The organism is Desulfurivibrio modestus (assembly GCF_044068625.1).
In the GTDB taxonomy this organism is placed as follows: Bacteria; Desulfobacterota; Desulfobulbia; order Desulfobulbales; family Desulfurivibrionaceae; genus Desulfurivibrio.
In genome coordinates, this window is sequence record NZ_JBIPKH010000005.1 from 115344 (window position 1) to 167386 (window position 52043).

54 protein-coding genes and 1 pseudogene (1 of these 55 only partly in view) are annotated in these 52043 nt (G+C 62.2%); 25 read left to right on the forward strand and 30 right to left on the reverse strand.

What is annotated here, in order from left to right:
- The 5 genes in view from ACHHRT_RS05005 to ACHHRT_RS05025 are tightly spaced (at most 9 nt apart) and all read left to right on the forward strand, a layout consistent with a single transcriptional unit that may run on beyond the window.
- Positions 1–230, forward strand: the 3' portion of a protein-coding gene (locus ACHHRT_RS05005) for a response regulator (protein ID WP_395498335.1). Its footprint begins 172 nt before the window's first position; only the last 230 of its 402 coding nucleotides appear in the window; its start codon lies beyond the left edge, outside the window; the stop codon is at positions 228–230.
- Positions 231–239: 9 nt separating this feature from the next.
- A complete protein-coding gene (locus tag ACHHRT_RS05010; protein ID WP_395498337.1) occupies positions 240–746 on the forward strand; it encodes a chemotaxis protein CheD in 507 nt (168 codons plus the stop codon).
- Positions 743–1603, forward strand: coding sequence for an HDOD domain-containing protein (locus ACHHRT_RS05015; RefSeq protein WP_395498339.1), 861 nt, complete (start codon positions 743–745; stop codon positions 1601–1603). Before ACHHRT_RS05010 ends, ACHHRT_RS05015 begins: the two co-directional genes overlap by 4 nt.
- An 8-nt stretch (positions 1604–1611) precedes the next feature.
- Positions 1612–2031, forward strand: coding sequence for a response regulator (locus ACHHRT_RS05020; RefSeq protein ID WP_395498341.1), 420 nt, complete (start codon positions 1612–1614; stop codon positions 2029–2031).
- On the forward strand, positions 2024–2491 hold the full coding sequence (locus ACHHRT_RS05025; RefSeq protein WP_395498343.1) for a hypothetical protein: 468 nt from the start codon (positions 2024–2026) through the stop codon (positions 2489–2491). Before ACHHRT_RS05020 ends, ACHHRT_RS05025 begins: the two co-directional genes overlap by 8 nt.
- 12 nt (positions 2492–2503) lie before the next feature.
- Here the strand turns inward: ACHHRT_RS05025 and ACHHRT_RS05030 are convergent, their stop codons facing one another.
- Complete coding sequence (locus tag ACHHRT_RS05030; protein WP_395498436.1) at positions 2504–2755, reverse strand: hypothetical protein; 252 nt, start codon at positions 2753–2755, stop codon at positions 2504–2506.
- On the opposite strand from ACHHRT_RS05030, the pseudogene ACHHRT_RS05035 reads away from it, so the two are divergent.
- A pseudogene (locus ACHHRT_RS05035) lies at positions 2646–3385 on the forward strand (PIN domain-containing protein). The gene ACHHRT_RS05030 and the pseudogene ACHHRT_RS05035 sit on opposite strands and share 110 nt — an antisense overlap.
- A gap of 35 nt (positions 3386–3420) precedes the next feature.
- Here the strand turns inward: ACHHRT_RS05035 and ACHHRT_RS05040 are convergent.
- Positions 3421–4380 (reverse strand): RluA family pseudouridine synthase, encoded by a 960-nt coding sequence (locus ACHHRT_RS05040; RefSeq protein ID WP_395498345.1) that lies wholly within the window; start codon positions 4378–4380, stop codon positions 3421–3423.
- 358 nt (positions 4381–4738) lie between these two features.
- Here ACHHRT_RS05040 and ACHHRT_RS05045 point away from each other — a divergent pair, with 358 nt between their 5' ends.
- The 3 genes from ACHHRT_RS05045 (at position 4739) to ACHHRT_RS05055 (ending at position 8475) form a co-directional block, all read left to right on the forward strand.
- Positions 4739–6337 (forward strand): Kelch repeat-containing protein, encoded by a 1599-nt coding sequence (locus ACHHRT_RS05045; protein ID WP_395498346.1) that lies wholly within the window; start codon positions 4739–4741, stop codon positions 6335–6337.
- Positions 6338–6577: 240 nt separating this feature from the next.
- Positions 6578–8029, forward strand: coding sequence for an OmpA family protein (locus ACHHRT_RS05050; protein ID WP_395498348.1), 1452 nt, complete (start codon positions 6578–6580; stop codon positions 8027–8029).
- Positions 8014–8475, forward strand: coding sequence for a hypothetical protein (locus tag ACHHRT_RS05055; protein WP_395498350.1), 462 nt, complete (start codon positions 8014–8016; stop codon positions 8473–8475). The genes ACHHRT_RS05050 and ACHHRT_RS05055 overlap by 16 nt, the downstream gene beginning before the upstream one ends.
- Before the next feature lie 18 nt (positions 8476–8493).
- Here ACHHRT_RS05055 and ACHHRT_RS05060 read toward each other — a convergent pair whose 3' ends face one another.
- On the reverse strand, positions 8494–9264 hold the full coding sequence (locus ACHHRT_RS05060; RefSeq protein ID WP_395498352.1) for a hypothetical protein: 771 nt from the start codon (positions 9262–9264) through the stop codon (positions 8494–8496).
- Positions 9265–9621: 357 nt separating this feature from the next.
- Between ACHHRT_RS05060 and ACHHRT_RS05065 the strand changes: the two genes are divergently transcribed.
- Positions 9622–10227 carry a flavodoxin family protein gene (locus ACHHRT_RS05065; RefSeq protein ID WP_395498354.1) on the forward strand — a complete coding sequence of 202 codons (606 nt, stop codon included), beginning with the start codon at positions 9622–9624 and terminating at the stop codon, positions 10225–10227.
- Between the two features lie 86 nt (positions 10228–10313).
- Here ACHHRT_RS05065 and ACHHRT_RS05070 read toward each other — a convergent pair whose 3' ends face one another.
- Positions 10314–10676 (reverse strand): YajD family HNH nuclease, encoded by a 363-nt coding sequence (locus tag ACHHRT_RS05070; RefSeq protein WP_395498356.1) that lies wholly within the window; start codon positions 10674–10676, stop codon positions 10314–10316.
- Between the two features lie 138 nt (positions 10677–10814).
- Between ACHHRT_RS05070 and ACHHRT_RS05075 the strand changes: the two genes are divergently transcribed.
- The 7 genes from ACHHRT_RS05075 to ACHHRT_RS05105 all read left to right on the forward strand — a co-directional run bounded on the left by ACHHRT_RS05075 (position 10815) and on the right by ACHHRT_RS05105 (position 16073).
- The gene (locus ACHHRT_RS05075) at positions 10815–11105 is read left to right on the forward strand and encodes an RNA-binding S4 domain-containing protein (RefSeq protein ID WP_395498430.1); all 291 of its coding nucleotides are present in this window, start codon (positions 10815–10817) and stop codon (positions 11103–11105) included.
- A gap of 47 nt (positions 11106–11152) precedes the next feature.
- A complete protein-coding gene (locus tag ACHHRT_RS05080; protein ID WP_395498358.1) occupies positions 11153–11935 on the forward strand; it encodes a YkgJ family cysteine cluster protein in 783 nt (260 codons plus the stop codon).
- Positions 11932–12345, forward strand: a complete 414-nt coding sequence (locus ACHHRT_RS05085; protein ID WP_395498360.1) for a hypothetical protein — start codon at positions 11932–11934, stop codon at positions 12343–12345. Before ACHHRT_RS05080 ends, ACHHRT_RS05085 begins: the two co-directional genes overlap by 4 nt.
- Positions 12346–12434: 89 nt before the next feature.
- Positions 12435–13658, forward strand: a complete 1224-nt coding sequence (locus ACHHRT_RS05090) for a hypothetical protein (protein WP_395498362.1) — start codon at positions 12435–12437, stop codon at positions 13656–13658.
- 270 nt (positions 13659–13928) lie between these two features.
- Positions 13929–14921, forward strand: a complete 993-nt coding sequence (locus ACHHRT_RS05095; RefSeq protein ID WP_395498364.1) for an amidoligase family protein — start codon at positions 13929–13931, stop codon at positions 14919–14921.
- Complete coding sequence (locus ACHHRT_RS05100; protein ID WP_395498366.1) at positions 14908–15753, forward strand: gamma-glutamyl-gamma-aminobutyrate hydrolase family protein; 846 nt, start codon at positions 14908–14910, stop codon at positions 15751–15753. Before ACHHRT_RS05095 ends, ACHHRT_RS05100 begins: the two co-directional genes overlap by 14 nt.
- A 14-nt stretch (positions 15754–15767) precedes the next feature.
- A complete protein-coding gene (locus ACHHRT_RS05105) occupies positions 15768–16073 on the forward strand; it encodes a hypothetical protein (RefSeq protein WP_395498368.1) in 306 nt (101 codons plus the stop codon).
- Between the two features lie 69 nt (positions 16074–16142).
- Here the strand turns inward: ACHHRT_RS05105 and ACHHRT_RS05110 are convergent, their stop codons facing one another.
- The 11 genes from ACHHRT_RS05110 to ACHHRT_RS05160 all read right to left on the reverse strand — a co-directional run bounded on the left by ACHHRT_RS05110 (position 16143) and on the right by ACHHRT_RS05160 (position 29828).
- On the reverse strand, positions 16143–17510 hold the full coding sequence (locus ACHHRT_RS05110; protein WP_395498370.1) for a hypothetical protein: 1368 nt from the start codon (positions 17508–17510) through the stop codon (positions 16143–16145).
- Between the two features lie 215 nt (positions 17511–17725).
- Entirely contained in the window at positions 17726–19081 is a 1356-nt protein-coding gene (gene der, locus ACHHRT_RS05115; protein WP_395498372.1) for a ribosome biogenesis GTPase Der, read from the reverse strand.
- Entirely contained in the window at positions 19068–20120 is a 1053-nt protein-coding gene (locus tag ACHHRT_RS05120) for an aminoglycoside phosphotransferase family protein (RefSeq protein WP_395498373.1), read from the reverse strand. Before ACHHRT_RS05120 ends, der begins: the two co-directional genes overlap by 14 nt.
- A gap of 45 nt (positions 20121–20165) precedes the next feature.
- Positions 20166–22391 carry an NADP-dependent isocitrate dehydrogenase gene (locus ACHHRT_RS05125; protein ID WP_395498375.1) on the reverse strand — a complete coding sequence of 742 codons (2226 nt, stop codon included), beginning with the start codon at positions 22389–22391 and terminating at the stop codon, positions 20166–20168.
- A gap of 124 nt (positions 22392–22515) precedes the next feature.
- The gene (gene recC, locus ACHHRT_RS05130) at positions 22516–25893 is read right to left on the reverse strand and encodes an exodeoxyribonuclease V subunit gamma (RefSeq protein WP_395498377.1); all 3378 of its coding nucleotides are present in this window, start codon (positions 25891–25893) and stop codon (positions 22516–22518) included.
- A 62-nt stretch (positions 25894–25955) separates the two neighbouring features.
- Positions 25956–26915, reverse strand: a complete 960-nt coding sequence (locus ACHHRT_RS05135) for a chemotaxis protein (protein WP_395498379.1) — start codon at positions 26913–26915, stop codon at positions 25956–25958.
- Positions 26916–27067: 152 nt separating this feature from the next.
- Positions 27068–27493 (reverse strand): hypothetical protein, encoded by a 426-nt coding sequence (locus tag ACHHRT_RS05140; RefSeq protein ID WP_395498381.1) that lies wholly within the window; start codon positions 27491–27493, stop codon positions 27068–27070.
- Positions 27490–27978, reverse strand: coding sequence for a 23S rRNA (pseudouridine(1915)-N(3))-methyltransferase RlmH (locus ACHHRT_RS05145; RefSeq protein ID WP_395498382.1), 489 nt, complete (start codon positions 27976–27978; stop codon positions 27490–27492). Before ACHHRT_RS05145 ends, ACHHRT_RS05140 begins: the two co-directional genes overlap by 4 nt.
- Positions 27979–27988: 10 nt before the next feature.
- Positions 27989–28360 carry a YkgJ family cysteine cluster protein gene (locus ACHHRT_RS05150; protein WP_395498384.1) on the reverse strand — a complete coding sequence of 124 codons (372 nt, stop codon included), beginning with the start codon at positions 28358–28360 and terminating at the stop codon, positions 27989–27991.
- 11 nt (positions 28361–28371) lie between these two features.
- Positions 28372–29250, reverse strand: coding sequence for an agmatinase (speB, locus tag ACHHRT_RS05155; protein WP_395498386.1), 879 nt, complete (start codon positions 29248–29250; stop codon positions 28372–28374).
- Positions 29251–29327: 77 nt separating this feature from the next.
- The gene (locus ACHHRT_RS05160) at positions 29328–29828 is read right to left on the reverse strand and encodes a TlpA family protein disulfide reductase (protein ID WP_395498387.1); all 501 of its coding nucleotides are present in this window, start codon (positions 29826–29828) and stop codon (positions 29328–29330) included.
- A gap of 189 nt (positions 29829–30017) precedes the next feature.
- On the opposite strand from ACHHRT_RS05160, the gene ACHHRT_RS05165 reads away from it, so the two are divergent.
- The 3 genes from ACHHRT_RS05165 to ACHHRT_RS05175 all read left to right on the forward strand — a co-directional run bounded on the left by ACHHRT_RS05165 (position 30018) and on the right by ACHHRT_RS05175 (position 33228).
- Complete coding sequence (locus tag ACHHRT_RS05165) at positions 30018–30560, forward strand: DUF502 domain-containing protein (protein ID WP_395498389.1); 543 nt, start codon at positions 30018–30020, stop codon at positions 30558–30560.
- 96 nt (positions 30561–30656) lie between these two features.
- Positions 30657–31568, forward strand: a complete 912-nt coding sequence (locus ACHHRT_RS05170) for a DUF362 domain-containing protein (protein ID WP_395498390.1) — start codon at positions 30657–30659, stop codon at positions 31566–31568.
- Between the two features lies 1 nt (position 31569).
- A complete protein-coding gene (locus ACHHRT_RS05175; protein WP_395498392.1) occupies positions 31570–33228 on the forward strand; it encodes a 4Fe-4S binding protein in 1659 nt (552 codons plus the stop codon).
- Positions 33229–33265: 37 nt separating this feature from the next.
- Here ACHHRT_RS05175 and ACHHRT_RS05180 read toward each other — a convergent pair whose 3' ends face one another.
- From ACHHRT_RS05180 to ACHHRT_RS05215, 8 genes are all read right to left on the reverse strand, one after another.
- On the reverse strand, positions 33266–34153 hold the full coding sequence (locus tag ACHHRT_RS05180) for a sugar phosphate nucleotidyltransferase (RefSeq protein WP_395498432.1): 888 nt from the start codon (positions 34151–34153) through the stop codon (positions 33266–33268).
- 18 nt (positions 34154–34171) lie between these two features.
- The gene (locus ACHHRT_RS05185) at positions 34172–35002 is read right to left on the reverse strand and encodes an LpxI family protein (RefSeq protein WP_395498394.1); all 831 of its coding nucleotides are present in this window, start codon (positions 35000–35002) and stop codon (positions 34172–34174) included.
- Positions 34995–35801 carry an acyl-ACP--UDP-N-acetylglucosamine O-acyltransferase gene (gene lpxA, locus ACHHRT_RS05190; RefSeq protein WP_395498396.1) on the reverse strand — a complete coding sequence of 269 codons (807 nt, stop codon included), beginning with the start codon at positions 35799–35801 and terminating at the stop codon, positions 34995–34997. The genes ACHHRT_RS05185 and lpxA overlap by 8 nt, the downstream gene beginning before the upstream one ends.
- A gap of 62 nt (positions 35802–35863) precedes the next feature.
- Positions 35864–36313 carry a 3-hydroxyacyl-ACP dehydratase FabZ gene (fabZ, locus tag ACHHRT_RS05195; protein WP_395498398.1) on the reverse strand — a complete coding sequence of 150 codons (450 nt, stop codon included), beginning with the start codon at positions 36311–36313 and terminating at the stop codon, positions 35864–35866.
- Entirely contained in the window at positions 36306–37376 is a 1071-nt protein-coding gene (gene lpxD, locus ACHHRT_RS05200; protein ID WP_395498400.1) for a UDP-3-O-(3-hydroxymyristoyl)glucosamine N-acyltransferase, read from the reverse strand. Before lpxD ends, fabZ begins: the two co-directional genes overlap by 8 nt.
- Positions 37377–37512: 136 nt before the next feature.
- Positions 37513–37797 (reverse strand): integration host factor subunit alpha, encoded by a 285-nt coding sequence (locus ACHHRT_RS05205; protein WP_395498402.1) that lies wholly within the window; start codon positions 37795–37797, stop codon positions 37513–37515.
- Positions 37798–37887: 90 nt separating this feature from the next.
- Positions 37888–39180, reverse strand: a complete 1293-nt coding sequence (eno, locus tag ACHHRT_RS05210; RefSeq protein ID WP_395498404.1) for a phosphopyruvate hydratase — start codon at positions 39178–39180, stop codon at positions 37888–37890.
- Between the two features lie 43 nt (positions 39181–39223).
- Positions 39224–40432, reverse strand: coding sequence for a type II secretion system F family protein (locus tag ACHHRT_RS05215; protein WP_395498406.1), 1209 nt, complete (start codon positions 40430–40432; stop codon positions 39224–39226).
- 252 nt (positions 40433–40684) lie between these two features.
- On the opposite strand from ACHHRT_RS05215, the gene ACHHRT_RS05220 reads away from it, so the two are divergent.
- Positions 40685–40951, forward strand: a complete 267-nt coding sequence (locus ACHHRT_RS05220) for a PxxKW family cysteine-rich protein (protein WP_395498408.1) — start codon at positions 40685–40687, stop codon at positions 40949–40951.
- 148 nt (positions 40952–41099) lie between these two features.
- Positions 41100–42446, forward strand: a complete 1347-nt coding sequence (locus ACHHRT_RS05225; protein WP_395498410.1) for a TIGR04283 family arsenosugar biosynthesis glycosyltransferase — start codon at positions 41100–41102, stop codon at positions 42444–42446.
- Positions 42447–42492: 46 nt separating this feature from the next.
- Here ACHHRT_RS05225 and ACHHRT_RS05230 read toward each other — a convergent pair whose 3' ends face one another.
- From ACHHRT_RS05230 to thiS, 7 genes are all read right to left on the reverse strand, one after another.
- Entirely contained in the window at positions 42493–43050 is a 558-nt protein-coding gene (locus ACHHRT_RS05230) for an Hsp20/alpha crystallin family protein (protein WP_395498412.1), read from the reverse strand.
- 164 nt (positions 43051–43214) lie between these two features.
- Entirely contained in the window at positions 43215–44255 is a 1041-nt protein-coding gene (locus tag ACHHRT_RS05235) for an SO_0444 family Cu/Zn efflux transporter (RefSeq protein WP_395498434.1), read from the reverse strand.
- A gap of 15 nt (positions 44256–44270) precedes the next feature.
- A complete protein-coding gene (locus tag ACHHRT_RS05240) occupies positions 44271–44513 on the reverse strand; it encodes a sulfurtransferase TusA family protein (RefSeq protein WP_395498414.1) in 243 nt (80 codons plus the stop codon).
- 51 nt (positions 44514–44564) lie between these two features.
- Positions 44565–44966 carry a M67 family metallopeptidase gene (locus tag ACHHRT_RS05245; protein WP_395498416.1) on the reverse strand — a complete coding sequence of 134 codons (402 nt, stop codon included), beginning with the start codon at positions 44964–44966 and terminating at the stop codon, positions 44565–44567.
- A gap of 17 nt (positions 44967–44983) precedes the next feature.
- Positions 44984–45787 (reverse strand): HesA/MoeB/ThiF family protein, encoded by an 804-nt coding sequence (locus ACHHRT_RS05250; protein ID WP_395498417.1) that lies wholly within the window; start codon positions 45785–45787, stop codon positions 44984–44986.
- A gap of 22 nt (positions 45788–45809) precedes the next feature.
- Positions 45810–47045, reverse strand: coding sequence for a PLP-dependent transferase (locus ACHHRT_RS05255; RefSeq protein ID WP_395498419.1), 1236 nt, complete (start codon positions 47043–47045; stop codon positions 45810–45812).
- A complete protein-coding gene (gene thiS / locus ACHHRT_RS05260) occupies positions 47042–47254 on the reverse strand; it encodes a sulfur carrier protein ThiS (RefSeq protein ID WP_395498421.1) in 213 nt (70 codons plus the stop codon). The genes ACHHRT_RS05255 and thiS overlap by 4 nt, the downstream gene beginning before the upstream one ends.
- A gap of 343 nt (positions 47255–47597) precedes the next feature.
- On the opposite strand from thiS, the gene ACHHRT_RS05265 reads away from it, so the two are divergent.
- The 3 genes from ACHHRT_RS05265 to ACHHRT_RS05275 are packed head-to-tail and all read left to right on the forward strand — an operon-like array spanning position 47598 to position 51910.
- Positions 47598–48812: an FIST signal transduction protein gene (locus tag ACHHRT_RS05265; RefSeq protein ID WP_395498423.1), complete on the forward strand. Its 1215-nt coding sequence runs from the start codon at positions 47598–47600 to the stop codon at positions 48810–48812.
- Positions 48799–50493, forward strand: coding sequence for a hybrid sensor histidine kinase/response regulator (locus tag ACHHRT_RS05270; protein ID WP_395498424.1), 1695 nt, complete (start codon positions 48799–48801; stop codon positions 50491–50493). The genes ACHHRT_RS05265 and ACHHRT_RS05270 overlap by 14 nt, the downstream gene beginning before the upstream one ends.
- A 13-nt stretch (positions 50494–50506) precedes the next feature.
- The gene (locus ACHHRT_RS05275) at positions 50507–51910 is read left to right on the forward strand and encodes a sigma-54-dependent transcriptional regulator (protein WP_395498426.1); all 1404 of its coding nucleotides are present in this window, start codon (positions 50507–50509) and stop codon (positions 51908–51910) included.
- The last annotated feature ends 133 nt before the right edge of the window (positions 51911–52043 follow it).

Consider the following 52043-nt stretch of genomic DNA (forward strand, 5'->3'; position numbering starts at 1 on the left):
TGCCAAACCTGGACGGCCAGGAGACCCTGCGCCAGATTCGCGAGCTGGAGAAAGAGCGGGGCATCGGGGGCAGCGACATGGTCAAGGTGATCATGACCACCGCTCTCGACGATCCCAAAAGCATCATGACCGCCCTGGTCAAGGGTTCCTGCGAAGGCTATCTGGTCAAGCCGATCAGGCGTGACACCCTGCTGGCCAAATTGCGCGAACTCGGAATGATCCAGGAGTAGGTTGGGGCCATGACCAGCAGCAACAAGGTGGTCGGGGTGGGCGAATTCGCCGTTTCCGCCAACCCGGGTGAGAAGATCAAGACCTTCGCCCTGGGTTCCTGCGTGGCGGTTATTTTTCTCCACCGGCCCAGCCGTTCGGTGGGGCTGATCCATGTCGCCCTGCCCGACTCCGCAATCAGCCCCGATATCGCGGCCAAACGCCCCGGCTACTTTGCCGACACCGGCATTTCGGCCATTCTCAAGGATATGGCCACTCTGACCGGCACCGGAACCGGCAACGGCCTGGCCCGGGGGATGGTGGTCAAGATGGCCGGCGGGGCCAACGTGATGGACAGCAACAATACCTTCAACATCGGCAAACGCAACATCCTGGCCCTGAAGAAGATTCTCTGGCCCCTGGGAATGGGACCGACGGCCGAGGATGTGGGCGGCGGCTTCAGCCGGACGGTGACGGTGGGGGTGGCCAGCGGCCGGGTCATGATCAGCTGCGCCGGCAAGGGAGAATGGGAATTATGAATCGGCAGGAAAAAGAACAGGCCGTGGCCCGACAGATCGCCGAACTGCCCCTGCTCTCCAGCTCGGCCACCCAGCTACTGGCCCTTGGCGGCACCGCCGATCACGGTCTGGCCGAGATCGTCAGGATCGTCAAGCACGACGCGATCCTGACCTCCCGGGTACTCAAGGTGGTCAACTCCGCCGCCTATGCCCGCGCGGTGGAGATTCACGCCATCGATCACGCCGTCTCCCTGCTCGGCGAGGATATGGTGGTAGCGACAGCCCTGCATGAGGCCGCCGGGCTGTTGCTGGCCAAGAGATTGACGGGCTATGCCGCCGAGGCGGGGGAACTCTGGCGCCACAACCTCAAAACCGCCCTGGCCGCCAAATTGCTGGCCCCCAGGGCCAGGTCCCCGGTCAATGGCGAACTGGCCTTCACCTGCGGCCTGCTCCATGATTTGGGCAAGGTGGTGATCTCCGACTACCTGGAGCAGACCGCCGGCAAGATCCGTCAGGCCATCGAGCAGGGCCGGTTTCCTGACTACCTGGCGGCAGAACGGGCCATTCTGGGGATCGACCACGCCGAGGCCGGCTACAAAATCTGCCGCCGCTGGCAACTGCCTACTCCCCTGGCCGAATCCTGCCGCCACCATCATCAGCCGGCGGCGGCCGCCGAAAACTGGCAAGGGCTGCTGTACGTGGTCCACCTGGCCGACATCGTCGCCATGCTTTCCGGGGTCGGCACCGGAGCCGACACCCTGCAATACCGGCTGGATGGCGACTACGAGCGCCATCTCGAACTGGATGAAGCCGGCCTGAACGGCATCATGCTGGCGGTGGAACGGGAATTCGCCCAGGTTTGGGAAATCTTCTGCTGAGGGGAAAAATGAGAATAGCCATTGTGGATGATTCGTCCACGGCCAGGATGTTTATTCGACGCTGCCTGGAGATCGCCGGTTTTGGTGAAGCGGAGATCATCGAGGCCGAAAACGGCCGCGAAGCCCTGGAAAAGATCCGCCAAACTCCGGTGGACTTGCTGCTCACCGACCTGACCATGCCGGTGATGGACGGCCTGACCCTGCTAAGATGGCTCAAGGGCAACCCCAAACTGGCCGAACTGCCGGTGCTGGTGATCACCAGTGCCGGCAACCCGGCCCGCAAAAAGGAGCTGGTGGACCTGGGGGTGATGGGAGTGATCGACAAACCGGTTTCCCCGGCCAAACTGAGCCAGATCCTGCAACCGCTGCTCTCTTCCGAACAGGTGGTGGACAATCGCCCCTTCACCGAGGAGCATGATGATGACTGAACAAAGATCGGGCGACCGTGACGACTGGCTGGCCAGGATGCCGCAAGTAGCGGCGGAGGTCATGGAAAACACCGCCTTCAGCGAGGTGCGCCAGGCCCCCGACGAACCACGTTATGACCAGCAAGCGGGAGCGGTTTCCCTGGAGGTTCTGGAACCAACCGGGGGCCAATTTTCCCTCTTGATCGACCGGGGGTTGCTGACCAGCCTGACCCGGCTGGTTTACGCCTTACCGGACGAGGAGATTACCCCCGCCATGGCGGATGATCTGCTGGCGGAGCTGCTCAACACCATCGCCGGCCGCTTTCTGGCCGAAGTCCTGCCGCCGGAACAGGGGTTCAGCCTGGGAATCCCCAGAATAGAACCCGGTCCGGGGCCCGCCCCCCCTTGCCCCGCCCTGCGCTGGGACTTAACCGTGGACAACCTGCCCTTCACCCTGCTGTTTTGCCACTCATCGCCTTAACAAAAAAGGTTGTCAGCGGTTGGTGCCGTTGCTAAGTTGTCCGCCGTTACCCAACGCCCCCGGCGGGCAATTTAACGCGGTCCAATCCGGAGAATTTCTGATGCCGAAATATTTTGTCCTCGACACCAATGTCCTGCTGCACAACGCCGATTCCATCAGCTCTTTTGCCGACAACACGGTGGTGCTGCCCATGTCGGTCATCGAGGAACTGGACCGCTTCAAATCCCACAGCGATGAACTGGGCCGCAACGCCCGGCGGGTCATCCGCCAGCTTGACCGGCTGCGGGAAAAAGGGGCGCCTGGCCCATGGGGTGCCGTTGGAAACCGGCGGGATGGTGAAGATCTATCCCGAAAAGGGACAGGTGACGGATCCGGGCCTGGATCTGGCCGTGGCGGACAACCGCATTCTGGCGGTGGCCTACACCCTGCTGCAACAGGGCCACAAGGTGATTTTCGTCTCCAAGGATATCAATGCCCGCCTGAAGGCCGATGCCCTGGGGATTGAAGTGATGGACTTCGAGAAGCAGAAGGTCGCAGCAGGAACCCGAGTCCTTGCGACTGAAGGTGGATCGGCTGCTGCGCGACCATACCGTGGAGTTGGAGGCGCTCACCTATATCCGGGGCCGCTCCATTTCCCGGCAGTTCGTGATTATCGATGAGGCCCAGAACCTGACGCCCCACGAGATCAAGACCATTGTCAGCCGGGCTGACGAGGGAACCAAGATGGTGCTGACCGGCGATCCCTACCAGATCGACAACCCCTATCTCGATTCAAGCAGCAACGGTTTGACCTACGCCGTGGAGCGGTTGAAGGCGCTGCCGCTGCATGGCCATATCACCCTCAAACGCAGCGAGCGCAGCGATCTGGCCGCCGCCGCCGCCGATTACCTGTAACCGCCCCACCCTGGCCATGGCCCCGGCCGGGGTGGCTACCCGAGCAGCGCCGCCATTTCCGGCGGGATGGGACAGGAAAACTCCAGGGGGCGCTGATCGGCGGGATGGCGCATTTGCAATCCGGCACTGTGCAGGGCCTGGCGGGGTAGCCGCAAGTGGCGATGGTCGGCGGGGGTCAGGCCATCGGTCAGGAAGCGGAGGAAAAACTCTTCATCCGGGCCGTAGATCTTGTCGCCCACCACCGGAAAGCCCAAACTGCAAAGGGTGGCGCGAATCTGGTGGCAACGGCCGGTCAGCGGCCGGACTTCAAGCAGGCTGATTTTCCGCTGCAAAGCCAGGCGCCGGAAATGGGTGGCACAGGGCACGGCCCCGGCGGGTGCCGGCTGCCCCTGGGGGAAAAAGCGGCTTTTCTTGCGAATCCGGCTGGCCGGGTCCGGGGCCAGAAAGCCCACGGCCACCTGTTCACCGGGGGGGAATTCGCCCTCCACCAGAACCAGGTAATTTTTCCCAACCTGCTGCTCCCGCCACTGCCGGGCGCACTCCCGGGCCGCCGCCCGGTTCTTGGCCACCAGCACCAGACCGGAGGTTTCCCGGTCCAGCCGGTTGACCAAAAGCGGCTGGACCAACCCTCCCCGCTCCCGCAGCAGCCACCAGAGGGTATGGCGAAAATAACGCCCACCGGGATGACAAGGCAACGGGGCCGGCTTGTTCACCACCAGCAGATCATCATCCTCATAAACCACGCTGAAGTCCGCCGCCACCGGCGGCTCCGCCAACTCCGCCCCCTGGTAGGAAACCTGGTCGGCGGCAACAAGGATCCGCTCCGGGGCCACCGGCTCGCCGTTCACCCGCAGGCGACCGGCGGCCAATTCCCGCCGCCACTGCTCCCGGGTCAGATAGGTAAACCGCCCGGCGACAAAATCCAGCACAGACCCCCCGGCCTGGCCGGCTTCGACCCGCACCGCGCAAACTCTTTCCGGCCCAGTCGGCTTCAATAAATCGGTTTTCGGCATAGTTCAAGCTTGGATAGTAAGAGGCGGTACTCTCCGCTTTTGCGGAGCCATCAGTTTTTGTGCGGCAATAACCTCCCGTGAAATCCGGATGACACTCGTCTTACGTTATCTTCACCGACCAAGCAATAGGAGAAAAGCCCCAGGGTAACCGCACAACAAGATCGACCAGTTCTTCTCCCTCGGCACCCTGCGCAAACGGGCCTGCGTCCGCAAGCCCCAAAATTCAGCAGGCGACCTGTCCTTTCGGACAGGTTACAACGGGCTGATTTGGTGATAGAAAAGCAGTAAAGAGCCAACCGTTGATCAGGCTGGGAGCCTAAAACAATTGGGAGCTGGGACCATGAACCGCAAAATTATGCTGCAAATGCTGATACTGGTTTCATTGTTTTTACTTGCGGGTTGCTCCGGGGGTGGGAGTTCGGGGCCGGTGGCGGTGGGCGACGCGCCCGGCGACAACCCAACTGACCCGCCGCCGACCGGCGGGACGGAGCCCCCGGTTTACGAGGGACTCGCCGGTTTCGACTTTACCCTGCAGGAGGGGGACTATTGGGAATATCTCTGGAGTTCCCAACGCTCTGCAAATGATGATGGGGTCTTTCGCCTCACCCTGGGCGCCCCCGTCATCCTGGACGGCAGGACGGCCTTCCCGGTGACGGTGACGGGAAAGCCGGTGGGGCGGGCCGGCGATCTGACCCATATCGCGGTCGAGAACAACCAGGTGCTGACCTCGATCGACGGGGCGACTTTTCAGGTGAATTTCGATGCCGGCGACGCCGGTGGGCAGATGGGTTTATTAGGTTACCTTGGGGAAGCTGATTGGTATGCCGCCTACGCCACGTCCACCGAGACGGTCGCCGACGGGACCTCGGTATACAGGCTCGGCGCGGCGGTTGACAACCCATTGTGCCAGACCATCGCCGGGGTAACGATCTGCGGCACGGAAGCTTCTTACATAGAAAAATATGAATATTACAAGCCGGGGATTGGGGCCGTCGCTTATCACTCCTACGAATCCTACACCTATACCGGCGGCGGCTACACCAGCACCCACAGATTTCGGACCACGATTAATATCGTCAACAGCTCGTTGAGCGCGCCCGACGGCTTCAAGCCGGTCAGCCCCTGGCGGTGGCAAGCGGCGAATCCGGTGGCATTCAGCGGTTACAACTCAGGCGCCACGCTGCTGGATGGCCGCATCTACATGATCGGCGACGACAGCAAGCTTTACCACTATGACCTTGCCAGCCGCCAGTGGGGCGAAGGTGCCCCGCCTCCAGAGGGCTGCTATACTGCCGTCGCCCAGCCTTACGCTTCGCGGATTTACTGGTTTGGCGGGTTTACCTGGGGGGCGGAAATCTATGGCGCGGTTTGCAGTTTTGACCCCGAAACCGGCTTTTGGGCCCAGGAGGATGCCTTTAGCTTTGTCGGCTTGGGAGGGCATCGCACGAAACAGCACGGGGCGGCCCTCCTGCCCAGCGGCGGGGTGGATCGCTACGCGGTTTTCCTGGCCAACTTCGATAAGAATGTCTATTTTTATGACTTCTGGGAGGGGGAGCATGCGCTGTGGTCGCCTTCGGCTTATCCGGGGGCGGAATCTTACCGGTCGCTGGCGGTTCACGATGAAAAACTGTACGTCTTTGGGGGAACCCCCGATAGCCTCAACATGGTGAATTACAAGATAGATCCCTACCAGGAAATGCCCACCTGGATCCGGTTGGCCGACACGCCCCTGGGGAGTGCCTCCGGCAAACCCGTGGTTCTCGATGGCAAGATTTACCTCATCCTTTCCCAAAACCAGATGTACGATCCCCTGACCGATTCCTGGACCATCCAGTCCGCCCCCTTTTTTGAGGCGCAGGCCGCTGTTGCCTACGACAATAAGATTTACGTTGTGACCAGCAACAGCGTCCTGGCATATGATCCGTCCGCCGAACCGTAAGGGTGGTGGTGATGGAAATTCCGGCTGGATGACCACTGACTTTTTCCCCCTTGCGTCGGCGGCAGTGAGCGGCCTGCACCGAAACGATGTGCTTTTGGTCCACCGGCATGCTATGGTTTAGCAGGCAGTCGCGCCAGGCGTTTGACCTCCCCCGTTAGTGGGAGGGGCGGTGCCCTGCAAGTGTTGGCCAATCTGGCCCGGCATCCGATTTGCCGGGTAACCACCAGGGTGGGGGACCCGATGTACAACCCATTACGAACTCAACCGGAAGAACGGACGGTTCGTCGACGACCGGCGCCGGCCGCTGCCGAGGTGGCCGGCGCCGCTGCCGGGCTGCCCCGTTATTTGCGCGAGGCGACTCCGGACGCCGGGGTGGCCGATGCCGGAGGGGGGCCGACCGATGCCGCCGTGCCGCTGCCGGCGGGGGTGCCGGCGGCCGAAGCGGTCCCGGCCACGCCGCCCACCGGCCCCGATGCCTGCGCTACTCCGGCGGAGGAGGAGCGCAAGGAGCGTTTCCGCAACCGTAAATTTTCGGTCATAAACTACCGCCCCTCGGCGGGCTACGGCAAGTTTGATGCCTTCTACTGGCCGCGCCTGTCACGAATGGCGGCGGTGGTACGGATGAAATTCAACTACGTGCAGGCCGTCGACACCCCCAGTCCGCTGACTCTGCTGGGGATGTGGCGGGCCGGGCAGAATATCCGCCGCTTCTTCTGGAGCGACGCCGAGAAGCGCCAGTTCGCCCGCGATTATGTGCAGCGGGTCGCCCACCGCTGGTCGTTCGCCCACGCTTTCCGCTCGAGTAAACCCTGCTGGCCCTTTGTCGCCTGGCCCTACGTGACCCCCCTGGCGGTGGGCCTGGAGTCGCTGGCCCATTTCAGCATCACGGTACAGAAGTCGTCGGGGCCGGGCATCGACTACGCTTCCGGGGTGGCGGCCCGCAATCCCGGCACCGCCGGCTGGCGGGGCAGCGGCACCTTTCGCTCCTCCGATGTCCGGGAGGCGGCCAGCTTCAATTCGGTGCATGTCGCCCGTTCGGAACGGCGGCGTCTGGAGCGGGCGGTCACGGCGGCGACCGCGTCACCGGTGCTGTTCGCCAAAAACAGTGATCTGCTGCAGCCCCCCTATCTGGCCCGAGTGCGCACCCTGGCGGCGGCCATGATGGCCAAAAACCCGTCCGATCCGGCGGTGCCGATGGTCTGCGCCGGTTTTGCCAGTGCCGAGGGGAGGGCGGAACACAACCAGCGGCTGTCGCAGCGGCGGGCCGAGGCGGTGGGCGACGAGCTGCGGCGGGCCGGGGTACCGCAGCCGGTGGTGGTCAGCGCCCGTGGGGCGGTCGGTGATCCCAACGACGCCGCCAATCGCAAGGTTGAAATCGCTCCCTCCACCACCTTTGAAACCAGCTATGCCGCCAACCGCTACTCGGTGGCCGAGCACGAGTTCGGCCACGCTTTGGGGCTGCCGGACGAATACGTCAACCGGACCAGTGGGGTGCTGGGCGACAAACAGACCGCCTTCGCCAACCTGGCCCAGGCCGCCGGGGTGGCGCCACCGGATCGCTGGGGGGAGAGAACCTCCAGCCTGATGTCGGCCGGGGTCGATGTGTTGCCCCGCCACTATCTGACCATCTGGGAGGCTCTGGGCCATATGACCACCCCGGATATCACCCGCGACCAATGGCGCATCGGCTGATGCCGCCGCTTTCCATCGAGTATCGCCGCCTTGGCCTGTTGCCCACCTGCCTGGGCAATGAGGCGCTCCGGGTGAGTGGCGATGGCGAGATCCGGCACCGCAAAAACCACCGGGAATGCGAGACGGATCAGTTGTGGAGCGAACCGTGGCGGCTGATTGGTCGATTGGAGCAGGAACATTTGGCCGATTTGTGGCAAGCGGTGGCGGCCACGGAATCGCTGGCCCCGCTGACCGCCCTCGCGGAGGACGAGGAGGACGAGGAGGATGGTGGTTACGAGGAACTGCTTATCGTCGAGAAGGAGAGCACTCGTCGCTATCTAATGCGCGACTTTGCCCGGCGACCCGTCCTGGCCGAGGTGGCGCGAAGGCTGTGGGACGCCCTGGCCCGGGCAAAAATGGTTGCCGGCAGCACCAGTGTCCAGGCGGCAGACGGGAATGGCGTCTGACCCCATTCCCCCTTCCCATCATTTTTGCAAACTCTTGGTCACATCGATGAGCAGACTCGCGGTGAGCCGCGAGCGCTCGATCATGCCGACGAAACGCTGCACTTCGTCCACCGCCGGCAGCCGTTCGACGCCAAGGGTTTCCATGCGCTGCAGGGCCTGGAATTTATCGGTGCCGGTGGGGATTGCGTCGTTAGCCGCAACAAACCCAGGCAACTGCGCCAGCTTCTTGGTATCAGTCTGGTTCAACCAACGCGCCAGGTCATCTGCGCGATAAGGGGCATTGGAATTCTGCAACAGTTCGGTAAGCGCGCGGGCGTCAACGATGCCGAAAAAACGCCCATCGGGATGTTCGATGATGAGATATTTGAAGAAGGGCTGGCGCGAGAGTGCCGCAAAATATTCCTCGATGGCCGGCCCCCAGTAGCCGCCATGTCCAAGGCGAAACAGCAGGCCTTCGGTGCGCCGTTCAATCAATTGTGGAATCTTGCTCACCGCCTCTTTGGGATCGAGGCGCACCGGCTCGGCAGGCACTCCGGTCAAAGGTTCCACCTGCTGGTCGATGCTGACTTCGCCGGCCTTGACAAAGGCGGATTCTATCTTGAGTCCGCCCTCACCGATTTCGAGGGTCTGCAACTTGCCGGTGACCAGCAAAAAGACCACCACCGGTACAACCGCCACCACAATGTCGGAGGGCTTAACCTCAAAGCGGCTGTTTTTTGCCCGCAGCAACACCAGTGCAGCAAGAATGGCCAGAAAACTACCGACTGACAGGATGATGGCGGCGTCCATGGCAGACTCCCCTCAGGCACCAGATAGGTGATAGTAATTTCCTTTCGGCCGCCCTGACAGAAAAACGAATCATCGATGACAACCCCATGCAACTTGCCCCTCAAAAACCGACACTTCATCGTCAATAAAGGCTGCCGATCGGCATGTCAAGAAAAATAGTAAGCCGCCCGGCGACAAAATCCAGCCCCAGCCCCTACCCCTTCCGAAACGCCACGCGGATGCAACCAGGGTGGCCGCACAAACTTGACCTCCGTTTTATAATCACCTAGATTGTACCGTGCCGCAACAAATGCGAGCATCGGTCAAGATCCGCAATTACCTGCAAATAAAAACGAGCAAGGAAAAGGACATATTATTATGAAGATAGTTGGAGTTTCGGCCAGCGCCAGAAAAAACAAATCCACCCGTTTTCTCCTGGAGCAATGTCTTGATGAGCTAAAGGAGAGTGCCGCGGCCCAGGGCAAGGGCAAGGGCCTGGAGGTAGAGGTCATTGACCTGGCGGCGCTGCGTTTTCATGGCTGCCTGGCCTGCGACACCTGCAAAAAGGGGGTTAAATGCAGCCAACAGGACGATTTTCAGGAGCTTATCCCCAAGCTCGCCGCCCCCGAGGTGGCAGGAATCATCGTGGCCACCCCGGTTTATATGGGCTGTATGTCGAGTCAGGCCAAAGCCTTTCTTGACCGCACAGTGCTCTTCAGGCGCAACGGTTTCATGTTTAAAAACAAGCTGGGCGGCGTCATCGCGGTGGGAGGTTCGCGCAATGGCGGCCAAGAGTTGACCATCCAGGCGGTACACGCGGCCATGATGATCCACGACATGATCATTGTCGGAGATGGCGATCATTTCGGCGGCACCGGCTGGGCCAACCATTCCGATGGCCACCAGGGCGATACCACTGGTATTGCCACCGCCAGAAATCTTGGCCGGCGCATGGCCGAGGTGGCAGCCCTGATGCGGGAGTAGGCCACCCCTGCCAAATATGACAGACTAACCCCGTGGACGGGGAATGGCATCGACCCATCCCCCGTCCATGCCCCCAACCGGTCCTCTCATTTTTTGGCCTTCAGCAGATCCCCAAGGGAGGCAAAGGGGGTTGAACTGGCCACCCCTTCCGGCTTTTCCCCCGGTCGGATGGCGCCATAGGAGTCGGCAACGCTCTGACGATCATGCTGGTTGTCATGGCAGTAGATGCACAACAGCTCCCAGTTGCTGCCGTCGGGCGGGTTATTGTCGTGGTTGTGATCCTTGTGGTGGACGGTGAGGTCGCGCAATTTCTTGCCGCTGAACTCGCGACCGCAGGCCCCGCAGACCCAGGGATAGAGCTTGAGCGCCTGCTCCCGATAACTCTGGGCTCGTTTCTCCCTTTCCCGCTGGGCCTCGGTCAGGGCCGCCGGCTTGTCTGCTCTTTTCACGAACGCCTCCCGGTGGGAATCAAGTTCCCCGTAGGTTATGGAACCGATCAATACTTAATTGCACATTATAACAACCGCTTTATGATAAGCGTATCGCTTTTAAAATATGTCGAGGACGACATGGAAAAATCTCTCTCTATGATTACCGAGCCCAAGAGCCAAGGCCAAAGCCCTGACTTGCAAACCATTGTCATTGAAACTGAAATGATCAGACTGGGTCAGTTTCTGAAAATGGCCGCCCTGGTCAGCACCGGCGGAGAGGCCAAACTACGCATTCAACAGGGCGAGGTAAAGGTCAACGGGGTGGTGGAAAATCAACGGGGAAAGCAGTTGCGGGATGGTTTCGTGGTGGAAATCGGCGGGAAGGCCTACCGGATCAGCTCAACCGCGGCAGCATGCTCTGAGAAAGCGGGGCAACAGAATCCTTGACGCAAGAGGATCGGCTTTGCTAGCCTGTTTGCATGGGGGAGTGGCCGATGTTTCTTTTTTTTACCATCCATCCCCAGCGACCTGACGCAGCCGAAACCCCGACGAGGTCGGACATTTTGACCAACACCTTGGTTTGTGAAAGCAACCCCGTCTTGGAGCGCACCAGCCCGTTCTCATATGCGTGCCGTGCGTGTGGCCGTTGCTGTCACAATAAACGTATTCAAACAAACCCCTACGAAATCCTGCGATTGGCGCGCAACCGGTCGATATCGACCGGCGAATTTATTCACACCTTTCTCGAAGTCAACGGTCCTTACCTGCGGATTCGGGATGACGCCGCATGCGTTTTTCTCGCGGATGGCGGTTGCGCGGTGCACCCAGACCGGCCCTTGGCGTGCCGCACCTATCCGCTGGGTCGCTGGGTCGACAGCCGCGGGCGGGAGACGTTCCGGGAACTGAAATCCTCCCCCCAATGCGAAGGAGTGTACGGAGAGTCCGGAACGGTGGACGCCTTCTTGGGCGAACAGGGCGCGCAGCCGTACATGGATGCGGCAAACAGATACCAGGCCCTCTTCTACCGGATCTTTGAAACCTTGCAGCGGATTATCAGGAATGACGCCGACCTGCCCGAGCAGACCCGCAACGCCATCGCCGCCGGAGGGGCAGGGCAACGCCCGGATATCATGAAGTGGCTCGACGTGGATGGGATGGTTGCCGCCGCCTGCCAGAAACGGGGAACCTCCGTTCCCTTGGAGATGGATCAACTCGTGACCCTGCACATCGCAACCATGGAAGAGTTGGCGATCCCGCCAAAAGGAGAAGAGGGATGAAGAAAAAAACAGCAGAGAAAAAGCACTCAACGACCCTTAATCTTGCCGTTGCGACTTTAACCCTCGGAATGACCTTGGGCATTGGCACCGACAGCGTGTTCGCGCTGGAAAACGAGAAGGTTATTACCGACTCCGGGAACCGTGGTGCCGTCGGCACATTCCCCAAGGTGGAGCGGCCTGGAACGACTTTCCCGAAGGTGGAGCGGCCTGGAACGGCTTTCCCGAAGGTGGAGCGACCCGGAACGGCTTTCCCGAAGGTGGAGGCGCCCGGAACGGCTTTCCCTAAGGTGGAGCGACCTGGAACGGCTTTCCCGAAGGTGGAGAAACCCGGAACGGCTTTCCCTAAGGTGGAGAGACCTGGCGCGGAATTTCCCAAAAGGGATCTCCCCACCTATGACACCCACAAGTAACCCGACTCGCCCACTTAACCGCGCCCAAGGAGGATGCGTCCTAGGCCTGGTGGCGGTTGGACGCGTCCTTGCCTTCCGGGAGATTGGTCATGAAAAAAATCATCGCTCTGCTTTGTGTCGCTGTGGTGACGCTTGTCCTGCCGGATACCGGCCCGGCTGAGCCACGGGAAAATTCAGATCTCACCCGGCCCGGTCTCGCGATCCGCTCCGTAATCACCAACCTGGCTCAGCCCGGGGGCGCTTTCCAGCTGAGCAACTTTATCAGCACTCCGGCCAAAGATGGCGCCATGGCCGCCTGGCGGGTGGATCTCAAGGTGACCAAGGCGATCGCCGCCGACACTTACGCGTTGCAATCACATTTTGTCGATAATCGCGGGGAAAGGCTGCTCGCCGGCGAGGATATTGTGCTGCCGGCCGGCACCGCGGGCAAGGTTTTCACCCTTACCCGCTCCTATGAAGCGCAGCCGGCAATCGCCGGGGTGGTTTTGACCCTGGTTGACCGGGCGCAGGGGATGACCATGGTTGAGCACTCTTATCCACTGACTGCCGCTGCCCCCTCGCCCGCGGGAGCTTCACGGGGGTTCGCCAAACCGGGTGTCCCGCAGCAGGTTGCCGGCAGCGCCCCGCCCCTTGACCTGGAACTGCGCTACAGCCTGCGAGCCTTCAGCGAAAAAAGCTCCAGTAAGGTTTGCCTCAAAAACGAGTCGGCCCTCGCCGTAAAGGTTGATCCCGCCTGGTTGATCTACGATTTTGCCGTCGGGGTTGACGGCAAATACCCGGCCTCTTTCTCCGGCCGAAACCTTGAGCCCGGCGGTGAGGTTTGTGCCGAACTCTCCGAGCGGATAATTGCCTGCCCGACCTTGCAGCATATTGACCTGACGATGCATCTAAACGGCAATCCTTTCCACGAGAGGATTTTCACCTATGAGCTTTTGCTGCAACCGATTGACGTTAGCCCGGAAGTGAGCTTTCAGACCCGCTGGGCGGCTGATATTGACGACAGGGATGCCAACGTCAATGTTTACGTCGTCTATGACGGTAATTTTGTTCGGCCGGAAGGCGTGGTCATCCTCAAGGGGGAAGCCGAGATCGACGGCAGCAGCCGTTTTCCGGTGAACATCACCATGTCCCAGGGAGAGCGATCCCTCGGGGGCTGGGGGCAGATCAACAGCACCAGAAAACGGAGGCCCCAGAGCTTCTGCATCAACCTGCTTGAAATAATTACCGACGACTCCCTGCTCTGCGGTGGAGTCGGGGTCAACCTTTTCAGGCACAAAGGCGGTGATTTTCTTTTTGAGAAAAACTGTATGTAACCCGACCAGAATATTGACTGCCAGCGTCCTGATTTTTCGCTGTTGAAAAAAGGCAGCGACTCCTGGAAACTTTTCATGACCTCAACAGCGCGCTGTTGTTTTTCGGGCAGGTCGGCACCCCGAATCCGGTCGGTTTTACCTTGACAGTCCTGGAATTCTGCCGCTAGAAGAAGAAAAACCGGCCGGAAGAAAAGCCCATAACCAGGCTCCCGCCCTAACCGCTGCCATCGGCCGGCGACCGAGATCAATGATAACCCAGCCTACCCAACAATGACCACCGAATTTAGAAAACTTCCCTGGGCTAACGGCCCCGCCGGCCAGCCCCGCCGGGTGGGGATTGAGATCGAAATGGCCGGGGTGGACCTGGGCACCATGGCCGAAGCGGTTCAGACCGAGTTCGGCGGCCGGGTGGAACGCCTCAACCCCTTTCTCAGCCGGGTCCGGGTGCCGGAATTCGATGATTTCGTCATCGAACTGGACGCCCGGGTCCTGCAGGACCGCCGCTACCGGGAGCATCTGCGCGCCTTAGGCATCGAACTGGACGACGAGGACCGCGAAACTTTAGAGCAATGGCTGGCCGACGCCGCCGGGATCCTGGTGCCCCACGAGATCGTGGCCCCCCCCCTGCCGCTGAGCGCCCTGCCCCGCCTGGACCGGGTGCGGGCCGACCTCCAGCAAAAAGGCGCCAAGGGCACCCAGTCTTCCCTGCTGTACGCCTTTGGTCTGCAGATCAATATCGAAGCCCACAGCCTTGGCGCGGAGTGGCTTACCGCCATCCTGCGGGCCTTTGTCCTGCTGAACGAGGCCCTGCTCAAGGCCGGCAACATCGACTTAACCCGCCAGCTTTCCCCCTATATCCGCCCCTTTCCCGGCAGCTACATACGCCTGATCCTGCAACCGGATTACCAGCCGACCATGGCGCGGTTGATCGACGACTACCTGGAATACAACCCCACCCGCAATCGGCCCCTGGACATGCTGCCGCTGTTTGCCGAAATCGACCGGGAGCGGGTCTGGGCGGCGCCGGTGGAGCATGAGCTGATCAAGCCCCGGCCGGCCCTGCATTACCGGCTGCCCAACTGCGAGATCGACGACCCCGCCTGGAGCCTGGCCCAACCCTTCAACGGTTGGGCCGAGGTGGAACACCTGGCGGCCAACCGGCAACAACTGCAAGCCGCCGCCGCCCAATACCTGCAACGCCCGGCCCAGGCCCTGGGGCAATTCACCGACCAGTGGACGGAACGGATCCGTGGCTGGTTCTGAGCCAGCCAAAAGCAGAACGCCGACGCCACGGTTTCGCCCCACGGTGGCCGTCACCGGGCCGGATCGCGGCGGCTGGCCGGCCTGGTTTTTCACCGCCTGGGCGGTGCGCCGGGCCGGGGGCCGCCCCTTCCGGGTACGTCCCGGCAAACCACAAAGAGGACGCCCTTTCGACGCCCTGCTCGTCGGCGGCGGCGCCGATGTGGACCCGGAACTCTACGACAACGGCGAGGAAGGGCCCGCGCCCCAAGAGATCAAAGGGGCGGAAAAACGCTTCAACCAACGCCTGTTCGGCTACTTTTTCTACCCCCTGCTGTGGGTTTTGCGGCTGATCTTTCAGTCCCACGGCGGCACCCTGGATAATGACCGGGATTTGCTGGAAAAAAACCTGATCAGCCAGGCCCTGGCGACAGGCAAGCCGATCCTGGGCATCTGTCGCGGCATGCAACTGCTCAACGTGGTGCGGGGCGGGACCCTGAACCGGGACCTCAGCGGTTTCTACGCCGAAACCCCGAAAGTACGAAGCCTGCTGCCGGTAAAAAAGGTCCATTTGCAAGAAGATTCACAACTGGCGCGGATTTTTGTCGCCACCACGGTGCAGGTCAACGCCCTGCACGACCAGGCGGTGGCCACCCTTGGCCACCAACTGCGGGTCGTCGGCCGGGAGAGCAACGGGGTCATTCAGGCCATCGAGGCCACCGACCGCTGGTGCATCGGCGTTCAGTGGCATCCGGAATATTTGCCCCAGAAAAATGTTCAGCAGCGCCTTTTCCGGGCCTTGATCAAAGCGAGCAGAAAATCTTGCCGTTCGGGCGGAGACACTGTTTTGCCCTAAGGAGAAAAAATCCGATGAAAGTTGCAGACTGGCTGGATCAGCAGGAAGCCGCAGGCGTTGATCTCTCGCAAATCGCCTTGCCCAAGGAGATGGCCTTCGACCAGGATGCCGATGAAACCATCTATTTCAAAGAGATCAAGCCCTGTGGGATGTTGTGCAAAAAGAACCACCCCTTTGCCACGGTCCAACGCTTCGGCCACTGGTACCACGCCAGAGGCCAGGACAGGAGGGCCGGCATCCATTCAACTGCAATGAGGTGGCACCTCTTTACCAGAGATAGGGCGCTTGCCCTCCGGATCGCCCAAGAGCGCCTGGAATAAAGGCTCCCCCGCCCGGAGTCTCCCGGCTGGGGCGAACTTGCAAGGAGGCTGGAGGAATCGGTTATGTTCTTAATCAAAGTGGCGGGCCTGGATATTACCGTTATTAAACCAAACCGCCATGGCCCGGCCGGCGCCATTCATGGCGATTTGCGGGCCAGCGGGGCCTGGGGAACTACTCCCGATATTGCGCGGTGCGTTGTCCCAGGAGGTGCCGTTAAAATAGCTGACCACAATAAGCTTTTCGCTGCCGGATGACAGGTGCCAGATCGCCATGGCGTTGCCGGAGCCATCCATGGCGATCTGGGGATAGCGCGCGTCGTAAATCTCCAAGGGATCTAATGAGATCCGCGTGGCCGTACCCCAGGAGGTGCCGTCAAAAAAGTTGGCCCCGATGAAATAACGGCCGTTGTCGGCAAGTTGTTCCCAAACAGCGATGGCCTGGCCCGCGGCATCCATAACCACCCGGGGATTAGAGGCGTTGCCCTCTAATGAAAAATCGATAGCCGTGGCCTCTGTCCCCCAGGCCGTGCCGTTAAAATAGCGAGCCCGGACGGTTTCGCGCGTGCCATTCGATAGCCGCCAGATCGCCATGGCCTGGCCGGAGCCATTCATGGCGATCTGCGGCGCGTGGGCGTCATAGAGATTAATGTTTTCAATCAGCGCGGCCGTGCCCCAGGCAGCACCGTCAAAAGAGTTGGCCCAGATGTTGGTAAAACCGCCGCCCACCCCCTGCTGCCAGACCGCCATGGCCTGGCCGCCGCCTGCCCTGGCGATCCGGGGATAATAGGCAAAATTGCCCGCGCTACAAGTGCCAATGGGCGCTCCGTCGGTCTCCCAATCAGCACCGTTGAATTGTTTGGCATAAATACAGGTACTGTCGCCGCCTCCTTGGGCGACATATTGGTGCCAGACCGCGATGGGATGGCTCGCGGCACCCATGGCAACGTCGGGTGAATGCGCCGAGGCTCCGTAGACCTGTTGGGCATCACTCCAGGCAGCGCCGTTAAAATAGTTGGCCCAGATGTAATATTTGTTGTCGGTATCGAGTTGGTGATAGATGGCCACGGCGTTACCGGAACCATCCATGGCAACTCGCGGCTGCTCCGCCCAATTGCCGGATTGATAGGTGCTCAGACGCTCGGGCTCTCCCCAGGAGCTGCCGTTGAAATAGTTGGCCCGAATATGTTTGTAATCGCCGTCGGTTCCGTGCCAGACCGCCACGACCTTGCCGGCGTCATCCATGGCGATTTGCGGCAAGGCAGCACTGTCTGTGGTGAAGCCAATATTCTGGACGGTACCCCAGTCGGGCGTGCGGGGGGGGGGGGGAGTCGGTGTGCTGTCGCCACCACCTCCGCCACAGGAGGCGATCACCACTGGCAATAGAACCGTACTCAAAAGCACGGCGAAGCGTCTTCTGTGCTGGAGGTCGGGCTTCATCTCTTTTGATCCTTTTATATGATAGGAAAACGCTCTTTCAAGCCCTGCCCCAAAACGGGCATACAGGAGATACCCGCAGACCCACCGGCAAAAACATTCATACTCATATGCAATAGCGGTTGCCGACCGGCCTGTCAACAAAGAAACAGTTTGCCGGCCCTTGGCGTCAAGGACCGGCAAGGTCAAACCTTGGGTGGCATAAACGTAAAAAAATCTCAACCCGGGTTATCGCCCCGCCGTTGGCGCTGGCGGAAGAAGATCCGCAGGGGTACCTGGTCCAGGCCCAGGGCATCGCGGAAGCGATTGACCAGGAAACGGGAGTAGGAGAAGTGGATCCCCTTGGGGTCGTTGGCAAAGATGATCAAAGTGGGCGGCCGGCTGCTGATCTGGGTGACATAGTAGAGTTTGAGGCGCCGCCCCTTATGCATGGCCGGAGGATGGGCCGCCACCGCTTCGCTGAGAATTTTGTTGAGGCGGGGGGTGGAGAACTCGCGGCTGTACTGCTCGTGGACTTTGTCCAACAGGGGAAAGAGCTTGCCGATGCCGATCCCGGTGAGGGCCGAAACCTTGTGCACCGGGGCATAACCGGCAAAATGGACCGCCCGCTCCACCTCGGCCAGCAGATGCTCCTGGCGCTTGCGGTCGCTCTTCAGCAGATCCCACTTATTAAGCAGGACCAGGCAGGCCCGGCCCCGCTCCAGCCCGTAACCGATGACCTTGGTATCCTGCTCGGTCACCCCCTCTTCGGCGTCGATCAGGATCAGGGCCAGATCGCAACGTTCCAGGGTGTGCAAGGCCCGAACCACGCTGAATTTTTCCACCCGCTCCCGAACCTTGCCCTTGCGCCGGATTCCGGCGGTATCGATCAGCAGATAGTTTTTATCCCCCTTGGTCAGCATGGTATCCACCGAATCCCGGGTGGTGCCGGGCAGATCGGAAACCACCATCCGCTCCTCCCCCAGCAGCCGGTTGACCAGCGATGATTTGCCCACATTGGGCCGGCCGATGAAGGCAATCTTGATGGTGTCCGGCGGCGGCGCCGATTCGGCGGCCTGATCCGGGGGCAGCTCCGCCACCACCTGGTCGAGAACGTCACTCAAGCCCAGGCCGTGGGCGGCGGAGAGGGGCCAGAGCTGATCCACCCCCAGTTCGTAAAAGGGGGGCAGCAGGCGGGCGGCCTGATCCGGAGCGTCGATCTTGTTGACCAGATAGAGAACCCTCTTGCCGGAGCGGCGGAGAATATCCACCACATCCCGATCTTCGGGCATCACCCCCTCCCGGCCATCCAGCAGGAAAAGGACCATGTCGGCCTCGGCCACCGCCAGCCTGGTCTGCTCCTGGATCAGGGGGTTGATCCTGGACTCTTGATCGCTTTCGATCCCGCCGGTGTCGATCAGCATGAAGGTGCGCTCGTTCCAGGTCACCTTTTCATAATGGCGGTCCCGGGTCACCCCGGGGGTGGGATCGACAATCGCCTTGCGGCTGCCGGCAATCCGATTGAAGAGGCTGGACTTACCCACGTTGGGCCGCCCAATCAGCGCCACCAGCGGCAGGGTATTATTCGTGGTCATGACCTTTCTGTTCCAGGTTGATTTTTTCGGGCAAGGTGGCCGCCAGCTGCCGCAGAAGCGGGAAACGGTGGCCCTCGGGCATCTCGTTGAGTAGCGAAACCAGTTGCCCGGCGGCGGGCCGCAGATAGTTCCGAAAGAATTGTTTGCCCCGCCGCCGGGTTAGAAAGGCAAAGGCCCCCAGAACCTGGAGATTACGCTGGAGGGCCAAAAAATACCAACCCCGCCGGAAATTTTCCCGGTCCAGATCCGGCAGCAGTTCCGCAACCCTTGCCAGGTAGAAATCGAAAAGGGCGGCCCGCAGATCAGGAGCCAGGGCGGCGTAGGGATCGTTGAGCAGGGCGGCCAGATCGTAGGCCAACGGCCCCAGGCGGGCCCCCTGATAATCAATGATCCGAATCCGGTCGCCCTGGAGCATCAGGTTGCGGCACTGGTAGTCCCGATGGAGGACAAAGTCGGCGGGTTGCCCGGCGGCCAGTTCGGCCAGCAGTTCAAATTCGGCGGCCAGTGGGGCGGACAGCTCTCCCCAGCCCAGCCAATCGCGACCCAGGGCCTGGTAAAAATAGCCGGACTCCCGCTCCCGCATCAGGCGCCGGTCGTAGCGGCGGGTATCCCAGCAGGCGTCCACGGGAAAACCGGGCCGGGCTTTAACCTGCAGGAGCAGCAGGGCCTCGATGGCCCGGCGGTAATAAGCGGCGATCTCCCGGGCCGCCGGCCGCGCCCGCAACCAGTGATGGAGCAGAAGATCCCCCAGATCTTCCAGCAGCAGAGCGCCGCTGGCCGGATCAAAGCCATGAATCCGCGGCACCGGCACCCCGGCTCGCCCCAGATGGCGACCGATCGCTTCGGCGGCGGCGGCTTCGGCCAGCCCCTGGGCATCGGCGTTCCCCGGCAGCACCAGCAGCAGGGTGGTGGTGTCGGCCCCGCGGCAACGATAGAAACGCCGATCGGAACCATCCCCGGCCAGGACCTCCACCGTCGCCGGCCCCTCCCCCGCCCCGGTCAACCGCCGCCAAAGCTCTCCGATCACCTCAGCGCTCAATCCTTCACCCCGCCATCCTTCCGGCCCCGGCGCCGTCCCACCCCTTTAAAGGGAATCCACAATGGCATTGAGGGTGGGGCTGGGGCGCATGGCCCGGCCGGTTTTTTCCCGGTCCGGCCGATAGTAGCCGCCGATATCCACCGGTCGGCCCTGGGCGGCGTTGAGTTCGGCCACGATCTTGGCCTCGTTGGCGGCCAACTCCCCGGCCAGAGCGGCGAAGCGCTCGCGCAGTTGGCCATCCTCACCCTGTTCGGCCAGGCTCTGGGCCCAGTAGAGGGCCAGATAGAAATGGCTGCCCCGGGTGTCCAACTCACCCACCTTGCGGGAAGGTGATTTCTCGTTCTCCAGGAATTTGCCGATGGCCTGGTCCAGAGTCCGCGCCAGGATCGCCGCCTTCTCGTTTTTAGAGGCGGCGTAAAGATGCTCCAGGGAGGGAACGATGGCACAGAACTCACCCAGAGAATCCCAGCGCAGATGACCTTCCCGCAAAAACTGTTCCACATGTTTGGGAGCCGAGCCGCCGGCGCCGGTCTCAAACAGGCCGCCGCCGTTCATCAGGGGCACGATGGAGAGCATCTTGGCGCTGGTCCCCAGTTCCAGAATCGGGAAGAGATCGGTCAAGTAATCGCGCAGGACGTTGCCGGTAACCGAAATGGTATCCTCACCCTTTCTGATCCGGGCCAGGGAGAAACGCATCGCCTCATCGGGCCGCATGATCCGGAGATCCAGGCCGGTGGTGTCGTGGTCGGGCAAATAGGCCTTGACCTTGGCGATCAGCTGGGCGTCGTGGCTCCGCTTTTCATCCAGCCAGAAGATGGCCGGGTTGCCGGTGGCCCGGGCCCGGGTCACCGCCAGCTTGACCCAGTCGCGGATGGGAGCGTCCTTGGTCTGGCAGCCCCGGAAGATATCTCCGGGGGCCACGGCCTGGGAGAGCAGGACCTTCCCCCCCCGGTCAACCAGCCGAATGGTGCCGTTGCCGGGGGCGACGAAGGTCTTGTCGTGGGAGCCGTACTCCTCGGCCTTCTGGGCCATCAGACCCACGTTGGCCACGCTGCCCATGGTGGCCGGATCAAAGGCGCCGTGCTGTTTGCAATCCTCCACCACCTGCTGGTAGATGGTGGCGTAGCTGCGGTCGGGCACCATGGCGATGGTGTCGTGGAGGGCGTCATCGGCCCCCCACATCCGGCCGCCATCCCGGATAAAGACCGGCATGGAGGCATCGATAATCACATTGTTGGGCACATGCAGGTTGGTGATCCCCTTACTGGAGTCAACCATGGCCAGTTGGCAGTTCCGCTGGTAACAGGCCATGATATCCGCTTCGATCTCCGCCCGCTGGGCCGTCGGCAGATTTTGGATCCGGCCGTAAAGATCGGCCAGGCCGTTGTTGACGTTGACCCCCAACTCCTTGATCACCGCCGCGTGCTTGCGGAAAACCTCCCGGTAGAAGACCGCCACGCAATGGCCGAACATGATCGGGTCGGAAACCTTCATCATGGTGGCCTTGAGATGCAGGGAGAGCAGCACGCCGTCCCGGCGGGCGGCGGCGATCTGCTCCTGGTAGAAGCTCCCCAGGGCGGCCACGCTCATCACCGCCGCATCGACCACCTCCCCGGCCAGTAGGGGTAAACTATCTTTGAGGGTCACGGTTTGGCCATCATCACCCACGAATTCGATCTTCGCCTCGCAATCTTCCCCAAGGGTCAGGGATTGTTCGCTGCCATAGAAATCCCCGCCGCTCATGTGGGCGACCCGTGACTTGGAGTTTTCCGGCCAGGGTTTCATCAGCCGATGGGGGTTCTTTTGGCCGAACCGCTTCACCGAGGCCGGGGCCCGGCGATCCGAGTTGCCTTCCCGCAGCACCGGATTGACGGCGCTGCCCAATACCCTGGCAAACCTGGCCTGCAACTCCTTCTCGGCGGGAGTTTGCGGCTCAGCGGGATAGTCCGGAATATTGTAGCCCTGTTCCTGCAGCTCCTTGATCGCCGCCTTGAGCTGGGGAATGGAGGCGCTGATATTGGGCAGTTTGATGATGTTGGCCTCGGGCCGCTTGCACAACTCCCCCAGCTCGGCGAGATAGTCGGGAATCCGCTGCTCTTCCGTGAGGTTTTCCGGAAAATTGGCGATGATTCGGCCGGCCAGCGAGATGTCATACTGCTCTATCATGATGCCGGTACCGGCGGCATAGGCCTTCAGAACCGGAAACAGGGAATAGGTTGCCAGGGCCGGGGCCTCATCGACTTCGGTGTAGATTATTTTCTGGGTGGTCATCTTGCTCCCTCGGTATTCATTGGGGGTTCCATGGGGGTGAGGTTTGCCATCAACCGTGGAGGTTTAGCACAAACCGGGCCGGATTGCACGTCATATCAGCGTTAAAGGCAACGGCCGCCCCGACTCAGAACTTCTCCAGCTGCCGCGTCATGGGCTGATAAACCCGCTGGGCGACCTCCTCGAAACCGGGCAGCAGCTCGCCGGTCCCATCAAATTCAGGGAGATGTGGCGGAGCAAAGGTCATCTCCACGTAGGGTTCAGTCGCCTCGGGGGGAACCCCGTGGTCGTAACCGGTGCCGTAAAAGGCGTTGTGGGCGGCCTGGCGGGCCTTGACCAGGGCCGCCGCGGCCGAAGTCTTGCCGCCGGCGGAGAGTTTGCTGACCAGCTCATAAGAGCTGCGGCGGAAGAAGGGCAACGGTTGCCGCTGGCCCAACTGGAACAGCTCCAGCAGATCTTGCAACAGTTCACGGGCCGTGACCGGGGCAAGGGGCCGCAAGATCCGGATATCGGCCAAGTTATGGTCGCCCCGGCCCACCATGATGGTTTGCAGGGTCTGGTCCGGCGGGGCCTGGGCGCAAAGGGCCAGGTGGTCGAGCCAGCCGACCAGAAAAAAGGCGGGTGAGGTTTTTCCCGGGGTGGAGCGGAGCAGTGCCGCTTGCCCCCGCTGCCCCAATTCCCCAACCAACCTGATACCGGTGGGCAGCGCCAGATCAAGGGTCAAGGGGGGCAAGGGCCGGCCGCCGGGATTGGCGGCCAGAAAGGCGGCCACCGGCTCCACCTCCCTGATAATCGCCGCCAGGGTTACCGCAGCCGCCCCCCCCGGGGGCAGGGCTCCGGCAGCCCGCATAATCGCGAGCAGGGATGGATCGGGGCCGGCGAGGATCAGTTCGGGGTCCTGCAACAGTTGCCGGCCGATGCGATGGCGTTCAAGCTTCTCAACGAAAAGCGGCTCCCGATCCTCCGCCGCCTCCCCCCGGTCCGGCAGGCTCAGGCCCAGAATCCGACGGGCGTACCAGGCGGCGGGATTGCGAAAAAAGGTGTGCAGTTCGGCCAGGGCAACGGCGGGCGTTTGCCCGGGGGGCTCGGCCCCGGGGCGATCGCCCGCCGCCGGAGAGGCCGGTTCCGGCAGATATTCAGCCGCGTAGGTAAAGAGGGGGCCGGATTGATCCTGAAAGTAGCGGGGGCTGAATGGCTGCAGGGGGTGCTGAACGACAAAGCGGGCCACCACCTTTTGCCGCTCCTCCTGGGGATCATCCTTTTCCCCGGAAGAAAACACCATCGCGGCCAGGCAATCCAGCAGTTCATCGACCAGCACCGAGGGGGGCAATTCCCGGTTGTCCCGGATACTGCGACCCACATAGCTGATATAGAGCCGGCGGCGGGCCGCCAGCAGGGATTCCAGAAAGAGATAGCGGTCCTCCTGGCGGCGGGAACGGTCGCCGGGCTTGGGTTCGGCGGCCATCAGATCAAAGCCGAGGGCACCCTCCCGGCGGGGAAAGGCGCCGTCACTCATCCCCAGCAGGCAGACCATGGGGAAGGGAATGGTCCGCATGGGCAGCATGGTGCAGAAGGTCAGGCCCCCATCGAGAAAGCCATGACTGCCGCCACTCTCATCCAGACGGGCCCGCAACAGGCGAAGAAAGGCCGGCAATTCCACGGGACGGGCAAGCCCCGCCGCCTCCCCCTCCTCGATCAGGGAGGCCAGGACCGTGCGGATCTCCTGCCACTGCCACTCATCGGCCGTCCCGCCATCCTGGGGATCGAAAAAATCCACCAGGGCCTGCCGGACCAGTTCAACCCATTGGACCAGGGGATGGGGGGCGGCCACCCGCCGGGCCAGCTTGAACAGCCGCTCGCAAAAGGCCAGCAAGAGGCCGGCGGTAACGCTGTCCTGACCTTCGATATCATCATAAGGCAGCAGGCCGCCAAAAAGATGCTGTTCCCGGCCGGGCATGGCGTAACCCAGCAGTAAGCGATCCAAGCCAAAACGCCAGGTATTGCCCCGATCGGCGGGCTGACCGTGTTGCCGGCGATGCTCCTCGTCAATCCCCCAGCGGACCAGGCACCGGCGCAGCCACTGCTCGATCCGCCGCAACTGGCCATCATTCAGACCCTGCCCCCGCCGAACCGGTTCGCAGGCCAGAAAATCAAGAACCTGGGAAACCCCCAGCCGCCCGCCGACCAACTCAAAAAGCCGCAGGAGCGCTTCGAGCAGTTCCGCTTCCCGGCTCATGGGGCGATCGGCGATCCGATAGGGGATACGCAGCTTGTCTCCCGGCGGCCGATTGAAAACCGCTTCGATCAGGGGAGCGTAGATTTCGATATCGGGGACCATCACCACGATCTCGTGGGGGCTGAATTCCCCGGCAGCCAGCACGCTGAGCAGTTGATCGTGCAAAACTTCCACCTCCCGCAGGGGGCTGTGGCAGGAGTGGATCACGATGGAACGATCATCGGCAGCCGGGGGAGCGGCCGCCGTCGGGGGCCGTAACCCCAAAATATCATCCTGCAGACGGCCCAACAGAGTCGGCGGTCGGCCATCAACTGCCAGCCCCTCGCTGAACCGGTCACCATGGGGACCCTGCTGGTATTCGGTTTGCTCCTCCAGGATATCCTGAAACTCCCGCCCCACCCTGCCCAGGGAGGCCAACAGGGGGTGGCCGCCGCTGAGATGGAGGTCGCCGGGTCCGTGGGCGGCGGCCGCCGGGTTATGGCGCAGCAGCCGCTGCTGCAGGGCCGCGGGGGCAAAGATATCGGCCCAATACTCCCGGGCCGGACTGAAGAGCAGGAGATTAACCGGGATGATTCCGGCGGCTTCGTTGAACAGGGCCAGATAGAGGGGAGGAAGGGTGGTGATTCCAAAAAGCATCACCCGCGGGGGCAACAGCTCGGGTCTAAGCAACCGGCCCTCCCGCAGCCGGATCAAGGCCTCCCGCACCGGCCGCACCGGCGAGCCGAACTGCCGGCTGAGCTGCCGCCAGAGCAAGGGTTGCCAGCGATTATCCCCCAAGGCTGACTCCGCCCGGGCAGCGGGGCCGGCACCCTCCTCCTCCCAGGCCAGCGCCAGTTCCGGCCGATAAACGGCGTACTGATCGAAGAGATAGGCGATCTTCTCCGCCAACTGCAAACATTTCCAGTCATCACCATCGGCCAGATAACGATGCAGGGGGGCGAACTCCCCGGTCGCCGGCAAGCGGGGCAGCAGTTCCAGCAGGGCCAGGGCCAGGGTTTCCCGGTTGAAGGCGGCGGAGGTATTGTCCAGGGTGGCCCGCAGCAGCCGTTCCATGAAATGGCGGGGATGGGGGAAATCGGGATTGGCCCAAACGCCGAAGCGCTCGGCCAGACGCAGCCCCAGCCAGGTTGCCATCCCCCGGCTCTGAACCACGATACACTCAGGGGTCAGGGGATTGGCCGGGGGAGAAGCCAGCTCCTCCACCAGGCAATCCAGCAGGGCTTCAATCCGGTTGCTGCGGTAAAGAATCAGGCGACGTTCGCTGGGCATGACGCAAGGTAATGGATCGGGACCGGCCCCGCAAGCCCGACCCCGTTGTCCAGCGGCAAAAACTAGGGATTAAGCCGGCGCAGACAGGCCTGGAGGCGCTGAACCAGGGCGCCCAGCTCCGGCTTGGTGATCTGGTCGTCGGCCCCCACCTTCTCCCCCTTGTGGCGGGCCTGATCGTTGATCAGGGAGGAGAAGAGCATCACCGGGACCTTATCGAAGGCGGGCTGCTGCTTGATGCGCAGACAGAGATGATGACCATCCATCCGCGGCATCTCGATATCGCTTACCACCCCCAGGATCTGCCCTTCGATCTCACCGGCGGCCATGGTCTGCTCCAGGAAATCCCAGGCCGACTGGCCGTCCTGGAATGCCTTGACCTTGTAACCCGCTCGCTCCAGAGTGCGGCTGATCTGGTCGCGGATCATGGCGGAATCGTCGGCAATCACCACGTACTTGTCGGTCTGCTCAGCGGTGGCCTGATCCTGGATGGCATGGCTGGCGTCATCCATGGCCATGCTGGGATCGATGTCGGCACAGATCTTCTCGAAATCGATCATCTGGATAATCTGGTTGTTGACCAGGCACATGCCGGTAAGACTGCTCTTGCTGGCGATCACATCGGGGGGGGGCATGATCTGATTCCAGGAGATGCGATAAACCTTGTCAACCCCATGGGAAATAAAGCTGAACAGCTTGCCGTTGATCTCGGAAACCACCACCACCCATTTAGCCTTGGCCTCGGGGGAGGTGTCGGGGGTATAGCCAAACCAGTGGCAGAGATCGATCAAGGGAATGGTACGGTTGCGGAGCAGAAAAACCCCCCGCACCGAAGGATGGCTTTCCGGCACCTCGGTCAGCTCGGCGGGCATCGCCACCAACTCCCGCACCTTGGCGGCGTTGATTCCGTAAGAGGTCTGAATGGGGGCGGCGGCCGCCGGATCAAGCCACTGCAGGTAAAGGGTGATCACTTCCAGTTCGTTGGTGCCGGACTCCAGCAAGATACCGGTCCGGGAACCCGCCATCTGACCCATACTCCTCCTCCCGCCACTGGTTATTGGAGAGCTTGCGCCCTGGCCGGCCGCGGGAAAAAGTTCGCGCAACCGTAAAGCATCAATCGGCACTATAGCGTGGCCGGACGATGTTTATCAAGCATTCATTACGCTCTTGGCCGGACTCAATGGTGATAGAGGGCAAGCACCAGATCCACCGCCACCACCACAAGGGAGATGGCTACGATGAAGAGGTAATTGATATTCTCTTTGGACTTGACCAGGGAGGAGAGAACATAGGCGACCAGCTCCCGGTCATCACTACTGAGCTGGCTCTGACCTTTGAGCTTTTCCAACAGCCGGTTGGCCACAATGGCCCGTCGTCGCCGCTCGGTGATGTAGTAGCGATAGGCGAAGAAGAAGATATAGCCCACCACCGCAAAATACCACAACGGCCGGACCAGGGCCGGATTTATGGTCTCGACAATGGTCAGGACCCGGAAAGAAACCGCCGCCAGCAAACCCAGAACCATGGCCCCGTAAATCACCAGCGGCGGCATGGTATGGGGCAGGCCGTGCCGTTGGGCCGCCGCTTGCATCCGTTCGTTCATTTGTGATAACCACTGCCGATTTTAATGGTCCAGGCCCGGTATAGCTGCTCCAGCAGCAGCAGTCGAGCCATCTCATGGGTAAAAGTCAAGGCCGACAGGGAGAGGACCAGATCGGCCCGGGCCTTCACCTCCGGCGCCAGCCCCAGGGGACCACCCAGGGCAAAGGCAATCCGGTTGCTCCCCTGCTCCTCCCAGCGGGTCAGGATCTCGGCCAGCTCCGGCGAGGTCGGCATCCTGCCGCCGGGGTCCAGGGCCACCAGGCGGGCGCCCTCCGGCAGATGGGAGAGCAGCAGACGACCCTCCTGGCGGATCAACCGCGCCTCCTCACCTTCATTTTTCACCCCGCCACCCCGGGGAGGTTTAGGGGCCTTGATGGTGGTGATCTTCAATTCGACATAACGGCCCAGGCGAACGACGAAATCATCGATCCCCCGCGCCAGGTACTCCTCCCGGGTCTTGCCGAGAAACAGCAGCTCAAAGCGCATCCGGCAATCTTCAACCTTTGCCCATGGCCAGGCGGAACTCCTCATGGGTCAAGTCGGCCTTGAAACCGGGGCAGGAGTCGCGGATCACCTCGAAGTTGCTGCTGTCGGCCAGCATGCTGGGATGGAGGGGCCACTGGCGGCAGCGCCAGGGTTTGCCCTCATGGATGGTACAGCCGTTTTCATAGAAGATGCAGTGACCGTCCACGGTCTTCATCTGGACGGTTTTGCCGGTGACCCGCAGATAGCGCTCCTTCACTTCGGCAAAGGGCAGGCCCAAATGGGCGCTCAGCCGCTCCCGGTCAGCCTGGTCCAGGGAAACCGTGGTTTCCCCCTGACAGCAGTAGCCGCAGCGGCGGCAATCAAAAATTTTCGACTCGGACATGGTTTGGTTCCTTACTTCTGCACTGGAAAAAGATAGCCCAGGGTGCGATAGATCAACTTGGCGGCGGTAAAGGCGGCATGCTCGGCCCCGGGCCGGGGCGCGAGTTCGACCACATCCAGGCCGACCAGGCCGTGGGGCCCCCGGGCCAGGGCGCGGGTCAAGGCGATGATCTCTCCCCAAAAGAGGCCGCCCGGCTCCGGAGTGCCGGTGGCCGGCATGATGGTCGGATCCAGCCCGTCCACATCCACCGTGAGATAGACCGGCCCCTTGATCTCGGCCAGCAGTTGCTCCAGCCAGTCGGACTGCTCGAGAATGCGGGCCATGGTGAAGGGTTGCCAGTGGCGCTCCCCCACCAGCTCCCACTCCTCCCGGGAAAAGGAACGAATCCCCACCTGGGAAAAGGGAATTTCAAGCTCGGCGACCCGCCGCATCACGCAGGCGTGACTCAACCGGGTGCCGTCGTAACTTTCACGCAGGTCAAGATGGGCGTCCACCTGGACCACGTGCAGATCGGGATATTTTTCCCGCATGGCCGCCACCGCCGGGCCGCTCACGGTGTGTTCGCCTCCCAGCAGGACCGGGAAAAGCCCGGCGGCCAGTTCAGCGGCCACCGCCGCTTTAATCAGCCGGCAGGCCTCCGCCGATGACACTCCGGCCAGGGCCAGGGGGGGCCTGGTGACGATGCCGGCCTGTACCGTCTCCTGGAGCAACTCATCGTCAAAAACCTCCAGGGCCGGAGAGGCCTGCAGGATGGCCAACGGCCCCTCTTCGGTGCCGCCGCCCCAGCTTACGGTGGCGGCCAAGGGGGCGGAAAGAACGGCGATCCGGGGGGCGACCCCCACCTCGGATTCCGCGCCTAAAAAAAGGGGATAATCGGTGGCTGTTTTCATCACCCCTACATAATCCATTTAAGGCCGGACAACAAGTGGCAGTGAGCGGCCGGGCCACTCTCAGCCGATCCGCCTGACTACCTGGCGAGATAGTGATCCAGCATCTGGCGGGCCGGAACGGCATCCCAGTTCACCGCGCCGATGATCTTTTCCCGCAGCACCCCATCATGATCAATGATGTAGGTTTCCGGCACCCCGGTGAGCCCGTAGGCCTGGGCAATCTTGGACCCCGGATCCAGCAGGAGGGGAAAATCGCCCTTGATCATGGCGACCATATTGCCGGCCAACACCGGATCATCCTGATAGAGTACGGTCAGCACCGTGAGGGGCTCGGCGGCATAGTCGGCTTTAAGCCGCTGAATATGGGCCAGTTCCTCCCGGCAGGAGGGGCACCAGGTGGCCCAGAAGTGGAGAAAAACCACCTGCCCGCTCAACTCGGCAAGGTCCCAGTTCCGGCCCCGGGTATCCACCAGCTGAAAGTCCGGGGCCGCTTCACCCACTTCGGCCACCTCCCGGCCGCAAGCGGTCAGAAGCAAAAAGAGACAACATACTGCGATCAAAGGAAAAAATCTTTTCATAAAAATAACTCCTGGATCTGTTCTGGGTGAGTGCCGCAGGCGATATTTATAACATGACACCGCCCCCCGATGCCAGTTCCCTTCTGCCCGCCACAGCCGAAAAAAGAGCGGGGCTCTCCGGCACGCGTTGCCATCACCTGGCCGGTGGGGTATAAATTGTGCAGAGATCCGCCAAGGAGGGATCAATACATGAAAAAAATCAGCCAGTATTTCCTGCATGGCCTGCTCTTTCTGGTGCCGGTGGTGGCCACGGTGTACGTGGTCTACCTGATTTTCACCAAGATCGACGGCATCTTTCCCTTTGCCGTACCCGGCGCGGGCTTTCTGCTGACCATCGGCCTGATTCTGGGAGTGGGCTTCGTGACCTCGAACCTGCTGGCCCACCGGCTGCTGACCCTGATCGACCGGCTCTTTGCCCGGCTGCCGCTGGTGGCCCTGCTCTACAGCTCGATCAAGGATCTGGTCAACGCCTTTGTCGGCGACAAGAAGAGCTTCAACAAACCGGTGGCGGTGGCCCTGGATGGCGAGGGGCAGCTCCGGGTCCTGGGCTTCATCACCAGGGATGACCTGCAAAACCTGGGCCTGAGCGACAGTGTGGCCGTCTATCTCCCCCAGTCCTACAACTTCGCCGGCAACCTGATCATTGTCCCCCGCCACCGGATCACCCCCTTGGCCGCCAACCCCGCCGAGGTGATGAAACTGATCGTCTCCGGCGGGGTCTCCTCCCGTTAAGACCGGCGGCCGCCTTGCCAGCCGACCCGGTTTCACGTTAGACTGGCGACAACAGCCCCAGCTTACCCAAGGTAGACCAACCCATCAGGAGAGATTATGGACCGCCGAAAATTTCTGCTGCGATCAACGGTGGCCGGCAGCACCCTGCTGCTCCCCCCGGCCATGGACACTCTCTGGAGCCGGGGCCTGGCCGCCGGCCATCCCGACCTGGTGATGACCAAAGGTGGAGATCCCCGCCAGGCCACCCGGCAGGCGGTGGCCGCTTTGGGCGGGATGGACCGCTTTGTCAGCCGGGGCGATATCGTGGTGGTCAAACCCAATATCGCCTTTGATCGTGGCCCCGAGCTGGCCGCCACCACCAACCCCCAGGTCCTGGCGGCGGTGGCCGAGATGTGCCTGGAGGCCGGAGCCCGGCAGGTCAAGGTGTTCGACCGCACGGTCAATGACGCCCGCCGCTGTTATGTGCAGAGTGGCATCGCCGCGGCCTTAAAGCCGCTGGATGTGGAGCTGAAATACGTTGATGACCGCCGTTTCCGGGAGATGCGGATCGGCGGCGAGGCGCTGCCCAGCTGGCCCCTTTACACCGAGGCGATCGAGGCCGACGTGCTGATCAACGTGCCCATCGCCAAGCATCACGGCCTGGCCCGGATCACCATGGGGATCAAAAACCTGATGGGAATCATGGGCGGCAACCGCAGCCGGATCCACCAGCGTCTGGACCTGGCCCTGGCCGAAATGGCCGGCTTCGTCAAACCCCGGCTAACCATTATCGACGCCATCCGCATTCTAGTGGCCAATGGACCCCAGGGGGGCAACCTGGATGACGTGCGTCACCCCGGGGTAATCATCGCCGGCACCGACCAGGTGGCCGCCGATTCCCTGGGAGCCACCCTGTTTGAGATGCGGGGCAGCGATCTGGGTTACGTCCGCGAAGCGGTCCGCCTGGGGGTGGGGGAGGCCGATCTGGACAAACTGGAAATCCGTCGTCTCAACCTGGAGAGCGCCTGAAATGAGTTTGGCCGCGATATTCTCCCCGCGCACCCTGCGGGTCGTCTCCCAGGGACTCTTCCTGCTCTTTTTTCTCTTTCTCTTCGTGCAAACCGAGGGCAAGGGAGCCGATGAACTGGGCTGGCCGGTACGGCTCTTTCTCGACTTCAACCCCCTGATCCTGCTGACCACCCTGCTCAGCGCCCACAGCGCCCCCAGCGCTTTTTTCCTGGCGCTGATCGTGGTGGTGATCACCCTGCTTTTGGGCCGGGTATTCTGCGGCTGGATCTGCCCCTTCGGCGCCCTGCACAATCTGGTCAGCCTGGCGGCCGGTCGAGGCCGCGCCTTGGCCCGGCACCCCGCCTGGTTCCAGCTCAAATACCTGACCCTGATCCTGCTGCTGGCCATGGCGGCCTTGGGCTCCCAGCAGGCCGGACTGCTCGACCCCATCACCCTGCTGATCCGCTCCTTGTCGGTGGGGGTCTATCCCGCCTTCAGCTATGCCGCCAGTGCCTTTTTCGACACCGTCTACCATCTGGAGATCGGGGGAATCACCGCCGTTTCCGAGTATATTTACGGACTGCTGCGGGATACGGTCCTACCCTTCCAGCAGCCCTTTTTCAGCCAGGCCCTGCTGATCACCCTGCTCTTTTGCGGACTGCTGGCCCTGAATCTTTATGAACGCCGCTTCTGGTGCCGCTATCTTTGCCCCCTGGGGGCGCTGCTGGGCTTGCTTGCCCGCTGGTCGCTGCTGAGCCGGGAGGTGGCCGAAGGCTGCACCGACTGCGGGGCCTGCGCCGGTCACTGCCCCGGCGGAGCCGAACCCCATGGCCTGCTCAGCAAACCGCTGTCCGGCAAGGCCGGAACGGCAAAGCGGCCTCCGAACTCTCCGACCCCGCCCTGGCGTAAAAATGAGTGTCATGCCTGTTTCAACTGTGACGATCTCTGCCCGCAAAAGCTGATCCGCTTTAAATTGCGCCGGCCGGGCCGGAGCAACCCCGCGACTCCTGCCCCGGCGCCCGTGGCGACCGGCCCCGACTTGGGCCGCCGCCGCGTCCTGGGAACGGCGGCGGCTGGCCTGATAGCCGTGCCGCTGTTGCGGGTCAGCCGACCGCCGGAGGGTCGGGCCAATCCGCTCCTAATCAGACCGCCGGGCTCGGTCCCGGAAAAGGAGTTCCTGGCCCGCTGCGTTAAGTGCGGCGAATGCATGAAGGTCTGCCTGACCGGGGGGTTGCAGCCCACCCTGCTGGAAGCTGGCCTGGAGGGGATCTGGACCCCGATGCTGATCCCCAGGATGGGTTATTGCGAGTACCACTGCACCCTCTGCGGCCAGGTCTGCCCCACCGGGGCGATCAAACGGCTGCCGGTGGCGGATAAAGTCCGGGTCAGGATCGGCCTGGCGATGTTCGACCGTGACCGCTGCCTGCCCTGGGCCTACGGCCGCCCCTGTATCGTTTGCGAGGAGGTCTGCCCCACCCCCAAAAAGGCGATCTGGTTCGAGGAGGTGGAGACGCGCGACCGCGATGGGGCCCTGGTGCGGGTCAAACGGCCCCATGTCGATCTGGAGCTCTGCATCGGCTGTGGTATCTGCGAAACCCTCTGTCCGGTCACCGACAAACCAGCCATCCGGGTAACCAGCATCGGCGAGTCCCGCTCCCGGGAAAATCAGCTCCTGCTCTGATTACAGCCGGGGTCGCTTGGGGGGCCAGGAAGGGTGATCAGGGGGAGGCGGAAAAGATGGTGTCGATGGCGGTGGTTCCGGCCGGAATCTCCACCCCGTCCCAGACCACGCAGCGCGTTAAGGATACCCGGTCACCCAGCACCGCGTTGCTCCCCACCACCGCCCAGTCGCGCAAGGCAAGATCCCGGCCCAGGGTAAGGTCGTGACCGTAAAAAAAGGGGACGGGGGGGGAGAGGGGCGCGGGGCCGAAGCCCGGGGCCTGACCGGTCAAGAGGGCGGCATGCAGTTGGAGATAATCCGCCGGGGTGCCCATGTCGCTCCAGAAATGGTCTTTTACCACCAGGGCCCGGACCCGGCGACCGGCGGCGATCAATTGCCGGTACCAGTCGATGCTGTGGTAAAAACGGTCCGGGGGAATCAACTCCAGCAGGTCGGGGTTGATCACCTGCAGGCCGGTGAAGGCCAACCGGCCTTGCTCGCCGGCCGGGCCGAACTCGCGAATATCCCCCGCCGGCCCGACCAGGACATTGTTGTAGCGGGGGTGATCGTGCAGAACCAGGGTGGCGTCATTACCCTCCGCCCGGTGATGGGCCATGATCCGCCGGCAATCGATGTTATGCGCGATATCGCCGTTGACCACCAGCAGCGGTTCCCGGCCGAAACGCTCCCGGGCCAGCCGCAGCCCGCCACCGATACCCAGCTCCTTCTCCTCCAGCTGCACCACCAGAGCGGGTTGCCCATCCAGGGCGGCGGCGATCTGTTCCCTGAGATGATGGGCGTTGACCACCAGAAAATCAGAGCCCGCCCGCCGCAACTGTTCGATAATCAACAGCAGCAGGGGGCGATCCAACACCGGAAAGAGCGGTTTGGGCCGGACCAGGGTATGGGGCCGCAACCTGGTACCCAGGCCGGCGGCGAGGATCATTGCCTGCACGCCACCACCTTAAATCCGCAGCTGCCCATCGGGGTCTTCCGTCACCCCCACCACCACCAGACCGGCCCGATCGGCCATCTCCAGCATCTCCTGGGGATCGAAGAGCAAAGCCTGGGCGGCTTCCACCGCCAGCACCGAGGCCTTGACCGCCAGCATGGTGGCGATGGTCTGCCGGCCAATGGCCGGTAGATCGAAGCGGAAATCCTGATTGGGTTTCTTGACCTTGACCACCACCGCCTTCTCCCGGCCCAGCTCTCCCCCCCGGCGGATGGCGGCGTCGGTGCCCTCGATCGCCTCCACCGCCAGCACCGTCCGATCACGGACCACCACGCATTGCCCGATATCCAGTTCCCCCACCCGGCGGGCGATCCTCCAGCCGAACCGGATATCCTCCAGTTGTTCCGAATCGGGTTTTTTGCGACTCAAGACTCCTTGGGGGAAAAGCAGCTCCTGGAGGTAGAGGGTGGAGGCCACCACCTCGATCCCCTCTTCGGCCAGCAGGCCGGCAATGGCCCGGAGAATGGCGTCATCCTGGCGAATATCGATCCGGCTCCACAGCTTCAGGGCCTTGGTGTCGGGCCACACGTCCCGAAAAATCCGGGTCTTGGTGATGGTCCCGGCAAAAACACACTCTTTAACCCCGTGCCGGTGAAAAAAAGAGAGCAGCTTGTTGAGCTGGCCCAGCTTGACCCAGAGACAGTGGTCCGCCATCTCCTCCAGCTCGGGGGCCGACTCACCGCGATGGGCCACCGCCACCACCTCCCGTCCATGCCGCCGGGCCGCCTCGGCCACCAGCACCGGAAACTGCCCTCCCCCGGCGATTATGCCCAGCTTACTCATCGTTATCGCCACCGACCTGCCGCAAAACCCCATGGTGGGAGTTAGCGAAAAATTCCACCAGGTGACGGGACTCGGGGCATTCTCCCTGCTCCGCCAGGGCCTTTTCCAGGGCGGCGGCCAGCAGCAGCTCGGGGTGCCGGAAGATGATCTTAAAGGCCTGGTGCAGACTCTTGATCGTTTCGGGGGCAAACCCGGCCCTTTTCAGCCCCACCCGGTTGATCCCGCTGATCCGCATCTGGCCGCGAATTCCGGCCATCACCACAAAGGGCGGGATATCCTTGCTCAGTCCGCTCATGCCGCCGATATAGGTGAACCGGCCCACCCGGACAAACTGCTGGATGGCGGTCAAACCGCCGATGATCGCCCGGTCATAAATGGTGACATGACCGGCCAGGGTAACGGCATTGGCCAGGATCACCCCGTTGCCCAGCACGCAATCGTGGGCGATATGGACGTAGGCCATCAGCAGGTTGTGATCCCCCAGCCGGGTGTAACCCAGGCCCGCAGGGGTGCCGCGATGAATGGAGACATATTCGCGAATCACGTTATGGTCCCCGATGACCAGCTCGGTGGGTTCACCGTCATACTTGAGGTCCTGGGGGGGCGCCCCCACGGTGGCAAAGGGGCCGATCCGGTTGTGGGAGCCGATCCGGGTGGGGCCGCTGAGGACACAGTGGGCGCCGATCTCGCAACCGGGGCCGATCTCCACCTGGGGCCCGATCACCGTGTAGGGACCCACCGTAACGCTATCATGCAGCTTGGCGGCGGGATCAACCACCGCCGTGGGATGAACAGTCATAAAAAATACCTGTAAAGTTAGAGAAAAGGGTGGACCGGTTTAGGCCCTGGGCCGGCTGGTTTTCAGGCGAAGGTGGCCATCAGCTGGGCCTCGGTGGCCAGCGCCCCATCCACATAGGCCTTCCCTTCCATGATCCAGAAGCGGCTTTTACGTTTCAGCACCGTCAACTCATAATGGAGCTGATCGCCCGGCACCACCCGGCGCCGGAACTTGACCCCATCCAGCCCGGCGAAATAGACCAGTTTCTGGCCGATGGATTCGCTCTCGGTAAGGTAGGCCAGCAGGGCGCCGGCCTGGGCCATCCCCTCCAGGATCAGCACCCCCGGCATCACCGGCTCGCCGGGAAAGTGACCCTGGAAAAAGTTCTCGTTGATGGTGACATTTTTATAGCCTCGAATCCGCTCCCCCAGCACCAATTCGCTGATTCGATCCACCATCACAAAGGGGTAACGATGGGGCAGCTTCTCCAGAATCTGTTTAATATCCAAACCTTGCCATTCCTGCTCACTCATCACGCGGCTCCTTTGCTTTTGCTTCATCTCCAGCCGTTGCGTTTCCCGTCAGTTGCTCCACCTGCCGGCGCAGCTCCCGCAGTTCCCGTACCATCTCCGGCAGCCTTGCCGCCGCGGCACTGGCCCGCAGCCATTTTTTGTAATCGATGGCCGGATAACCGGCCACCCTGGCCCCGGCCGGCTGATTGTTGTGAACCCCCGACTGGCCCGCGACCATCACTCCATCGGCCAGTTCCAGATGGCCGGCTATTCCCGCCTGCCCCCCCAGCACCACCAGCTTGCCCAGGCGGGTACTGCCGGCAATCCCGACCTGGGCCACCAGCAGGCAGTTTTCTCCGATCTCGACATTGTGGCCAACCTGGACCAGGTTGTCGATCTTGGTGCCGGCCCCGATCACCGTCTCTCCGAAGGTGGCCCGATCGACACAGACATTGGCCCCGATCTCCACCTCATCACCGACCACCACGACCCCCTGGTGCGCCCGTTTGACATGTTTGCCCTGGGCGGTGGTGGCGTAGCCGAAGCCGTCGCTGCCGATCACGCTGCCGGCATGAATAATCACCCGGTTACCGATCCGGCAGCGGGGGTAAATGGTGACGTTGGGGTGGATCACCACCTCCTCACCGATCTCCACCTGATCGCCGATCGCCACTCCGGCGCCGATCGCCACCCGTTGCCCCAGCCGCACTCCCTTGCCCAGCACCACCAAAGGCCCAATGGTTACCTCGGCCGGCAACCGGCAACCCTCGCCGATCACCGCGCTGGGATGAATCCCGGCGGCCACGAAGGGTTGCGCGGTGAAAAAATTCTGAATCAGGGTTGCCGCCAAATAGGGATTGTCCACCCGCAGCAAGGGACGACCATCAACCGGCTCCAGCTTGCGCGGAACGATCAGGGCCGCCGCCCGGCAGGAAGCCAGCTGTTTTTGCCGTTTCAGATCGGCCAGAAAGGAGATCTCCCCGGCGCCGGCGTTTTCCAGGTCATTGAACCCGGAAATCTCAAGACTCTCTTCGCCCACGACCTCCCCGTCCACCAGGGCGGCCAGTTCCTTTAACGTTGCCATCTCGCATCACCTAAAAAAAAGGGGGGCGCTTCCGCGCATCCCGGAAACGCCCATCCATCATCAGGACTAACCACCGGCCCCAACTAAAACCGGCCCAACCGTTCAGTGTTGCCGCGGGAGGTGTCGACGCCGGCCCTCAGCCGCCATTGATCCGTTTGCGCAGGATCCCGGAGGGCTTGAAGGTGATCACCTTGCGCGGCCCGAGGATGAGCTCTGCGCCGGTTTGCGGATTGCGCCCCCGCCGCGCCTTCTTCTGTTTGACATTGAACTTACCGAAACCACTGAGCAAAAGATCATCGCCTCGACGCAGCGAATCCTTGGCGATCTCCAGGAAGGCCTCCACCACCTTGGTGGCCTGGGCCTTGGTAAGATCATGCTCCTGATACACCTGTTGAATCAGGTCGGCTTTGGTCAAGGTCATAGCTCCCTCTCCGTTCATGTCAATACGCTTTAGCGGGCTGAGCCGGAAGATCGAAATCCCGGGCTAACAGATCAAAATGACGGCTTTTTGTCAAGCATTAAGTCGCAGGGCCCCGGGACCGGCAAAACGGGCCGCCGCCCCCAGTTCGCTTTCGATCCGGAGCAGCTGGTTGTATTTGGCCACCCGGTCGGTGCGGGAGGGAGCCCCGGTTTTGATCTGACCGGTATTCAAAGCCACACTGAGATCGGCGATGGTGGTATCCTCGGTCTCCCCGGAACGGTGGGAGATCACCGCGGTGAATCCGGCCCGATGGGCCATATCCACCGCGTCGAGGGTTTCGGTGACCGTGCCGATCTGGTTGAGTTTGACCAGAATCGAGTTGGCCACCCCCTGCTTGATTCCCTTGGCCAGGATGGCGGTATTGGTGACGAAGATATCATCGCCGACGATCTGAACTTTATCCCCCAACTGTTCGGTCATGCTCTTCCAGCCCGCCCAATCGCCTTCGGCCAGGCCATCCTCGATGGAAACCAGGGGGTACTTCTTGATCCAGGAGGCGTAAAGCTTGATCAGCTCATCCGCCGATTTCTTCGGCTTCTTCTCGGCGGCCAGGACATAACACTTGGCCTTGCTGTCATAAAGCTCGCTGGCGGCCACATCCAGGGCGATGGCGATATCCTGGCCGGGCTTGTATCCGGCCTTGACGATCGCCTCCAGCAGACACTCCATGGCCTCCTCGTTGGAGCGCAGGTTGGGGGCAAAGCCGCCCTCATCGCCCACCGCCGTCTGGTGGCCGGCCTTTTTCAGCACCGCCTTGAGGGTGTGGAAGGTTTCCACTCCCATCCGCAGGGCCTCGGCGAAAGAGGGAGCCCCCAGGGGCATCACCATGAACTCCTGAACATCGACATTGTTATCGGCATGGGCCCCGCCGTTGAGCACATTCATCATCGGCACCGGCAGCACCTTGGCATTGACCCCGCCCAGGTAGCTGTAAAGGGGCAGGGCCACATCCTCGGCCGAGGCCCGCGCCACCGCCATGGAGACCCCCAAAATGGCATTGGCCCCCAATTTTTTCTTGTTTTCGGTGCCATCCAGTTCCAGCATGATCCGGTCGATCAGGACCTGCTCGCAGGATTCCAGGCCGACCAGGGTGGGGCCGATCAGGTTGTTGACGTTGGCCACCGCCGTCTCCACCCCCTTGCCCAGATAACGTTTCTTGCGGGTATCGCGGAGCTCCAGGGCCTCACGAGTGCCGGTGGAAGCGCCGGAGGGCACCAGGGCCCGGCCGCTGACCCCGGAATCGAGAAAAACCTCCACTTCCACGGTGGGATTGCCTCGCGAATCGATCACTTCCCGCCCCAGTACCCCGATAATTTCACCCATCTTACGCGCTCCTCCTGTTAGCTGATTAATTCCGGTAAAAAAATTATCCGATGGCCGCGGCCATGCTGAAAATCGGCAGATACATGGCGACCACCAGGCCACCGATCATCCCGCCCAAAAACACCATCATCAAAGGTTCAATGGCGGCGGTGAGGTTTTCCACCGCCTGATCAACCTCTTCATCATAAAAGTCGGCGATCTTGGCCAGCATGGTATCCAGCGCCCCGGTGGCTTCGCCGACGTTGATCATCTGCACCACCATGGCCGGAAAAACCCCGGTCTCGGCCAGGGGCTCGGAGATGCTGCGCCCCTCACTGATACTGTCCGTCACCCGGAACACCGCCTTCTCGATCACCTTGTTCCCGGCGGTGCGGGCCACCACGTTGAGCGATTCCAGAATGGGCACCCCGCTCTGCAGCATGGTCCCCAGGGTACGGGAAAACTTGGCCACCGCCACCCGCCGCAGCAGGGTGCCGACCACGGGCAGGCGGAGCAGCAGTTCATCGATCCGCTCCCGGCCCTTTTCGGTTTTGTAAATTTTTTTGATTCCGACAACAAGCAGAAAAACAGCGGCAATCATATAGAGGAAATAGTTTTGAGCAAACTCGCTCATGTTCACCACCATCTGGGTGGGGCCGGGCAGGGCCGAACCGAAGTCGGCGAACATCGCCTCGAAAACCGGCACCACGAAGATCAGCATCACCGCCAGTACGACGAAGGAGATGCAGATACAGATCACCGGATAGGTCATGGCCCCCTTGACCTTTTTCACCAGGGCCTGGCTCTTCTCCATGAACCCGGCCAGCCGGCTGCAGATGGTATCGAGGATACCGCCGATCTCGCCGGCCTCCATCATGTTGCAGTAAAGGCTGTCGAAAATGTCGGGGTGCTTCTTCAGGGCGTCGGCAAAGGTGGAGCCGGTTTCCACGTCGGAGCGGACGGCGCGCAGCACCTTTTTGAAGGTAGGATTCTCCTGCTGCTCGCCCAGAATCTGCAAACTCTGAACCAGGGGCAGGCCGGCGTCGATCATGGTGGAGAGCTGCCGGGTGAAGATCACCACATCCTTGCCGGTGACCTTGGGCTGAAAAAAAGGGATCTCGGCAAAGATATCCTTGGGTGCTTCCTTAAGCTGCGAGAGGGTGACCCGCATCCGCTTGAGCTGCGCCTGGGCCGCGCCCTCGTTGGGGGCCTCCAGTTTGCCTTTGCGCTTCTCACCGTAGGCGTTGACCCCTTTCCAGACATAAACCGGCATAACATCCACCCTCCCCAATGATGTTAAGGTAAAAGCGGCAATTTTTCAGGCGCCGGGCCGTTCAGGTAACCCAACTCGGCCCGATCTCCATTGGCATCAACAACTTATAGCCTATGGGCCGGCCAAAAACAAGAAGGTAAGGAGGTTGCCCCTTTTTCTTTTGACATACCCCCCCCAATCATTTATATAACGGGGTTTCACGATTTACCGGTACAGGTTCATCTCTTCCCCACGGTTACGGAGGTTAAAATTATGGCCAAGGCAGCAACTAAACAAGAAGATTTAAGCAAATACGCCAGTGGTTCGTTCCAGGCGATCATCGACAAATGCGAGGGTTGCGGGCGGATCGTGGAGGTGGAAGCCAACAAGTTCTGTCAAACCTTTACCGTTCCTTCCGCCAAATGGCGACTGGGATTCTGCAACTTCGCCACCCACGCCAAGCCCGAAATCGTCGCCGCCGCCGTCAAGATCAACCCCTTGAAGGCCTCCAAACGCGCCGCGGCCAAAAGCAAAAAGTAATTTATTGGCAGGCCGGAACCACTGCCAATTGCGTAAGCGGGTTCGGCCATTTTTGCCTTTTAAAAAACCGTCTTTCACCCTGGAAAGACGGTTTTTTTGTGTCCGCCGCCCTGAAAGGTTGCCAAGACAAATCTGAACGGTTATCGCCATGTCCGGCCTGGTCAACCTGTTACTGTTCACTCGCTACCCCCGGCCAGGGGAGGTCAAAACCCGCCTGATTCCGGCCCTGGGGGCAACGGGGGCCGCCCGCCTGCAGCGGCTTTTGTGCGAAGCGGTGGTGGACACCATCAGGGAGTTTCACCGCTCCCGCCCTCCGGGTAAAACCCGGCTTACCGTCTGCACCACCGGGGCCGACGAGAAAAAATTCAGGAGCTGGCTGGGCTCCGACCTGGAATACCGCCGGCAAGGGGCCGGCGGACTGGGAGAGCGGATGAGCAGCGCGGTGACCACTGCCCTGAACCCCGCCGACCGGCGGGGCCGCGAGAAAAAACGACCGGAGGCGGTGCTGCTGGTGGGCTCCGATCTGCCCGGACTGAATCCGGCCCTGCTCCACCAGGCCGCCGCCGCCTTACGGCAGCATGATATCGTGTTGGGTCCGGCCCGGGATGGCGGCTACTACCTGATCGGCCTGAAGGAACCCAACCCCCGCCTGTTTGCCGGCATCGCCTGGGGCACCGGGCGGGTATTGGAGCAAACCCGGGCCATCATCAAACAACTGGGGCTGCAAGCGGCCCTGCTGCCGCCGCTGTTCGATATCGACCGGCCCCAAGATCTGGCGGAGCTGACCCCTGACCACCGCTTCGCCGAACTTTTCCAGCCAGTCCCTCGGCTTTCGGTGATTATTCCCACCCTCAATGAGGCCGCCCGCATCGAAGCGACCATTGCCGCCCTGGGCCAGGGCGAGGGAGTTGAGGTTATCGTCGCCGATGGGGGCAGCCGTGACCGGACCCCGAAGCTGGCCGCCGCCGCCGGAGCCGTGGTCCTGCAGACCTCGGCCGGAAGGGCGACGCAGCAGAACATGGCCGCCGACCGGGCCCGGGGCCCTTATCTCCTTTTCCTCCATGCCGACACCCTGCCGCCCCCCGGCTACCAGCAACTGATCCGCCAGGCCCTGGGCGATCCGGCCACCGTGGCCGGCGCCTTTCGCCTGGGGATTGAGGGAGAGGGGGTCAATCTGCGCCTGATGGAGTGGGGAGCCAACCTCCGCTCCCGCCTCCGACAACTGCCCTACGGCGACCAGGGGCTCTTCATGACCAAAAGAATATTTGCTGAACTGGGAGGATTCGCCGAGCTGCCGATCATGGAGGACTACGAACTGGTGGACCGCCTGCGGCGGCGCGGCCGGGTGGTCACCCTGGCTGAGCCGGTGCTCACCGCCAGCCGCCGCTGGCAAAATCTGGGGGCCTGGCGAACCTTCCTGGTCAACCAGGCCATGGTCATAGGTTTTAAAGCTGGCATCGCCCCGGAAAAACTGGCCGCCCTTTACCGGCGCTGAACGCGGCGGCATCCGCCGGACCGGAACCGTTTCCAGACCAGCCGGCTCACTTCTTCTCGGATTTGACCTCAATCCGCCGAGCCGCTTTCTTGGCCGGAGCCCGGCGGGGCATGGTGATGGTCAGAATACCCTTCTTGAAAGCCGCCTTGATCCCATCGCGATCAACATCCTCGGGTAAACAGAGGACCCGGCGAAACGAGCCGTAGGAGCGCTCCATCCGGTAGAAATCCTTCTCCTTCTCCTCTTTCTCCTGTTTCTTTTCACCACTGACCACCAGGGTGTCCTCGCTGATTTCGATGGTCACATCCTTCTCGTCAACCCCCGGCACCTCGATGGTGATGGTGTAACTTTTGTCATCGGCCCCGATATCCACCTGGGGCTTGAGCAGCCCCGACCAGGCCGGGGCAAAATCCACCCCGCCCAAACGACCGGGGAACCCATGAAAGGCATCGGCGAACAGGCGATCCATCTCCCGATGCAGGCGCAGCAGGGGATGGGATTCCCCTCCCCGCTCTCCCGTCCCGACTTTGGCCGGCAACACCGAGCCGCCCCCTTCCTCTTCCTTTTGCAGCCAGTTCCAGGGCACAAGTTTTTTGATATCCATAACTGACCTCCTGTTGGTTGGGAATGATGAATTGATCCTCACTAATACTTAGCAGTATGTGATCAAAAAACTCGGCCTGTCAAGGGGGAAATCAGAGCCTGATAATTACATGAATTCGGGAATAAGAACCAAAGACAACAACAGCGGCCGGACAGGCCAAACCGTTACCAGCGCAAAAGACGCAGGCGCAGGGGACGGCAGGCCAACAGCAGCAGGAGGACCAGGGCGGGATACTTGAGAAGATCGGGCAGAAGTTCGCGGGTAGTTCCAATCTGGGCCGGAATGTCGAAGGCAAACCGGGTGATGATCATATCGGCCAGCAAACCGGAGGCGATGGCCGATCCCGCCACCGCCAGGGTGTAAACGGTGGTGGCGGCAAAGCCGAACTCCCGGTTAAGCACCGACAGGGTGGCGATACTGGTGATCGGTCCGGCCAGCAGCAGCACCAGGGCGGTGCCCGGCGAAACCCCGGCGACGATCAGGGCGGCGGCCACCGGGGTGGCGGCCTGGGCGCAGAGATACATGGGAATGCCGATCAGGGCCATGACCAGCATGGCGGCCGGCCCCACCGCGTACTGGGCCAGCAGACCCGGCGGGGCGATGGTGAGGAGCAGACCGGCCAACAGCAGCCCCAGCAGCAGCCACCAGGCGATATCATCCAGCACTTCGCTGAAGGAGTAGCGCAGCCCGGCCAGGGCCCGCGCCCCAAAGGAGGAGTGACCCACCACCTCCTCGCCCCCACCGGCACTACAGGAGCAGTTGGCACCGCAGGCTTCAAGGGAAGGAACGGGCCGGGCCGGGGCCGGCACCAGATTGACCAGCAGGCCGGCGGCCACGGCGCTGAAAATGGCGGCCAGGGGACGAAAGATAGCCATGAAAAGCCCCAGCAGGGCGTAGGACAGGGTCACCGAATCGACCCCCACCCCCGGGGTTCCGACCATAAAGGCGGTGGTCGCCCCCCGCGAGGCCCCGCCCCGATACAGAGCCAAACCCAGGGGGATCGCCCCGCAGGAGCAGAGGGGCAAGGGGGCGCCGATCAGGGCCGCCCGCAAAACCGGCAGCACCCCCCCTCCCCCCAGCCAGCGCTGCAAAATTCCCTCGGGAATCCAGGCCTTGATCAGGCCGGCAACCAAGAGCCCCAGCAGCAGCCAGGGGGCGGCATCCAGGGCGATGGCCAGCAAATTGCCGCCCAGGGTGGTTAACAAACCGGCGGCACTCACCTATTTTTTCCGGACCAGCAGGGACCAGGCGCCATCGGCCAGCTGTTTTTTGGCCAGCAACTGGTGACCCTCCTTCTCCACCGAGCCCGGGACGTTGTTGATGGGGGGGCCGTCATCCAGGATTATTTCCAGAACATCGCCGGAGTTAAGCTCCGCCATGGCGACCTTGGTGTAAACCAGGTTCATGGGACAGCCCACCCCCCGCAGATTCTTTTCAGCCGCGATCTCAATCTTCTCTGCCATGGCTTTTTCCGTCCTTGGTTTTTTCTGTCCTTGTTCAGCTTTGCCTAGGGTTCAGGCCACCACCTCCAGGGGAAGCTCCACCACCTCACCCCGGTTGATCCTGAAGGCCCGCACCGGGTCGGTCCCCTCCACCAGGGATACGATAACATAAGCGGTATTGGGGTCATTGGCCAGCCGAATATCTTCCTCCGACGGCCGGGCCGGAGTTTCGGGATGGCTGTGGTAAACCGCCGCCGGCTGCAGCCCCTCATCCCGCATCCGGCGAATGGCGGCAAACTGCTCGGCCGGGTCCATGGTGAAGTGATCGGGGGCGGCATCCCGGTTGGTCAACTCGAAATGGCGGCAAACCACCCCTTCCCGGGCGGCGAGATAACCACAGGCTTCGTTGGGCATCTCCCGGCGGCCATGGGCCAGCATCGCCTCCAGAACGGGGCGTTCAATCTTAATGGTCATCCTGTTGAATCCCCCACTTATTTAAGGGCGCAAACCGCCTGGTCGTAATCGACCAGGCGGGTGATGGTGGGGTTGGCCCCACAGATCGGGCAGTTCTCCTGCCGGCGCAGGGGAATGCGCCGGAAGCTCATATCCAGGGCGTTGAAGGTGAGGAGGGCATCGGTGAGCAGGGTCCCCACGCCGGTGGCATGCTTGAGGGCCTCCGCCGCCTGGATGGTGCCCAGCATGCCGGCAATGGCCCCCAGCACCCCGGCCTGGGAACAGGTGGGTACCGCGTCGGGGGGCGGGGGCTGCCGGAAGGCGCAGCGGTAACAGGCGGACTGGCCCGGCACCACGGTCATGGTCTGCCCGTCGAACCTGAGGATCCCGCCATGGGAAAAAGCGATCCCCTCCATCACGCAGGCGTCGTTGACCAGGAACTTGGTGGGGAAGTTGTCGGTGCCGTCGATGACGAAATCATAATCTTTGATCACGGAACGGATATTGTCGGCACAGAGCAGCATCTTATGGGTTATCACCCGGATATCGGGATTGATGGCGGTCATCTTTTCCGCCGCCGATGCCACCTTCTCCCGGCCCACATCCTTGGTGTGGTGGGCGATCTGGCGCTGGAGATTGGAGAGATCGACCACGTCACCGTCAACGATGCCGATGGTCCCCACCCCGGCCGCCGCCAGATAGAGGGCGGCCGGCGATCCCAGCCCCCCGGCCCCGACGATCAGCACCTTGGCGTCACAAATTTTATCCTGCCCCTCGACACCGATCTGCTGCAGGATGATATGGCGGCTGTAACGCTCAAGCTGTTCCGGCGAATAACGCATAGCTGTTCACTCCTTATATTTTTTAGGACAGGGCCTGGGCGATATCGTCCCGCAGATCGGCGAAATCTTCAATTCCGGCCGAAATCCGGACCATCCCCTCGGAAACCCCCATCTTCTCCCTTTCCTCCGGGGAAAACTCGGTGAAGATGGTGGAGGCGGGGTGGATCGCCAGGGTCTTGTTGTCGTTGATGTTGGTGGCCCGGCAAATCAACCGCAACTTATCGAGAAAGGCGAAGCAGGAGTCCCGGTCGGCCAGTTCAAAGGTCAGGATTCCCCCAAATCGGCCATTAAACTGCCGCCGGGCCAGCTCGTGGTCCGGATGAGAGGCCAGGCCGGGATAGACCACCCGCCTGACCGCCGACTGCCCCTGGAGAAACTCGGCCAGGGCCTGGGCGTTGACGCAGCTCTTATCCACCCGCAGGGCCAGGGTCTCCAGCCCCAGGGTTTGCAGATAGGCGTTGTGGGGGGCCAGACAGGCCCCGATATTGCGGGAAATCTCCCGGCGCAGGGCCACCAGCAGGGCAAAGGGGCCGAAGCTTTTGGCAAAAGCAGCCAGCCGGGGCGAGCGACTCCAGTCAAAGCGGCCATGATCGATGATCAACCCGCCCACCGAGGAGCCGCCGCCGGAGATATATTTGGTGCTGGAGACCAGCTCGATATCGGCGCCCAGCTCTCCGGCCCGGCAAAGGTAAAAGGTGGTGGCGGTGTTGTCGAGAATCAGGGGCACTCCCCGCCCATGGGCCAATTCCGCCAGGGCGGCCAGGTCGCAGACTTCCAGCTGGGGGTTGCTGACGCTTTCCAGAAAAAGGGCCCGGGTGTCCTGATCGATGGCCGCCGCCACGGCATCCCGGTCGGTCATGTCGACAAAACGGGCCTCCAGGCCCCAGGGCCGCAGGGTCTGGGCCAACAGCGAGATGGTGTTACCAAAGAGCGAACGCCCGGCCACGATATTGCTGCCCGCCCCCCCCAGGGCCATGATCACCGTGGAGATGGCGGCCATCCCCGAGGCCAGGGCCACCACCCCCCGCCCGCCGGCCAGGGCTTGAACCCGGCGTTCAAACTCCTCGACGGTGGGATTGGTTATCCGGGAGTAGGAGTGGGCCGGCTTGCGCCCCGAGAAGGCATCGGCGATCTCCCGGGCGCTGGCAAAGGCGAAGGAGACGGTATCGTGGACCGGCGGCCGCAGATCGCCATGCTGCTCCCGCCGCGAGTCTGCCGGCGGCGGGCCATGGACCGCCCGGGTGGAAAAACCGCTCACCGAGCGCCGCCGCCCATAAAATAAAGAAACTCGACGCTGTCTCCCTCCTGGAGCAGGCGCGAATCAAACTCACCTTTGTCGACAAAGGCGCCGTTAACCTGCACCGCCACCATCTCCGGGGACTCAACCTGCTGCTCCCGCAGGACCTTGGCCACGTTGAGTTGATCCGCGGCAAAAGTTTTCTGTTCACCGTTAACCATTATCTGCATGCCGATACTCCTTTGATTCCGCGATCAAACGCTTGATTTTAAGCTTCTGATTGCCGGTAAAAAAACCGCCAATCCGTCAATTTTTTATTTTGTGAAAGAGTCCGCTATATATTCCATGTCAACGGCTACTTTTCAAGGGAAATAAGCCAAAAAAGCACAACCGCCCACTCCGCCCACCCATGTTACATGGTGGCAGTAAAATCAACGATCGCCGGCACCGTTAGGATACCCCGCCCCGGCAAGCAGGGGACAAACCAGCCGAACCGCCCACTCAGTATATTGTTTTTTCTATTTTTTTCGTTAAGATAGCGACAATCGGTCATGATCCTGAAAGGAGGGGTAAATGAAAATAGCCAGCGCGGGCAGCATCAAGCCGGATTCCCGGGCTGCGGTCCGGGAGGCCTGCGATACCCTGCTCCACAAACTTGGCACCCCGCCCACCATGGTTTTTGCCCACTGGTCCATTGCCCATTCAGCCCAGACGGTGGGAGAAGAGATCGCCCGGCGGTTCCCGGATTGCCGCTTCCATGGCGCCAGCTCCTGCCGGGGGGCGATGACCGAGGAAGGGATCCTGTTCAAAGATGGTCATGGCCTGGCACTCTTGGGGGTAGCCGATCCCGGGGGAGCTTACGGCGTGGCCAGCCGGGGTTTTGCCGACAACCCCAGACAAAGCGCGGCCCGGGCGGTCCTGGAGGCCATTGCCGACGCCGGCCGCCCCGGCGAAATGCCCGACCTGGTTCGCCTCCTCTCCACCCCCGGGCGGGAGAGCGAGGTGCTGGCCGGCATTGAGGATGTGCTGGGACCGGGAATAGCGATCATCGGGGGCAGCGCCGCCGACAACGAGGTCCGCGGCGAGTGGAAAATCATCTCCGCCGGCAGCTGCATCGGCCAGGGGTTATCGGTCGGGGTGCTCTACCCCTCAACTCCCGTCTACTTCTCATTCCATAATGGTTACAGTCCCACCGACCACCGGGGAACGGTCACCGCCACCCATGGCCGGACAATCACCTCCATCGACCACCGGCCCGCCGCCCAGGTTTACAATGAGTGGACCAAGGGGCTGATCGGCCACGTTTTACCGGCCGGAGGCCCGGTCCTCAACGCCACCACCCTCAATCCCCTGGGCCGGGTGGTGGGCCATATCGGTTCAGTCCCCTATTTCAACCTGGCCCATCCCGATCGAGTCTCCGCCGATGGCAGCCTCAGTACCTTTGCCGATATCAACCCCGGCGAAGAGCTGGTCCTGATGCAGGGAACCGTGGAAACCCTGATCTCCCGGGCCGGACGGGTGGCCCAGGCCGCCAGCCAGGGCGGTCACATCCCCCCGGAACAGATCAGCGGCGCTCTGGTGACCTACTGCGCCGGCTGCATGCTGACCGTGAAGGAGAGGATCGACGAGGTGGTTACCTCCCTGAACCAGGCCATGGCCAACCGCCCCTTTCTGGGCTCCTTCACCTTCGGCGAGCAGGGCTGCTTCACCGGCGGCGAAAACCGGCACGGCAACCTGATGATCTCGGTAATAATTTTCAGCGGACCCGCCGACCATGGCCAGCGATGAGATCCTGCGCGAGGCCTTGGTCGACCTGGCCAAGGCCCGCGAATTTGAAGCACGGCAACGCCGCGAATCGGAAGCCCTGCTGGCCGGTCTGCGGGTCCTGATCAAGCCCATGGAAAGCTCCAGGATGTTTAAGGAGTTGCTGGAGGTGATGCAAAAGGTCCTGGATTTCGCCGGGGCCTTTGTCCTCCAGAGCCGGCCCGACGGCTCGCTGCTGGCCACCGTGGCCACCGACGATCTCTTTCTCCATCGCCGCTGGCAGCCGGCGGCCATGTTCCGGCGGGTACTGAGCCACGCCGCCACCACCGTTTTCGACGTGAAGATGGTGGAGGAGTGGCGGGAACAGCCCCCGGAGCTGCTGGCCGGGGTGGGCTCCGCCCTCCATGTTCCCTTACGGGGTGGCGATCAGGCCGCCATCCTGGTCTGCACCCATCCCCAACGCAGCCACTTCGCCCGGGCCCACCAACGGCTGGCGGAAAACTTCTCCACCTTGGCCTCCCAGGCCCTGCTCAACGCCGAGCGGCAGCAGATGGAAGCCCAGCTTTTCCAGGCCCGCAAGATGGAGGCCCTGGGAATTCTGGCCGGCGGCATTGCCCATGATTTCAACAACATCCTGACCCCGATCCTGATCCATTCCCAAATGGCCACCCTGGAGGCGGGCAGCAACCCCGCCCTGCAAAAAAGTCTGAGCCAGATCGAACAGGCCGCCGAGCGGGCCGGCAAGCTGATCCACCAGATTCTCGACTTCAACCGCCAGGGCAAGCACGATCCCCGACCGATCCATCTGGGCCCGGTGATCAAGGAGGCGATTAAGTTTCTGCGCGCCACCATTGCTCCAAACATTGAAATTGAGTACAAGCAGAAAGGAGCAAACGATCTGGTGGCCGCCGACCCCACCCAGATGCTGCAGGTGGTTATGAACCTGGCCATCAACGCCGCCCATGCCATGCGCAAAAAGGGGGGCAAGCTGACCATTGAGCTGGGGGCCGCCGCCCAGCCCGCCCCCCTGCCGCCGGAAGCCGCCAATCAGCCAGGCTGGCTGCAGCTGACGGTGACCGACAACGGACCGGGGATCGCGGCCGCAAATCTTAATCGGATCTTCGACCCCTTTTTCACCACCAAGGCCAAGGGGGAGGGCTCGGGGATGGGCCTGGCGGTGGCCCAGGGCATTATCAGCAAACATGGCGGTACCATCAGGGCATACAGCGAGCCGGGCCAGGGGGCGTGCTTTGAGATTCTGCTGCCGGAGATCACCGGCCCCACCCAGGCCGGGGAAGAGCAGGTGAGTTTCCCGGCCATGCCCGGCGGCAGCGAAAAGATTCTCTTTGTCGATGATGAGCTGCCGGTGATCAAGGCTTTCGTGCCGATGCTGGAACGGCTGGGCTACCGGGTGAGCACCGCCGTCAATGGCGAAGACGCCCTGCGGCTGATCGCCCGCCAGCCGCTCAAATATGATCTGCTGATCACCGACTACAACATGCCTGGTATCAACGGGGAAGAGTTGGCGGCCAGGGCGGTCAAACTCAACCCCCAGCTGCCGGTCATTCTCTGTACCGGCTTTGCCGGCCCGCTCAGCGAAGCCCACCGCCACGGACGAAATATCGCCGCCTGGATGACCAAACCCTTCCGCATGAGCGAATTCGCCGTCACCATCCGCCAAGCCCTGGCAACCGAGAAAAAATAACGGATCGACTGATATGGCCAAAGTTCTGGTGATCGATGACGATAAAATGATCTGCGACACCCTCCAGACCCTGATCAACTCCCAGGGCCACGAAACCGCCGGCGCCCTGACTCTGAAGGAGGGCCGGGCGCGACTGCGCGAAATGGCCCCCGACCTGATCTTTCTGGATGTCAACCTCCCCGACGGCAGCGGCCTGGAGGCGGTGGCCGAACTGCGCCGGACCCCGCCCCACCCCGAAGTTATCATCATCACCGGGGAGGGCGGACCGGACAACGCGGCCCTGGCCATGAAAAGCGACGCCTGGGATTATGTGCGCAAACCCCTCTCGATGCAGGCCGTGCTGCTGCCCCTGACCCGAGCCCTTCAGTACCGGGAGGAGAAGGCCTCGCGAACCTCCCGCCAGGTTCTGCGGCGCCCGGAGATCATCGGCAACGGCCCGGAAATCCTCTCCTGCCTGGACCTGGTGGCCAAGGCCGCCGGCACCGAGGCCAGCGTGCTGATCAGCGGCGAAACCGGTACCGGCAAGGAGCTCTTCGCCCGGGCCATTCACGCCAACAGCGATCGGGCCGAGCAAAACTTCGTGGTGGTGGATTGCGCCGCCCTCCCCGCCACCCTGGTGGAAAGCATCCTTTTCGGCCACGAAAAAGGAACCTTTACCGGGGCCGATCTGGCCCGGGAAGGCCTTTTACTTCAAGCTCACCAGGGCACTCTTTTCCTGGACGAGATCGGCGAGCTCCCCCTGGAATCCCAGGTGCGCCTGCTCAGGGTGCTGCAGGAGCAGCGTTTTCGCCCCATCGGCAGCACCAGCGAGGTGGAAAGCCGGTTCCGGGTGGTGGCCGCCACCAACCGCGACCTCGATGAGATGGCCGAAGCCGGAACCTTCCGGCGGGATCTGCTTTTCCGGCTCCGAGGCTTTGCCATCGAACTTCCGCCCCTGCGCCGGCGGGGTGATGATCTCAGCGAACTGACCATGTCCCAGCTGGCCAAACTCAGCCGCCACTATCGAATCCCCACCAAGGGGGTCTGCCCCGGATTCATGGAAACCCTGCGGGAATATGACTGGCCGGGCAATGTCCGCGAACTGTTCAACGCCCTGGGCTCGGCCTTCGCCCAGGCCAAGGACGATCCCACCCTCTTTTCCATGCACCTGCCCGCCGATATCCGGGCCAGCGCCAAATCCAGACAGGTCAGGGCCGAATCCCGCGCCCAACTCCCCTCCTGCCCGGTCGCGCCCCAACCCTCATCCCTGCCCACCCTCCAGCATGTTCGGGAGGAGGCCCTGGAAAGGGCGGAACAGCGCTACCTCAACGACCTGCTTGGCCTGACCGAAGGCAACATGGAAAAGGCCTGCGCCATCTCGGGCCTCTCCCGCTCCCAGCTTTACCGGATCATGCAAAAACACCGAATCAAGCGGTAAAAATAACGCCATGCTGTCGCATGAAACGCGAAAAGTCGCGGCAACGGCGAATCCCGGAACTCCCACCAACCCGGACCAAAACCGGAGCCCTGCAACCAACCCCTTGAATTAAAAGGCAATTAACATAAAACAC

Coding starts and splice junctions, on each gene's coding strand:
- ACHHRT_RS05010 (WP_395498337.1), top strand. CDS start 240: ATGACCAGCAGCAACAAGGTGGTCGGGGTGGGCGAATTCGCCGTTTCC.
- ACHHRT_RS05015 (WP_395498339.1), top strand. CDS start 743: ATGAATCGGCAGGAAAAAGAACAGGCCGTGGCCCGACAGATCGCCGAA.
- ACHHRT_RS05020 (WP_395498341.1), top strand. CDS start 1,612: ATGAGAATAGCCATTGTGGATGATTCGTCCACGGCCAGGATGTTTATT.
- ACHHRT_RS05025 (WP_395498343.1), top strand. CDS start 2,024: ATGACTGAACAAAGATCGGGCGACCGTGACGACTGGCTGGCCAGGATG.
- ACHHRT_RS05030 (WP_395498436.1), bottom strand. CDS start 2,755: ATGACCCGCCGGGCGTTGCGGCCCAGTTCATCGCTGTGGGATTTGAAG.
- ACHHRT_RS05045 (WP_395498346.1), top strand. CDS start 4,739: ATGAACCGCAAAATTATGCTGCAAATGCTGATACTGGTTTCATTGTTT.
- ACHHRT_RS05050 (WP_395498348.1), top strand. CDS start 6,578: ATGTACAACCCATTACGAACTCAACCGGAAGAACGGACGGTTCGTCGA.
- ACHHRT_RS05055 (WP_395498350.1), top strand. CDS start 8,014: ATGGCGCATCGGCTGATGCCGCCGCTTTCCATCGAGTATCGCCGCCTT.
- ACHHRT_RS05060 (WP_395498352.1), bottom strand. CDS start 9,264: ATGGACGCCGCCATCATCCTGTCAGTCGGTAGTTTTCTGGCCATTCTT.
- ACHHRT_RS05065 (WP_395498354.1), top strand. CDS start 9,622: ATGAAGATAGTTGGAGTTTCGGCCAGCGCCAGAAAAAACAAATCCACC.
- ACHHRT_RS05075 (WP_395498430.1), top strand. CDS start 10,815: ATGATTACCGAGCCCAAGAGCCAAGGCCAAAGCCCTGACTTGCAAACC.
- ACHHRT_RS05080 (WP_395498358.1), top strand. CDS start 11,153: ATGTTTCTTTTTTTTACCATCCATCCCCAGCGACCTGACGCAGCCGAA.
- ACHHRT_RS05085 (WP_395498360.1), top strand. CDS start 11,932: ATGAAGAAAAAAACAGCAGAGAAAAAGCACTCAACGACCCTTAATCTT.
- ACHHRT_RS05090 (WP_395498362.1), top strand. CDS start 12,435: ATGAAAAAAATCATCGCTCTGCTTTGTGTCGCTGTGGTGACGCTTGTC.
- ACHHRT_RS05095 (WP_395498364.1), top strand. CDS start 13,929: ATGACCACCGAATTTAGAAAACTTCCCTGGGCTAACGGCCCCGCCGGC.
- ACHHRT_RS05105 (WP_395498368.1), top strand. CDS start 15,768: ATGAAAGTTGCAGACTGGCTGGATCAGCAGGAAGCCGCAGGCGTTGAT.
- ACHHRT_RS05110 (WP_395498370.1), bottom strand. CDS start 17,510: ATGAAGCCCGACCTCCAGCACAGAAGACGCTTCGCCGTGCTTTTGAGT.
- der (WP_395498372.1), bottom strand. CDS start 19,081: ATGACCACGAATAATACCCTGCCGCTGGTGGCGCTGATTGGGCGGCCC.
- ACHHRT_RS05125 (WP_395498375.1), bottom strand. CDS start 22,391: ATGACCACCCAGAAAATAATCTACACCGAAGTCGATGAGGCCCCGGCC.
- recC (WP_395498377.1), bottom strand. CDS start 25,893: ATGCCCAGCGAACGTCGCCTGATTCTTTACCGCAGCAACCGGATTGAA.
- ACHHRT_RS05135 (WP_395498379.1), bottom strand. CDS start 26,915: ATGGCGGGTTCCCGGACCGGTATCTTGCTGGAGTCCGGCACCAACGAA.
- ACHHRT_RS05140 (WP_395498381.1), bottom strand. CDS start 27,493: ATGAACGAACGGATGCAAGCGGCGGCCCAACGGCACGGCCTGCCCCAT.
- ACHHRT_RS05145 (WP_395498382.1), bottom strand. CDS start 27,978: ATGCGCTTTGAGCTGCTGTTTCTCGGCAAGACCCGGGAGGAGTACCTG.
- ACHHRT_RS05150 (WP_395498384.1), bottom strand. CDS start 28,360: ATGTCCGAGTCGAAAATTTTTGATTGCCGCCGCTGCGGCTACTGCTGT.
- speB (WP_395498386.1), bottom strand. CDS start 29,250: ATGAAAACAGCCACCGATTATCCCCTTTTTTTAGGCGCGGAATCCGAG.
- ACHHRT_RS05160 (WP_395498387.1), bottom strand. CDS start 29,828: ATGAAAAGATTTTTTCCTTTGATCGCAGTATGTTGTCTCTTTTTGCTT.
- ACHHRT_RS05165 (WP_395498389.1), top strand. CDS start 30,018: ATGAAAAAAATCAGCCAGTATTTCCTGCATGGCCTGCTCTTTCTGGTG.
- ACHHRT_RS05170 (WP_395498390.1), top strand. CDS start 30,657: ATGGACCGCCGAAAATTTCTGCTGCGATCAACGGTGGCCGGCAGCACC.
- ACHHRT_RS05175 (WP_395498392.1), top strand. CDS start 31,570: ATGAGTTTGGCCGCGATATTCTCCCCGCGCACCCTGCGGGTCGTCTCC.
- ACHHRT_RS05180 (WP_395498432.1), bottom strand. CDS start 34,153: ATGATCCTCGCCGCCGGCCTGGGTACCAGGTTGCGGCCCCATACCCTG.
- ACHHRT_RS05185 (WP_395498394.1), bottom strand. CDS start 35,002: ATGAGTAAGCTGGGCATAATCGCCGGGGGAGGGCAGTTTCCGGTGCTG.
- lpxA (WP_395498396.1), bottom strand. CDS start 35,801: ATGACTGTTCATCCCACGGCGGTGGTTGATCCCGCCGCCAAGCTGCAT.
- fabZ (WP_395498398.1), bottom strand. CDS start 36,313: ATGAGTGAGCAGGAATGGCAAGGTTTGGATATTAAACAGATTCTGGAG.
- lpxD (WP_395498400.1), bottom strand. CDS start 37,376: ATGGCAACGTTAAAGGAACTGGCCGCCCTGGTGGACGGGGAGGTCGTG.
- ACHHRT_RS05205 (WP_395498402.1), bottom strand. CDS start 37,797: ATGACCTTGACCAAAGCCGACCTGATTCAACAGGTGTATCAGGAGCAT.
- eno (WP_395498404.1), bottom strand. CDS start 39,180: ATGGGTGAAATTATCGGGGTACTGGGGCGGGAAGTGATCGATTCGCGA.
- ACHHRT_RS05215 (WP_395498406.1), bottom strand. CDS start 40,432: ATGCCGGTTTATGTCTGGAAAGGGGTCAACGCCTACGGTGAGAAGCGC.
- ACHHRT_RS05220 (WP_395498408.1), top strand. CDS start 40,685: ATGGCCAAGGCAGCAACTAAACAAGAAGATTTAAGCAAATACGCCAGT.
- ACHHRT_RS05225 (WP_395498410.1), top strand. CDS start 41,100: ATGTCCGGCCTGGTCAACCTGTTACTGTTCACTCGCTACCCCCGGCCA.
- ACHHRT_RS05230 (WP_395498412.1), bottom strand. CDS start 43,050: ATGGATATCAAAAAACTTGTGCCCTGGAACTGGCTGCAAAAGGAAGAG.
- ACHHRT_RS05240 (WP_395498414.1), bottom strand. CDS start 44,513: ATGGCAGAGAAGATTGAGATCGCGGCTGAAAAGAATCTGCGGGGGGTG.
- ACHHRT_RS05245 (WP_395498416.1), bottom strand. CDS start 44,966: ATGACCATTAAGATTGAACGCCCCGTTCTGGAGGCGATGCTGGCCCAT.
- ACHHRT_RS05250 (WP_395498417.1), bottom strand. CDS start 45,787: ATGCGTTATTCGCCGGAACAGCTTGAGCGTTACAGCCGCCATATCATC.
- thiS (WP_395498421.1), bottom strand. CDS start 47,254: ATGCAGATAATGGTTAACGGTGAACAGAAAACTTTTGCCGCGGATCAA.
- ACHHRT_RS05265 (WP_395498423.1), top strand. CDS start 47,598: ATGAAAATAGCCAGCGCGGGCAGCATCAAGCCGGATTCCCGGGCTGCG.
- ACHHRT_RS05270 (WP_395498424.1), top strand. CDS start 48,799: ATGGCCAGCGATGAGATCCTGCGCGAGGCCTTGGTCGACCTGGCCAAG.
- ACHHRT_RS05275 (WP_395498426.1), top strand. CDS start 50,507: ATGGCCAAAGTTCTGGTGATCGATGACGATAAAATGATCTGCGACACC.